Origin of the sequence: Pseudomonas chlororaphis (assembly GCF_001921865.1) — a bacterium.
Classification (GTDB): domain Bacteria; phylum Pseudomonadota; class Gammaproteobacteria; order Pseudomonadales; family Pseudomonadaceae; genus Aquipseudomonas; species Aquipseudomonas chlororaphis_D.
In genome coordinates this window covers 1-54,658 of sequence record NZ_MSCT01000021.1, presented here as the reverse complement: position 1 = coordinate 54,658, position 54,658 = coordinate 1, and the positions used below count along the sequence as shown (strand labels likewise).

61 protein-coding genes, 6 tRNA genes and 3 rRNA genes (1 of these 70 cut by a window edge) are annotated in these 54,658 nt (G+C 55.6%); 60 read left to right on the top strand and 10 right to left on the bottom strand.

Translation table 11 applies throughout. From position 1 onward, the window contains the following. Window positions 1-59, top strand: partial view of a biotin/lipoate A/B protein ligase family protein gene (locus BTN82_RS26875; protein WP_075122057.1) — the 3' portion only. Its footprint begins 643 nt before the window's first position; the window shows 59 of its 702 coding nt (coding positions 644-702); the start codon falls outside the window, past its left edge; it ends in the stop codon at window positions 57-59. Here BTN82_RS26875 and crp read toward each other — a convergent pair. Continuing rightward, a complete protein-coding gene (gene crp, locus BTN82_RS26870) occupies window positions 56-700 on the bottom strand; it encodes a cAMP-activated global transcriptional regulator CRP (protein ID WP_075122056.1) in 645 nt (214 codons plus the stop codon). The two genes, BTN82_RS26875 and crp, sit on opposite strands and share 4 nt — an antisense overlap. Before the next feature lie 231 nt (window positions 701-931). Here crp and BTN82_RS26865 point away from each other — a divergent pair, with 231 nt between their 5' ends. Then, window positions 932-1,354 carry an OsmC family protein gene (locus BTN82_RS26865; protein ID WP_009045862.1) on the top strand — a complete coding sequence of 141 codons (423 nt, stop codon included), beginning with the start codon at window positions 932-934 and terminating at the stop codon, window positions 1,352-1,354. A gap of 81 nt (window positions 1,355-1,435) precedes the next feature. Here the strand turns inward: BTN82_RS26865 and coq7 are convergent, their stop codons facing one another. The 6 genes from coq7 to hemJ form a co-directional block, all read right to left on the bottom strand. Beyond that, on the bottom strand, window positions 1,436-2,083 hold the full coding sequence (coq7, locus tag BTN82_RS26860; protein WP_075122055.1) for a 2-polyprenyl-3-methyl-6-methoxy-1,4-benzoquinone monooxygenase: 648 nt from the start codon (window positions 2,081-2,083) through the stop codon (window positions 1,436-1,438). A gap of 124 nt (window positions 2,084-2,207) precedes the next feature. Next, window positions 2,208-2,546 (bottom strand): histidine triad nucleotide-binding protein, encoded by a 339-nt coding sequence (locus tag BTN82_RS26855; RefSeq protein WP_075122054.1) that lies wholly within the window; start codon window positions 2,544-2,546, stop codon window positions 2,208-2,210. Between the two features lie 79 nt (window positions 2,547-2,625). Then, window positions 2,626-3,414: an SDR family NAD(P)-dependent oxidoreductase gene (locus BTN82_RS26850; RefSeq protein ID WP_075122053.1), complete on the bottom strand. Its 789-nt coding sequence runs from the start codon at window positions 3,412-3,414 to the stop codon at window positions 2,626-2,628. A 128-nt stretch (window positions 3,415-3,542) separates the two neighbouring features. After that, a complete protein-coding gene (locus tag BTN82_RS26845; RefSeq protein WP_075122052.1) occupies window positions 3,543-4,394 on the bottom strand; it encodes a DUF805 domain-containing protein in 852 nt (283 codons plus the stop codon). Window positions 4,395-4,491: 97 nt separating this feature from the next. Next, window positions 4,492-5,460: an NAD(P)H-dependent flavin oxidoreductase gene (locus BTN82_RS26840; protein WP_075122051.1), complete on the bottom strand. Its 969-nt coding sequence runs from the start codon at window positions 5,458-5,460 to the stop codon at window positions 4,492-4,494. Between the two features lie 35 nt (window positions 5,461-5,495). Further along, on the bottom strand, window positions 5,496-5,927 hold the full coding sequence (gene hemJ / locus BTN82_RS26835; protein ID WP_075122050.1) for a protoporphyrinogen oxidase HemJ: 432 nt from the start codon (window positions 5,925-5,927) through the stop codon (window positions 5,496-5,498). Window positions 5,928-6,060: 133 nt separating this feature from the next. On the opposite strand from hemJ, the gene argC reads away from it, so the two are divergent. Together argC and erpA are read left to right on the top strand one after the other, a co-directional pair. After that, window positions 6,061-7,095, top strand: coding sequence for an N-acetyl-gamma-glutamyl-phosphate reductase (gene argC / locus BTN82_RS26830; protein WP_075122049.1), 1,035 nt, complete (start codon window positions 6,061-6,063; stop codon window positions 7,093-7,095). A 165-nt stretch (window positions 7,096-7,260) separates the two neighbouring features. Continuing rightward, complete coding sequence (erpA, locus tag BTN82_RS26825) at window positions 7,261-7,611, top strand: iron-sulfur cluster insertion protein ErpA (RefSeq protein WP_007906865.1); 351 nt, start codon at window positions 7,261-7,263, stop codon at window positions 7,609-7,611. A 66-nt stretch (window positions 7,612-7,677) separates the two neighbouring features. Here the strand turns inward: erpA and BTN82_RS26820 are convergent, their stop codons facing one another. Together BTN82_RS26820 and BTN82_RS26815 are read right to left on the bottom strand one after the other, a co-directional pair. Beyond that, window positions 7,678-8,769 carry an anhydro-N-acetylmuramic acid kinase gene (locus tag BTN82_RS26820; protein WP_075122048.1) on the bottom strand — a complete coding sequence of 364 codons (1,092 nt, stop codon included), beginning with the start codon at window positions 8,767-8,769 and terminating at the stop codon, window positions 7,678-7,680. Between the two features lie 2 nt (window positions 8,770-8,771). Beyond that, window positions 8,772-10,202 (bottom strand): peptidoglycan DD-metalloendopeptidase family protein, encoded by a 1,431-nt coding sequence (locus BTN82_RS26815; RefSeq protein WP_075122047.1) that lies wholly within the window; start codon window positions 10,200-10,202, stop codon window positions 8,772-8,774. Window positions 10,203-10,412: 210 nt separating this feature from the next. Here BTN82_RS26815 and tyrS point away from each other — a divergent pair, with 210 nt between their 5' ends. From tyrS to bfr, 56 genes are all read left to right on the top strand, one after another. Further along, window positions 10,413-11,612 (top strand): tyrosine--tRNA ligase, encoded by a 1,200-nt coding sequence (gene tyrS, locus BTN82_RS26810; protein ID WP_075122046.1) that lies wholly within the window; start codon window positions 10,413-10,415, stop codon window positions 11,610-11,612. Window positions 11,613-12,164: 552 nt separating this feature from the next. Continuing rightward, window positions 12,165-13,701: ribosomal RNA gene (locus BTN82_RS26800) — 16S ribosomal RNA — on the top strand. 123 nt (window positions 13,702-13,824) lie between these two features. Beyond that, a tRNA-Ile gene (locus BTN82_RS26795) sits at window positions 13,825-13,901 on the top strand. 10 nt (window positions 13,902-13,911) lie between these two features. Then, a tRNA-Ala gene (locus BTN82_RS26790) sits at window positions 13,912-13,987 on the top strand. Window positions 13,988-14,220: 233 nt separating this feature from the next. Next, window positions 14,221-17,112 (top strand): 23S ribosomal RNA (locus BTN82_RS26785). A gap of 149 nt (window positions 17,113-17,261) precedes the next feature. Continuing rightward, a 5S ribosomal RNA gene (gene rrf / locus BTN82_RS26780) occupies window positions 17,262-17,377 on the top strand. The 16S, 23S and 5S rRNA genes sit together here with 2 tRNA genes alongside, the layout of an rRNA operon. Before the next feature lie 155 nt (window positions 17,378-17,532). After that, window positions 17,533-18,492: a bifunctional biotin--[acetyl-CoA-carboxylase] ligase/biotin operon repressor BirA gene (birA, locus tag BTN82_RS26775; RefSeq protein ID WP_075122045.1), complete on the top strand. Its 960-nt coding sequence runs from the start codon at window positions 17,533-17,535 to the stop codon at window positions 18,490-18,492. Then, entirely contained in the window at window positions 18,482-19,231 is a 750-nt protein-coding gene (locus BTN82_RS26770) for a pantothenate kinase (RefSeq protein ID WP_075122044.1), read from the top strand. The genes birA and BTN82_RS26770 overlap by 11 nt, the downstream gene beginning before the upstream one ends. 7 nt (window positions 19,232-19,238) lie before the next feature. After that, window positions 19,239-19,679, top strand: a complete 441-nt coding sequence (locus tag BTN82_RS26765; protein ID WP_075122043.1) for a hypothetical protein — start codon at window positions 19,239-19,241, stop codon at window positions 19,677-19,679. Between the two features lie 143 nt (window positions 19,680-19,822). Further along, window positions 19,823-19,907 (top strand) — tRNA-Tyr (locus tag BTN82_RS26760). Between the two features lie 25 nt (window positions 19,908-19,932). Continuing rightward, window positions 19,933-20,006, top strand: a tRNA-Gly gene (locus BTN82_RS26755). Window positions 20,007-20,032: 26 nt separating this feature from the next. Beyond that, window positions 20,033-20,108, top strand: a tRNA-Thr gene (locus BTN82_RS26750). An 84-nt stretch (window positions 20,109-20,192) separates the two neighbouring features. Next, window positions 20,193-21,386 carry an elongation factor Tu gene (tuf, locus tag BTN82_RS26745; RefSeq protein ID WP_075122036.1) on the top strand — a complete coding sequence of 398 codons (1,194 nt, stop codon included), beginning with the start codon at window positions 20,193-20,195 and terminating at the stop codon, window positions 21,384-21,386. 54 nt (window positions 21,387-21,440) lie between these two features. Next, window positions 21,441-21,516, top strand: a tRNA-Trp gene (locus tag BTN82_RS26740). A gap of 45 nt (window positions 21,517-21,561) precedes the next feature. Further along, on the top strand, window positions 21,562-21,930 hold the full coding sequence (gene secE, locus BTN82_RS26735) for a preprotein translocase subunit SecE (protein ID WP_075122042.1): 369 nt from the start codon (window positions 21,562-21,564) through the stop codon (window positions 21,928-21,930). A gap of 9 nt (window positions 21,931-21,939) precedes the next feature. Next, window positions 21,940-22,473, top strand: coding sequence for a transcription termination/antitermination protein NusG (gene nusG / locus BTN82_RS26730; protein WP_002555501.1), 534 nt, complete (start codon window positions 21,940-21,942; stop codon window positions 22,471-22,473). Window positions 22,474-22,591: 118 nt separating this feature from the next. Then, window positions 22,592-23,023 (top strand): 50S ribosomal protein L11, encoded by a 432-nt coding sequence (gene rplK, locus BTN82_RS26725; protein WP_003176435.1) that lies wholly within the window; start codon window positions 22,592-22,594, stop codon window positions 23,021-23,023. Beyond that, window positions 23,023-23,718, top strand: coding sequence for a 50S ribosomal protein L1 (gene rplA / locus BTN82_RS26720; RefSeq protein ID WP_075122041.1), 696 nt, complete (start codon window positions 23,023-23,025; stop codon window positions 23,716-23,718). Before rplK ends, rplA begins: the two co-directional genes overlap by 1 nt. A 198-nt stretch (window positions 23,719-23,916) precedes the next feature. Then, window positions 23,917-24,417, top strand: coding sequence for a 50S ribosomal protein L10 (rplJ, locus tag BTN82_RS26715; protein ID WP_075122040.1), 501 nt, complete (start codon window positions 23,917-23,919; stop codon window positions 24,415-24,417). 80 nt (window positions 24,418-24,497) lie between these two features. Further along, complete coding sequence (gene rplL, locus BTN82_RS26710; protein WP_007925956.1) at window positions 24,498-24,863, top strand: 50S ribosomal protein L7/L12; 366 nt, start codon at window positions 24,498-24,500, stop codon at window positions 24,861-24,863. 221 nt (window positions 24,864-25,084) lie between these two features. Continuing rightward, window positions 25,085-29,158, top strand: a complete 4,074-nt coding sequence (gene rpoB / locus BTN82_RS26705; RefSeq protein ID WP_075122039.1) for a DNA-directed RNA polymerase subunit beta — start codon at window positions 25,085-25,087, stop codon at window positions 29,156-29,158. Between the two features lie 64 nt (window positions 29,159-29,222). Further along, complete coding sequence (gene rpoC / locus BTN82_RS26700; protein ID WP_075122038.1) at window positions 29,223-33,422, top strand: DNA-directed RNA polymerase subunit beta'; 4,200 nt, start codon at window positions 29,223-29,225, stop codon at window positions 33,420-33,422. 200 nt (window positions 33,423-33,622) lie between these two features. After that, complete coding sequence (rpsL, locus tag BTN82_RS26695) at window positions 33,623-33,994, top strand: 30S ribosomal protein S12 (protein ID WP_003186084.1); 372 nt, start codon at window positions 33,623-33,625, stop codon at window positions 33,992-33,994. Window positions 33,995-34,103: 109 nt separating this feature from the next. Continuing rightward, entirely contained in the window at window positions 34,104-34,574 is a 471-nt protein-coding gene (gene rpsG / locus BTN82_RS26690) for a 30S ribosomal protein S7 (protein ID WP_003186074.1), read from the top strand. A gap of 30 nt (window positions 34,575-34,604) precedes the next feature. Then, entirely contained in the window at window positions 34,605-36,752 is a 2,148-nt protein-coding gene (gene fusA / locus BTN82_RS26685) for an elongation factor G (protein WP_075122037.1), read from the top strand. Window positions 36,753-36,786: 34 nt separating this feature from the next. After that, the gene (gene tuf / locus BTN82_RS26680; protein WP_075122036.1) at window positions 36,787-37,980 is read left to right on the top strand and encodes an elongation factor Tu; all 1,194 of its coding nucleotides are present in this window, start codon (window positions 36,787-36,789) and stop codon (window positions 37,978-37,980) included. A gap of 141 nt (window positions 37,981-38,121) precedes the next feature. After that, the gene (gene rpsJ, locus BTN82_RS26675) at window positions 38,122-38,433 is read left to right on the top strand and encodes a 30S ribosomal protein S10 (RefSeq protein ID WP_003186070.1); all 312 of its coding nucleotides are present in this window, start codon (window positions 38,122-38,124) and stop codon (window positions 38,431-38,433) included. An 80-nt stretch (window positions 38,434-38,513) separates the two neighbouring features. After that, window positions 38,514-39,149 carry a 50S ribosomal protein L3 gene (gene rplC / locus BTN82_RS26670; protein ID WP_075122035.1) on the top strand — a complete coding sequence of 212 codons (636 nt, stop codon included), beginning with the start codon at window positions 38,514-38,516 and terminating at the stop codon, window positions 39,147-39,149. A gap of 12 nt (window positions 39,150-39,161) precedes the next feature. Next, the gene (gene rplD, locus BTN82_RS26665; RefSeq protein ID WP_075122034.1) at window positions 39,162-39,764 is read left to right on the top strand and encodes a 50S ribosomal protein L4; all 603 of its coding nucleotides are present in this window, start codon (window positions 39,162-39,164) and stop codon (window positions 39,762-39,764) included. Next, window positions 39,761-40,060, top strand: coding sequence for a 50S ribosomal protein L23 (gene rplW / locus BTN82_RS26660; protein ID WP_002555488.1), 300 nt, complete (start codon window positions 39,761-39,763; stop codon window positions 40,058-40,060). Before rplD ends, rplW begins: the two co-directional genes overlap by 4 nt. Before the next feature lie 14 nt (window positions 40,061-40,074). After that, the gene (gene rplB, locus BTN82_RS26655) at window positions 40,075-40,899 is read left to right on the top strand and encodes a 50S ribosomal protein L2 (protein WP_075122033.1); all 825 of its coding nucleotides are present in this window, start codon (window positions 40,075-40,077) and stop codon (window positions 40,897-40,899) included. A gap of 16 nt (window positions 40,900-40,915) precedes the next feature. Continuing rightward, entirely contained in the window at window positions 40,916-41,191 is a 276-nt protein-coding gene (rpsS, locus tag BTN82_RS26650; RefSeq protein ID WP_002555486.1) for a 30S ribosomal protein S19, read from the top strand. Between the two features lie 13 nt (window positions 41,192-41,204). Continuing rightward, window positions 41,205-41,537, top strand: coding sequence for a 50S ribosomal protein L22 (rplV, locus tag BTN82_RS26645; RefSeq protein ID WP_003103908.1), 333 nt, complete (start codon window positions 41,205-41,207; stop codon window positions 41,535-41,537). Between the two features lie 13 nt (window positions 41,538-41,550). Then, window positions 41,551-42,237, top strand: a complete 687-nt coding sequence (gene rpsC, locus BTN82_RS26640) for a 30S ribosomal protein S3 (RefSeq protein ID WP_007924192.1) — start codon at window positions 41,551-41,553, stop codon at window positions 42,235-42,237. A 12-nt stretch (window positions 42,238-42,249) separates the two neighbouring features. Then, window positions 42,250-42,663, top strand: coding sequence for a 50S ribosomal protein L16 (gene rplP, locus BTN82_RS26635; protein WP_003228729.1), 414 nt, complete (start codon window positions 42,250-42,252; stop codon window positions 42,661-42,663). Then, window positions 42,663-42,854, top strand: a complete 192-nt coding sequence (gene rpmC / locus BTN82_RS26630) for a 50S ribosomal protein L29 (RefSeq protein WP_002555481.1) — start codon at window positions 42,663-42,665, stop codon at window positions 42,852-42,854. Before rplP ends, rpmC begins: the two co-directional genes overlap by 1 nt. A 2-nt stretch (window positions 42,855-42,856) precedes the next feature. After that, window positions 42,857-43,123 carry a 30S ribosomal protein S17 gene (rpsQ, locus tag BTN82_RS26625; protein ID WP_003194644.1) on the top strand — a complete coding sequence of 89 codons (267 nt, stop codon included), beginning with the start codon at window positions 42,857-42,859 and terminating at the stop codon, window positions 43,121-43,123. Window positions 43,124-43,146: 23 nt separating this feature from the next. Then, window positions 43,147-43,515 carry a 50S ribosomal protein L14 gene (gene rplN / locus BTN82_RS26620; protein WP_002555479.1) on the top strand — a complete coding sequence of 123 codons (369 nt, stop codon included), beginning with the start codon at window positions 43,147-43,149 and terminating at the stop codon, window positions 43,513-43,515. Between the two features lie 11 nt (window positions 43,516-43,526). Beyond that, on the top strand, window positions 43,527-43,841 hold the full coding sequence (gene rplX / locus BTN82_RS26615) for a 50S ribosomal protein L24 (RefSeq protein WP_003186046.1): 315 nt from the start codon (window positions 43,527-43,529) through the stop codon (window positions 43,839-43,841). Window positions 43,842-43,861: 20 nt separating this feature from the next. Next, a complete protein-coding gene (gene rplE, locus BTN82_RS26610; protein WP_007924186.1) occupies window positions 43,862-44,401 on the top strand; it encodes a 50S ribosomal protein L5 in 540 nt (179 codons plus the stop codon). Window positions 44,402-44,414: 13 nt separating this feature from the next. After that, window positions 44,415-44,720, top strand: a complete 306-nt coding sequence (gene rpsN, locus BTN82_RS26605; RefSeq protein WP_003228726.1) for a 30S ribosomal protein S14 — start codon at window positions 44,415-44,417, stop codon at window positions 44,718-44,720. A 208-nt stretch (window positions 44,721-44,928) separates the two neighbouring features. Then, entirely contained in the window at window positions 44,929-45,321 is a 393-nt protein-coding gene (rpsH, locus tag BTN82_RS26600; protein WP_003228724.1) for a 30S ribosomal protein S8, read from the top strand. A gap of 12 nt (window positions 45,322-45,333) precedes the next feature. Then, a complete protein-coding gene (rplF, locus tag BTN82_RS26595; protein ID WP_007924185.1) occupies window positions 45,334-45,867 on the top strand; it encodes a 50S ribosomal protein L6 in 534 nt (177 codons plus the stop codon). Window positions 45,868-45,877: 10 nt separating this feature from the next. Further along, window positions 45,878-46,228 carry a 50S ribosomal protein L18 gene (gene rplR, locus BTN82_RS26590; protein ID WP_003186037.1) on the top strand — a complete coding sequence of 117 codons (351 nt, stop codon included), beginning with the start codon at window positions 45,878-45,880 and terminating at the stop codon, window positions 46,226-46,228. Between the two features lie 3 nt (window positions 46,229-46,231). Further along, a complete protein-coding gene (gene rpsE, locus BTN82_RS26585) occupies window positions 46,232-46,732 on the top strand; it encodes a 30S ribosomal protein S5 (RefSeq protein ID WP_007924184.1) in 501 nt (166 codons plus the stop codon). Window positions 46,733-46,734: 2 nt separating this feature from the next. Next, window positions 46,735-46,911 (top strand): 50S ribosomal protein L30, encoded by a 177-nt coding sequence (gene rpmD, locus BTN82_RS26580; protein ID WP_003176408.1) that lies wholly within the window; start codon window positions 46,735-46,737, stop codon window positions 46,909-46,911. A gap of 3 nt (window positions 46,912-46,914) precedes the next feature. Then, a complete protein-coding gene (gene rplO, locus BTN82_RS26575) occupies window positions 46,915-47,349 on the top strand; it encodes a 50S ribosomal protein L15 (RefSeq protein ID WP_007924183.1) in 435 nt (144 codons plus the stop codon). Continuing rightward, window positions 47,350-48,678 carry a preprotein translocase subunit SecY gene (gene secY, locus BTN82_RS26570; RefSeq protein WP_007924182.1) on the top strand — a complete coding sequence of 443 codons (1,329 nt, stop codon included), beginning with the start codon at window positions 47,350-47,352 and terminating at the stop codon, window positions 48,676-48,678. Window positions 48,679-48,702: 24 nt separating this feature from the next. After that, window positions 48,703-48,819 carry a 50S ribosomal protein L36 gene (gene rpmJ, locus BTN82_RS31245; RefSeq protein WP_002555468.1) on the top strand — a complete coding sequence of 39 codons (117 nt, stop codon included), beginning with the start codon at window positions 48,703-48,705 and terminating at the stop codon, window positions 48,817-48,819. A 130-nt stretch (window positions 48,820-48,949) separates the two neighbouring features. Next, a complete protein-coding gene (gene rpsM, locus BTN82_RS26565) occupies window positions 48,950-49,306 on the top strand; it encodes a 30S ribosomal protein S13 (RefSeq protein ID WP_009045849.1) in 357 nt (118 codons plus the stop codon). Window positions 49,307-49,336: 30 nt separating this feature from the next. Then, a complete protein-coding gene (gene rpsK / locus BTN82_RS26560) occupies window positions 49,337-49,726 on the top strand; it encodes a 30S ribosomal protein S11 (RefSeq protein WP_007924177.1) in 390 nt (129 codons plus the stop codon). 18 nt (window positions 49,727-49,744) lie between these two features. Then, window positions 49,745-50,365, top strand: a complete 621-nt coding sequence (gene rpsD, locus BTN82_RS26555; RefSeq protein WP_003176404.1) for a 30S ribosomal protein S4 — start codon at window positions 49,745-49,747, stop codon at window positions 50,363-50,365. A gap of 22 nt (window positions 50,366-50,387) precedes the next feature. Next, window positions 50,388-51,389, top strand: a complete 1,002-nt coding sequence (locus tag BTN82_RS26550; RefSeq protein WP_007924176.1) for a DNA-directed RNA polymerase subunit alpha — start codon at window positions 50,388-50,390, stop codon at window positions 51,387-51,389. A 42-nt stretch (window positions 51,390-51,431) separates the two neighbouring features. After that, window positions 51,432-51,818, top strand: a complete 387-nt coding sequence (gene rplQ / locus BTN82_RS26545) for a 50S ribosomal protein L17 (protein ID WP_007924175.1) — start codon at window positions 51,432-51,434, stop codon at window positions 51,816-51,818. A 171-nt stretch (window positions 51,819-51,989) separates the two neighbouring features. After that, window positions 51,990-53,438, top strand: coding sequence for a catalase (locus BTN82_RS26540; RefSeq protein ID WP_075122032.1), 1,449 nt, complete (start codon window positions 51,990-51,992; stop codon window positions 53,436-53,438). Between the two features lie 155 nt (window positions 53,439-53,593). Then, window positions 53,594-54,058: a bacterioferritin gene (bfr, locus tag BTN82_RS26535; RefSeq protein ID WP_075122031.1), complete on the top strand. Its 465-nt coding sequence runs from the start codon at window positions 53,594-53,596 to the stop codon at window positions 54,056-54,058. A 116-nt stretch (window positions 54,059-54,174) separates the two neighbouring features. On the opposite strand, the gene BTN82_RS26530 is transcribed toward bfr, so the two are convergent. Continuing rightward, window positions 54,175-54,658: ATP-binding cassette domain-containing protein (locus tag BTN82_RS26530; protein ID WP_148169619.1), on the bottom strand; the 484-nt coding region annotated here is incomplete at its 5' end.

Here is a 54,658-nt window from a genome sequence, read left to right as displayed (position 1 = left end):
CCATTCCGCGCCTGGATGCCTTGTACCGGCAGATGCTGGCGCAGGTCCTGGCGCCTTAGCGAGTGCCGAACACCACCATGGTCTTGCCTTTGACATGCACCAGGTTGCGCTCCTCGAGGTCCTTGAGCACCCGGCCGACCATCTCTCGCGAGCAGCCGACGATCCGCCCGATTTCCTGACGCGTCACCTTGATCTGCATGCCGTCCGGGTGGGTCATGGCGTCCGGCTGCTTACACAGCTCGAGCAGGCAACGGGCTACTCGCCCAGTGACGTCGAAGAACGCCAGGTCGCCGACCTTGCGGGTGGTGTTGCGCAGGCGCTGGGCGATCTGGCCGCTGAGCACATAGAGAATGTCCGGGTCCTGCTGGGACAGCTCGCGGAATTTCGCATAGCTGATCTCCGCGACTTCGCATTCGACCTTGGCCCGTACCCAGGCGCTGCGTTGCTGCTCGTGCCCGGCTTGTTCGAACAGGCCCAGCTCGCCGAAAAAATCCCCGGCATTGAGGTAAGCAATGATCATTTCCCGACCGTCGTCGTCTTCGATCAGGATGGTGACCGAACCTCTGATGATGAAGAACAGCGTGTCCGACTGGTCGCCGGCGCAAATGATGTTGCTCTTGGCCTGGTAGCGGCGGCGCTGGCAGTGCATCAACAGCTTGTCGAGGTTCTTGATCTTGGGTGTAGGGGCAATAGCAACCATGGTTGTATCCCGAAAAGACAGCACGGTGTGATTTGGTTTTTTTATGGGGCGTTCAAGCAAGATTGCCAACAGCTGGCAATGCGCCAGTGATTTGGCGTCAGCTTAACAGACACATCCTTCAGTTAATTAAGAATTTTCCTATTATCAGGCGCTGCCGAAACAGCCAAAGCGCTGCCATCTAGGGCCCCTGTGCTAAGCTGGCGACCTTTTTTCAGCAGTGGAGTCTTGGCGATGAAGGCACGCATCCAATGGGCTGGCGAAGCCATGTTCCTCGGGGAATCGGGCAGCGGTCACGTGGTGGTAATGGATGGTCCGCCGGAAGCCGGTGGGCGTAACCTGGGCGTGCGTCCAATGGAAATGCTCCTGCTCGGTGTGGGCGGTTGCAGCAACTTCGACGTGGTCAGCATCCTGAAGAAGTCCCGCCAGGCCGTTGAAAGCTGCGAAGCCTTCCTCGACGCCGAGCGCGCCACCGAAGATCCCAAGGTTTTCACCAAGATCCACATGCACTTTGTGGTCAAGGGGCGCGGTTTGAAAGAGGCGCAGGTCAAGCGCGCGATCGAGTTGTCGGCGGAAAAGTACTGCTCGGCGTCGATCATGCTCGGCGCGGCCGGTGTCGCGATCACTCACGATTACGAAATCGTCGAACTCGGTTGAGTCGCCATTCTGTCCTGCGGGATTCGCGATACAAAAAAAGGCGCTGAAAAGCGCCCTTTTTTTGCCTGCGATGTGTCTCGCTCAGATACGGTAGGTGCTTTTGGTCATGACCTTGGCCAGCAGGCTCATGCCGAATTTCACCGGAGCCGGGAAGCGGAAACCGCCAGCATCCAGGGCGCTTTCGGCATGTTGCGCTTCGTCGATACGCATCTGTTCGAGAATCGCCCGGGACTTTTCGTCTTCGGCCGGCAATTGCTCGAGGTGTTCGTTGAGGTGTTTGCACACCTGATCTTCAGTGGCGGCTACAAAACCCAGGCTGACCTTGTCGCTGATCAGCCCGGCGACTGCACCGATGCCGAACGACATGCCGTAAAACAACGGGTTGAGTACGCTGGGGTGGCTGCCCAGCTGGCGAATGCGTTGTTCGCACCAGGCCAAGTGATCGATTTCTTCTTCCGCGGCGTGCTCCATGGCGGCGCGAACCTGCGGCAGCTTGGCGGTCAGCGCCTGCCCTTGATACAGCGCCTGGGCACAGACTTCACCGGTATGGTTGATACGCATCAGACCGGCGACATGCTTGGTGTCCTCTTCGCTCATCTGTACATCCGGCTGCACGATGGCAGGGGAAGGGCGATAAGGCTGGCCGCTGAAGGGCAGCAAGGTGCGCATTGCCGTGTCTGCCTGCAGCAGTAGACGGTCAATCGGCGAGTAGTGACGTTGGGTAGTCATGCTTACCTCCGGGAAGAATCACGGCGGCCAGTTTACCCCAATCGATGGGGAGAGGCCTGCGCTGGATCAGCACACTCCCGGCAACGCTGGCGAGGAGTGTGCTGTCGCGCTCATTGCTGGGAGGTCAGCCCGGAGGCCAGTGCATCTGACGCTGCCCCAGGACGTGCATATGAATGTGATACACGGTCTGGCCGCCGAGTTCATTGCAGTTCATGACCACGCGAAAGCCGTCCTCGCAACCCAGTTCCTTGGCCAGGCGCTGGGCGGTGAACAGGATATGCCCGGCCAGCAGCTTGTCGTCTTCGGTCAGGTCGTTGAGGGTGCGTACCGGTTTTTTCGGGATCACCAGAAAATGCACGGGCGCTTGTGGGGCGATATCGTGGAAGGCCAGAACCTGGTCGTCCTCGTAGATTATCTTCGCGGGTATTTCCCGGTTGATGATCTTAGTGAACAGAGTATCCACAGCTGTTTCTCCGTTGTGTTGGTCCGGGCTGAGTGTACTCAGGCTTGCTGAGTGCGCCCAGTCTTGGGTAGTTGCCAGGTCAGCGCGGGCAATAGGCCTTGTTGAGGGCGCCGGAAATCTTTCGGGTCAGCCAGCGCGAGCCCAGGCGCGGGCTGAACGCCTGCCAGCGGTTGCGGCGGCCGGGAATGATGATGGCGCGGTTCTTTTCCAGGGCGCGCACGGTGTACAGCGCGACCTCCTCCGGGCTCATCAGCCGTTTGCTGTCGTTCAGTTTCTCGCTGTTCAGTTGCGCAGTGTCGAAGAACCCGGTGCGGGTCGGACCCGGGCAGAGCACGGAAACCTTCACCGCATTCTTTTTCAGTTCCTCGCGCAGGCCTTCGGAGAAGTGCAATACATAAGCCTTGCTGGCGTAGTAAGTGCTCATCCAGGGGCCGGGGTAGAAACCGGCGATCGAGGCCACATTGAGGATCTGTCCGCCACCGTGCAACGCCATGCTGTTGCCCAGGGCATGGCACAGCCGGGTGAGGGCGAGAATGTTCACTTCGATCAGGTCCTGTTCGGTCATCCAGTCCTGGGCGAGGAACGGACCACAGGTGCCGATGCCAGCACAGTTCACCAGCAGGTCGATCTGCCGGTCGCCTTCCTCCAGCTCCAGCAGGAACCCCGAAAGCCGCAAGGGTTCGCCCAGGTCGCAGGCACGAAACAGCACCTCTACGCCAAAACGCTGGGTCAACTCGATGGCAATGCTCTCCAGCTGATCACGCTGGCGGGCCACCAGAATCAGGCTGCGGCCGCGCCGGGCCAGTGCTTCGGCCAGGGCCAGGCCTATGCCGCTGGAAGCGCCGGTGATCAGAGCGTAACGGGTCATGCGGTTCTCCATTGCAACGGCCGGTAGCCCCTGGGTAATGCCCGGGGCAGCGGCGCGTTAATTCAATCCGATAGTCTACAGGTGGCCAAGGTCGGCTTGCTGCCTCGTTGCGTTCGCCTGTGAGTGTCCTAGACCGAGCTGAGCCCGCCAATGAAGGACAGCAGCAGGACGATGATCCACAGCGTCGCAAGCACCTTGACTCCGCCACTGTTCGGCGGTGCCGGCGGACCGTACCGATTGGCGCCGGTGTTTCCCGGCAAGGCCGCGAGCAGTAACGGAAACACCGCGTAGACAAAAGGCAGCAGGTTCAACAGCCAGAGCCAGCCCGACCAACCGAGGTCGTGCAGGCGCTGAACGGAGATAGTGATGTTCAGGTAGGCGAAGACCAGCGCCACGCCGCCCAGGAAGATCATGCCCGTGATCTGCAGGCCGTTACCGATGAGCGACGCGGCGAGGAAACCGCCGACCAGAGTGGTCACCAGTACCAGGGCCAGGGTCCAGGCAAGATAGCGCAGGCGTCCGATGCGTCCCTCGACGGTGTAGAACTTCAGCTCGCCAAATTCGGGCAGCGGCTCGCCCACTGTGGCTTGGGGCGGGGTATAGGGCGAGGTTTCCGCCTTGGCCGTGGGCTCTGGCTCCGGGGTTGGGCGTTGCCATTCGCTTGTCGTTGCGGAGGATGCCTGGGGCGAAGGCTGCGCTGGAGCTATGGGGGCAGGTGCAGGTATCGGTTGGCGGGTGCCTGGGGCAAGTTCCGCCTCGACGCGCGCGTCGATCCCGGCCTGGTTCAGCGCTGCGAGGTAAATATTCGCATCCTGCTGGGAAAGGTCGCGTTTGAGGGTGATGTTTTGTCCCTTGAACAGAGGCTCGATTGCCGTGATATCGCTTTTGAACAGCTTGGCGATTTTCTGCTTGGCATGCTCGATATCGACTCCCGGAAGCAAAGTCCCGTCAAATACGATCTTGAAACGGTCTTCGCTCATGCAGGGCTTCCTTGTCGGCTTTACAAATAGAGAGGGTCTTCAAAGGGCAATAGTTTAAGGCCAGCAATCCATTGCTGGCCAAAAAACATCTGCTGTCTCAGCGCGGCCAACGGTTTGGCAGCCGGGCAGCTGTTTCCAGCGCTGCTCGGTATTCTGCATCCAGGCGGGCGACCAGTTGGTCGACACTCGGCAAGTCATCGATTTCGCCAACGCCTTGCCCGGCCGACCAGACGGTTTTCCAGGCTTTGGCTTCGTCGCTGACTGGTTTGAGTTTCGAGCCGAAGTCGACATCGCCTTTGCCTTGCAGGGCCGCGAGATCGAAACCGGCGTTTTCCAGGCTTTGGCGCATGAAACTCGCCGGAACCCCGGAAACTGCCGCGGTGTGCACGATGTCGGCAGCCTTGGCGCTCAGTAGCATCTCCTTATAAGCCTCTGGAGCATGGCTTTCCGTGGTGCCGATAAAGCGTGTGCCGAAGTAGGCAAGGTCGGCGCCGAGCAATTGTGCAGCAAGGATCTCGTGGCCATGGTTCAGGCAACCGGCCAGCAGTAGTGTCTTGTCGAAGAACTGGCGGATTTCGGCGATCAGCGAGAACGGACTCCAGGTCCCGGCATGGCCACCGGCGCCGGCGGCTACGGCGATCAGGCCATCGACTCCGGCTTCGGCGGCTTTTTCCGCATGGCGCCGGGTGGTGACGTCATGGAAAACCAGGCCCCCATAACCATGCACCGCATCGACCAACTCTTTCACCGCGCCCAGGCTGGTGATGACGATAGGCACCTTGTGTTCGACGCAGATGGCCAGGTCAGCTTCCAGGCGGGGATTGCTGTTATGCACGATCAGGTTGACGGCGTAGGGCGCGGGATTCTCCAGTGTCGCGAGGCCCGCTTCGATTTCCTCCAGCCAGGCTTTGAAGCCACTGCTTTCGCGTTGGTTAAGAGCCGGAAAACTACCGACCACGCCATTGCGGCAGCAAGCCAGAACCAGTTGCGGATTGGAAATCAGGAACATCGGCGCAGCCACGACGGGCAAACGCAAGCGTTGTTCGAGCAGAGCGGGCAGCGACATTGGAGGTACCCCGAATAGTAACGGCTGGTTAAGAGTTAAAACGGCCGGACGACGACCAGAATTACAATAGCCATCAATAGCAGAACCGGGACTTCATTGAACCAGCGGTAAAAGACATGGCTGCGGGTGTTTTCGCCACGGGCAAAACGTTTTACCTGGGCGCCGCACATATGGTGGTAGCCGATCAGGATCACCACCAGCGTCAGCTTGGCATGCATCCAGCCACCCTGGCCGAAGTAGGCGCTGGGGTTCAGGCTCAGCAGCCAGATGCCGAAGACCAGCGTAGCGATCATTGCCGGGCCCATGATCCCGCGGTACAGCTTGCGCTCCATGATGCTGAAGCGTTCCTTGCTGATCGTGTCTTCGCTCTGGGCGTGATAGACGAACAGGCGTGGCAGGTAGAACAGGCCGGCAAACCAGCAGACCAGACTGACGATATGAAAGGCTTTGAGCCATAGATAGAGCATTTTGGTTATTCCCAGGTTCACGGTGGCGAAGATAGTAGAGGTGGAGCATCCACACGTCACCTTGATGGTTGTCGCAGGGTCTTTCGGCCCCTATTATCGACGGCTTTCCAGTGGGTTCGTTGAGGGCAGGTTTATGGTCAAGGTCGGTATCGTCGGCGGCACGGGTTACACCGGTGTCGAACTGCTGCGTCTGTTGGCGCAGCATCCGCAAGCTGAAGTGGTGGTGATCACTTCCCGATCCGAGGCTGGCCTTGCTGTCGCTGATATGTACCCGAACCTGCGCGGCCACTACGACGGCCTGGCATTCAGCGTTCCGGACATCAAGACCCTGGGGGCCTGCGATGTAGTGTTCTTCGCAACCCCCCACGGTGTCGCTCATGCCCTGGCAGGCGAGTTGCTGGCCGCGGGTACCAAGGTCATCGACCTGTCGGCAGATTTCCGTCTGCAGGACGCCGATGAATGGGCCAAATGGTACGGCCAGCCCCATGGCGCCCCCGAGTTGCTGGACGAAGCCGTTTACGGCCTGCCGGAAGTCAATCGCGAGCAGATCAAGAAGGCGCGCCTGATTGCTGTTCCGGGCTGCTACCCGACCGCTACCCAGCTCGGCTTCCTGCCGTTATTGGAGGCGGGGTTGGCAGATACTTCGCGTTTGATCGCCGACTGTAAGTCGGGTGTCAGCGGTGCTGGCCGGGGTGCCAGTGTCGGTTCGCTGTACTCCGAGACGTCGGAAAGCATGAAGGCCTATGCGGTCAAGGGGCATCGTCACTTGCCGGAGATCCGCCAGGGCCTGCGACGGGCAGCGGGCAAGGACGTGGGGCTGACGTTCGTGCCACACCTGACGCCGATGATCCGTGGTATTCACTCGACGCTGTACTCGACTGTCGTGGACAAGTCGGTGGACCTGCAGACGCTGTTCGAGAAGCGTTATGCCAACGAGCCGTTCGTGGATGTCATGCCAGCAGGCAGTCATCCTGAAACCCGCAGCGTGCGCGGCGCCAACGTATGCCGGATTGCCGTGCATCGCCCACAAGATGGCGATCTGGTGGTGGTGTTGTCGGTGATCGATAACCTGGTCAAGGGCGCCTCGGGCCAGGCGGTGCAGAACCTGAACATCCTGTTCGGGCTGGACGAGCGCCTCGGCCTGTCCCATGCCGGCATGCTGCCGTAAGGTGCTTGTCAGCTTCAGCAAAAGGCCCTTCAAGGGTCTTTTTGCATTCTGTGTCGGGCTTGGGCTTATTGATATACCGTAACAATAGTTGACCGCTTTTCTGGGAGAAGCGGATAATGCGCGTCATCACGCATTATGGCGGCGTAACGCCGGGAGATAGTCAGCATGAGCGTCGAATCCTTCACCCCCACGGCTTTGCAATTCACTCACGGTGCCGCGCACAAGGTGAAGAGCCTGGTCGATGAAGAGGGTAATGATCGCTTGAAGCTGCGCGTATTCGTTACGGGCGGCGGTTGTTCAGGGTTTCAGTACGGCTTCACTTTCGATGAGGAAGTCGCGGATGACGACACCATCGTCGAGCGCGAAGGTGTCAGCCTGGTGGTCGATCCGATGAGCTTCCAGTACCTGGCAGGTGCCGAGGTGGATTATCAGGAAGGCCTGGAAGGCTCGCGTTTCGTGATCAAGAATCCGAATGCCACCACTACTTGTGGTTGCGGTTCTTCGTTCTCGATCTGATCGCCAGTCAAGGTTTACCAGGCGCCGCAGAACTTTTGGGTTCTGCGGCGTTTTGCTGTCTGGCGTTCAGGCAGGGTAGATCGCGCCGAGCACGCGCAGGCCGCGGGCTCCGGTAACGCTGGGGCGGTTGGCGGCTATCCCTTCCAGGCAGCAATGGGCCAGCCAGGCGAATGCCATGGCCTCGACCCAGTCCGGGTCGACACCGTGGCTGGCAGTGCTGCTGACCTTGGTATTGGGCAGCAGGTTGGACAGGCGCTTCATCAGGGCGGAGTTATGAGCACCGCCGCCGCAGACCAGCAGTTCCTGAGTGTCGTTCTGCGCCGCTTGCAGCGACTCGACGATGCTCAGTGCCGTCAGCTCCAGCAGCGTTGCCTGTACATTTTCAGCGGCAAAGGCCGGCAGGCGGGCCAGATGCCCTTGCAGCCACCCCAGGTTGAACACCTCGCGGCCGGTGCTCTTTGGGCCTTGGGTGGCAAAGAATGGGTCGCTGAGCAGGGTGTGCAATAGCGTCGGTTCAACCTGGCCGCTGGCGGCCCATTGGCCGCCGCGATCGAAGTTCTCGCCTCGCCGGGCACTGATCCAGGCGTCCAGCAGGACGTTGCCAGGGCCACAATCGAAACCGGCAACCGGCTTGTCGCTTTCGATCAGGCTCAGGTTGCTGAAGCCGCCGATATTCAGGACCGCGTGTTTGCCGACGCTACGCTCAAAGAGCGCTTCATGAAAGGCGGGTACCAGTGGCGCACCTTGGCCGCCAGCCGCGACATCGCGGCTGCGGAAGTCGCTGACCACCGTAATCTCGGTCAGTTCTGTCAGCAGTGCCGGGTTACCGATCTGGACCGTAAAGCCACGGGCTGGCTCATGGCGGATGGTCTGGCCATGGCTGCCAATGGCGCGAATGTCCGCAGGCTTCAGTTGCTGTTGAGCGAGGAGGCTATGAATGCCCTGTGCGGCCAGTTTCACCCAGTTTTGCTGGGCGAGGGCGGAGCGGGCGATTTCATCGGGGCCGCTGGCGCACAAGCCAAGCAGCTCGGCACGCAGGGATTCGGGCATGGGAATGTAGTGCGTGGCGATCAGTCTGATCGCCGAGGTCTGCTCGATGAGTGCGATGTCCAGGCCATCAAGGCTGGTCCCGGACATCACACCGATATAGAGCGCCATGCTTAACGCTTGTTTGAGGCAAGCATGGTGGCTTTTTCCTGATCCATCCGGGCCATCAGCGGTTGGCTTTGCTGCAGGAAGCGTGCACGTTCTGCCTTGGCGATCGGATCGGCCATTGGTAGCTTCTGGCCCAGAGGGTCGACGTGGACACCATTGACCTGGAACTCGTAATGCAAATGCGGGCCAGTGGAAAGCCCGGTGGTGCCAATGTAGCCAATCACCTGGCCCTGCTTGACATTCCCGCCGGTTTTGACGCCTTTGGCGAAGCCTTGCATGTGACCATATAGCGTGCGGTAGGTATTGCCGTGCTGGATGATCACGGTATTGCCATATCCGCCACGACGGCCAGCCAGCAGTACCTTGCCATCACCGGCGGCCTTGATTGGTGTGCCGCGAGGGGCGGCGTAGTCGACGCCTTTGTGAGCGCGGATCTTGTTCAGGATCGGATGCTTGCGCCCCATGGAGAAGCGCGAGCTGATGCGTGCGAAATCCACCGGCGTGCGGATGAAGGCCTTGCGCATGCTATTGCCGTCAGCCGTGTAGTAGCTGCTCGAGCCTTGCTTGTTGGTGTAGCGCACAGCGGTATAGGTCTTGCCGCGATTGGTGAAGCGGGCAGAGAGGATATTACGGCTGCCGACGGCTTTGCCATTGGCAACGGTCTGCTCATAGATCACGTCGAACTCGTCGCCTGGGCGAATATCCTGAGCGAAATCGATGTCGTAACCAAAGATACTGGCCATGTCCATCGTCATGCTGTGGGACAGGCCTGCGCGCGCGGCGGATTGCGAGAGCGAGCTGTTGATCACGCCGTGCACATAGGCTGTACGTACCATCGGCTTGGCGGTGATTCGACTGAAGGCAAAGCCTTTTGGCCCTTTGGTCAGGGTGATGCTTTCCAGGTCGCTGACTTTGCTGTGCAGGTTGTTCAGCTGGCCATCTGGAGTCAGTTCAAACTCTAGCTTCTGACCACGTTTCAGCTGGCTGAACTGTTTGGCTTGCTTATCGCTGGCCAGCACTTCATGAACCAGGGTGGCGGGCAGGCCGACTTTCTCGAACAGTGTGGAAAGGGTGTCGCCCTTGGCTACTATCACTTCCCGATGATTTGGGGCTTTCTTTTCCTCTGCCACCGCCGGGGCGGGCTGCTCCTCAGTGGCTTTCGCAGTATTGGCGGTGTCTTCAGGGCTGTTTGCGATTTGCGCGAACGGGGATGCCGCGGCTTCATTTGTGGCTTGTACTGCGTCGGCGTCGTCTTGATCTTGTGTCAGTTGCTCGACCGGGCTTTCCAGATCAAGGCTCAGAGTTGTTCTTTTGGCTTCTACGTCGCTGGAAGGAAATACCAGGAGCGCCAGGCTGAGGAGGGCTGCGATACCACTTGCGGCGAGCAGGTGGGTCTTCGGATAAAGCGGCGGGGCTTTAGGCGGTTCTGAGGTCATAAGTAATTTGACTTTGAAAAAGATGAATTGGAAAAGATGAATGACATGATGAAGATGAAATAACTGTATAAAATATAACCAAATCATCTCTTAAGCAAGCCTGCGGACGTCCTGTTCGTGGAAAGCCGTCCGTACGCCGGGCAAAACTTGTAATTAGGCTCTGATCTTGTATCGTTAGTTCCCTTTGAATCTGAGCCTTGCGGGTCTGTTATGAAGTCGGTTGAAGAGCAGCTAGCGCTGATCAAACGTGGTGCTGAAGAGTTGTTGGTCGAGTCCGAGCTGATCGAAAAGCTCAAGCGCGGTCAGCCGCTGCGTATTAAGGCTGGCTTCGACCCGACGGCGCCGGATCTGCACCTGGGTCATACCGTGCTTATTAATAAGCTGCGCCAATTCCAGGAGCTGGGTCATCACGTGATCTTCCTGATTGGCGACTTCACCGGGATGATCGGAGATCCGAGTGGCAAGAGTGCAACCCGTCCGCCGCTGACTCGCGAGCAAGTGCTCGACAATGCCGAGACTTACAAAAGCCAGGTATTCAAGATTCTTGATCCGGCGAAAACCGAGGTCGCCTTCAACTCCACTTGGATGGACAAGATGGGGCCTGCGGATTTCATTCGCCTGACGTCCCAATACACTGTCGCTCGTATGCTTGAGCGTGATGACTTCGATAAGCGCTACTCCACCAATCAGCCGATCGCCATTCACGAGTTTCTCTACCCACTGGTGCAAGGCTATGACTCGGTGGCGCTGCGTGCCGACGTGGAGCTAGGTGGTACCGATCAGAAGTTCAATCTGTTGATGGGGCGTGAATTGCAGCGCGGTTATGGGCAGGAGGCTCAATGCATTCTGACCATGCCGCTGCTCGAGGGCTTGGATGGTGTTAAGAAGATGTCCAAGTCGCTGGGTAACTATGTTGGCATCCAGGAAGCTCCGGGCGTCATGTATGGCAAGCTAGTATCCATTCCCGATGCCTTGATGTGGCGCTACTTTGAGCTGCTGAGCTTTCGTTCGATGGATGAGATCCTTTCCTTCAAGTCTGATGTCGAGGCGGGCGCCAATCCGCGCGATATCAAGATCAAGCTGGCGGAAGAGATTGTTGCGCGTTTCCATGGTGAGGAGGCAGCGGCGAATGCTCATCGTGCGGCGGGTAATCGCATGAAGGATGGTGAGCTTCCAGATGATTTGCCTGAGATCGAGCTGTCTGCGGCTGAAGATATGCCAATCGCGGCTGTCCTTAATAAGGCTGGTCTGGTGAAGAACTCGGCGGTGGCGCGTGATCTGCTTGGTTCTGGCGGTGTGCGTATTGATGGTGAGGTGGTTGAGCGTTCCTTTATATGGGCGCTTGGTTCGACTCATGTTTGCCAGGCCGGTAAGAAGGCTTTTGCGCGTATCACGCTCAAATCCGAATAAAATTGAAAATAGGTGTTGACGGCGAATTTTATCTCTCTATAATTCGCCCCACTTCCGGCGCAGTCGAAACGGAAAACTCCTTGAGATTCAAAGAGTTACGCGGTTTTCGACAGCGGTTGCGCTTCAGTTCATCGAAGCCTGAAGGAGTTGATAAGGCAGTCAGTTTTCGCCTTGTTAACGATTCGATCGTCTCGGTCGAAAGCGGAGAAAAAGAGGTGTTGACAACAGTGTGTAACGCTGTAGAATTCGCCTCCCGCTGACGAGAGATCGGAAGCGCAAGTGGTTGAAGTTGTTGAGGAAATCTTCAAAAACTTCTGAAAATAATCACTTGACAGCAAATGAGGCTGCTGTAGAATGCGCGCCTCGGTTGAGACGAAAGACTTAACCAACCGCTCTTTAACAACTGAATCAAGCAATTCGTGTGGGTGCTTGTGGAGTCAGACTGATAGTCAGAAAGATTATCAGCATCACAAGTTACTCCGCGAGAAATCAAAGATGTAACCAACGATTGCTGAGCCAAGTTTAGGGTTTTCTCAAAACCCAAAGATGTTTGAACTGAAGAGTTTGATCATGGCTCAGATTGAACGCTGGCGGCAGGCCTAACACATGCAAGTCGAGCGGTAGAGAGAAGCTTGCTTCTCTTGAGAGCGGCGGACGGGTGAGTAATGCCTAGGAATCTGCCTGGTAGTGGGGGATAACGTTCGGAAACGGACGCTAATACCGCATACGTCCTACGGGAGAAAGCAGGGGACCTTCGGGCCTTGCGCTATCAGATGAGCCTAGGTCGGATTAGCTAGTTGGTGAGGTAATGGCTCACCAAGGCGACGATCCGTAACTGGTCTGAGAGGATGATCAGTCACACTGGAACTGAGACACGGTCCAGACTCCTACGGGAGGCAGCAGTGGGGAATATTGGACAATGGGCGAAAGCCTGATCCAGCCATGCCGCGTGTGTGAAGAAGGTCTTCGGATTGTAAAGCACTTTAAGTTGGGAGGAAGGGTACTTACCTAATACGTGAGTATTTTGACGTTACCGACAGAATAAGCACCGGCTAACTCTGTGCCAGCAGCCGCGGTAATACAGAGGGTGCAAGCGTTAATCGGAATTACTGGGCGTAAAGCGCGCGTAGGTGGTTCGTTAAGTTGGATGTGAAATCCCCGGGCTCAACCTGGGAACTGCATCCAAAACTGGCGAGCTAGAGTATGGTAGAGGGTGGTGGAATTTCCTGTGTAGCGGTGAAATGCGTAGATATAGGAAGGAACACCAGTGGCGAAGGCGACCACCTGGACTGATACTGACACTGAGGTGCGAAAGCGTGGGGAGCAAACAGGATTAGATACCCTGGTAGTCCACGCCGTAAACGATGTCAACTAGCCGTTGGGAGCCTTGAGCTCTTAGTGGCGCAGCTAACGCATTAAGTTGACCGCCTGGGGAGTACGGCCGCAAGGTTAAAACTCAAATGAATTGACGGGGGCCCGCACAAGCGGTGGAGCATGTGGTTTAATTCGAAGCAACGCGAAGAACCTTACCAGGCCTTGACATCCAATGAACTTTCTAGAGATAGATTGGTGCCTTCGGGAACATTGAGACAGGTGCTGCATGGCTGTCGTCAGCTCGTGTCGTGAGATGTTGGGTTAAGTCCCGTAACGAGCGCAACCCTTGTCCTTAGTTACCAGCACGTAATGGTGGGCACTCTAAGGAGACTGCCGGTGACAAACCGGAGGAAGGTGGGGATGACGTCAAGTCATCATGGCCCTTACGGCCTGGGCTACACACGTGCTACAATGGTCGGTACAAAGGGTTGCCAAGCCGCGAGGTGGAGCTAATCCCATAAAACCGATCGTAGTCCGGATCGCAGTCTGCAACTCGACTGCGTGAAGTCGGAATCGCTAGTAATCGCGAATCAGAATGTCGCGGTGAATACGTTCCCGGGCCTTGTACACACCGCCCGTCACACCATGGGAGTGGGTTGCACCAGAAGTAGCTAGTCTAACCTTCGGGAGGACGGTTACCACGGTGTGATTCATGACTGGGGTGAAGTCGTAACAAGGTAGCCGTAGGGGAACCTGCGGCTGGATCACCTCCTTAATCGACGACATCAGCTGCTTCATAAGCTCCCACACGAATTGCTTGATTCATTGAAGAAGACGATAGAAGCAGCTTTAAGCTCCAAGCTGATAGCTCCAAGCTAACAGTTACAAGCTCGAAATTGGGTCTGTAGCTCAGTTGGTTAGAGCGCACCCCTGATAAGGGTGAGGTCGGCAGTTCGAATCTGCCCAGACCCACCAATTTTGTTATGGGGCCATAGCTCAGCTGGGAGAGCGCCTGCCTTGCACGCAGGAGGTCAGCGGTTCGATCCCGCTTGGCTCCACCATAAACTGCTTCGGAAAGCTTAGAAATGAGCATTCAAATTGAATGTTGATTTCTAGTCTTTTGATTAGATCGTTCTTTAAAAATTTGGGTATGTGATAGAAAGATAGACTGAACGTTACTTTCACTGGTAACGGATCAGGCTAAGGTAAAATTTGTGAGTTCTCTTTTAATTAAGAATGCAAATTTTCGGCGAATGTCGTCTTCATAGTATAACCAGATTGCTTGGGGTTATATGGTCAAGTGAAGAAGCGCATACGGTGGATGCCTTGGCAGTCAGAGGCGATGAAAGACGTGGTAGCCTGCGATAAGCTTCGGGGAGTCGGCAAACAGACTTTGATCCGGAGATCTCTGAATGGGGGAACCCAGCCATCATAAGATGGTTATCTTGTACTGAATACATAGGTGCAAGAGGCGAACCAGGGGAACTGAAACATCTAAGTACCCTGAGGAAAAGAAATCAACCGAGATTCCCTTAGTAGTGGCGAGCGAACGGGGACTAGCCCTTAAGTGGCTTTGAGATTAGCGGAACGCTCTGGAAAGTGCGGCCATAGTGGGTGATAGCCCTGTACGCGAAAGTCTCTTAGTCATGAAATCGAGTAGGACGGAGCACGAGAAACTTTGTCTGAATATGGGGGGACCATCCTCCAAGGCTAAATACTACTGACTGACCGATAGTGAACTAGTACCGTGAGGGAAAGGCGAAAAGAACCCCGGAGAGGGGAGTGAAATAGATCCTGAAACCGTATGCGTACAAGCAGTGGGAGCAGACTTTGTTCTGTGACTGCGTACCTTTTGTATAATGGGTCAGCGACTTATATTCAGTGGCGAGCTTAACCGAATAGGGGAGGCGTAGCGAAAGCGAGTGTTAATAGCGCGTTTAGTCGCTGGGTATAGACCCGAAACCGGGCGATCTATCCATGGGCAGGTTGAAGGTTGGGTAACACTAACTGGAGGACCGAACCGACTACCGTTGAAAAGTTAGCGGATGACCTGTGGATCGGAGTGAAAGGCTAATCAAGCTCGGAGATAGCTGGTTCTCCTCGAAAGCTATTTAGGTAGCGCCTCATGTATCACTGTAGGGGGTAGAGCACTGTTTCGGCTAGGGGGTCATCCCGACTTACCAAACCGATGCAAACTCCGAATACCTACAAGTGCCGAGCATGGGAGACACACGGCGGGTGCTAACGTCCGTCGTGAAAAGGGAAACAACCCAGACCGTCAGCTAAGGTCCCAAAGTTATGGTTAAGTGGGAAACGATGTGGGAAGGCTTAGACAGCTAGGAGGTTGGCTTAGAAGCAGCCACCCTTTAAAGAAAGCGTAATAGCTCACTAGTCGAGTCGGCCTGCGCGGAAGATGTAACGGGGCTCAAACCATACACCGAAGCTACGGGTATCACGTAAGTGATGCGGTAGAGGAGCGTTCTGTAAGCCTGTGAAGGTGAGTTGAGAAGCTTGCTGGAGGTATCAGAAGTGCGAATGCTGACATGAGTAACGACAATGGGTGTGAAAAACACCCACGCCGAAAGACCAAGGTTTCCTGCGCAACGTTAATCGACGCAGGGTTAGTCGGTCCCTAAGGCGAGGCTGAAAAGCGTAGTCGATGGAAAACAGGTTAATATTCCTGTACTTCTAGTTATTGCGATGGAGGGACGGAGAAGGCTAGGCCAGCTTGGCGTTGGTTGTCCAAGTTTAAGGTGGTAGGCTGGAATCTTAGGTAAATCCGGGGTTCTAAGGCCGAGAGCTGATGACGAGTTACCTTTTAGGTGACGAAGTGGTTGATGCCATGCTTCCAAGAAAAGCTTCTAAGCTTCAGATAACTAGGAACCGTACCCCAAACCGACACAGGTGGTTGGGTAGAGAATACCAAGGCGCTTGAGAGAACTCGGGTGAAGGAACTAGGCAAAATGGCACCGTAACTTCGGGAGAAGGTGCGCCGGTGAGGGTGAAGGACTTGCTCCGTAAGCCCATGCCGGTCGAAGATACCAGGCCGCTGCGACTGTTTATTAAAAACACAGCACTCTGCAAACACGAAAGTGGACGTATAGGGTGTGACGCCTGCCCGGTGCCGGAAGGTTAATTGATGGGGTTAGCTAACGCGAAGCTCTTGATCGAAGCCCCGGTAAACGGCGGCCGTAACTATAACGGTCCTAAGGTAGCGAAATTCCTTGTCGGGTAAGTTCCGACCTGCACGAATGGCGTAACGATGGCGGCGCTGTCTCCACCCGAGACTCAGTGAAATTGAAATCGCTGTGAAGATGCAGTGTATCCGCGGCTAGACGGAAAGACCCCGTGAACCTTTACTATAGCTTTGCACTGGACTTTGAATTTGCTTGTGTAGGATAGGTGGGAGGCTTTGAAGCGTGGACGCCAGTCTGCGTGGAGCCATCCTTGAAATACCACCCTGGCAACTTTGAGGTTCTAACTCAGGTCCGTTATCCGGATCGAGGACAGTGTATGGTGGGTAGTTTGACTGGGGCGGTCTCCTCCTAAAGAGTAACGGAGGAGTACGAAGGTGCGCTCAGACCGGTCGGAAATCGGTCGTAGAGTATAAAGGCAAAAGCGCGCTTGACTGCGAGACAGACACGTCGAGCAGGTACGAAAGTAGGTCTTAGTGATCCGGTGGTTCTGTATGGAAGGGCCATCGCTCAACGGATAAAAGGTACTCCGGGGATAACAGGCTGATACCGCCCAAGAGTTCATATCGACGGCGGTGTTTGGCACCTCGATGTCGGCTCATCACATCCTGGGGCTGAAGCCGGTCCCAAGGGTATGGCTGTTCGCCATTTAAAGTGGTACGCGAGCTGGGTTTAGAACGTCGTGAGACAGTTCGGTCCCTATCTGCCGTGGACGTTTGAGATTTGAGAGGGGCTGCTCCTAGTACGAGAGGACCGGAGTGGACGAACCTCTGGTGTTCCGGTTGTCACGCCAGTGGCATTGCCGGGTAGCTATGTTCGGAAAAGATAACCGCTGAAAGCATCTAAGCGGGAAACTTGCCTCAAGATGAGATCTCACTGGAACCTTGAGTTCCCTGAAGGGCCGTCGAAGACTACGACGTTGATAGGTTGGGTGTGTAAGCGCTGTGAGGCGTTGAGCTAACCAATACTAATTGCCCGTGAGGCTTGACCATATAACACCCAAGCAATTTGCGAACTCGAAAGAGGCCAGATTGCGGTGTGTGAAGACGATACAAACCGAAAGTTTGCACAACACACAAAGCTATTACATGCCCAATTTGCTGAAGCGAGGCCATCCGGTCACGAGTCAGTACCCGAATTTCTTGACGACCATAGAGCATTGGAACCACCTGATCCCATCCCGAACTCAGAAGTGAAACGATGCATCGCCGATGGTAGTGTGGGGTTTCCCCATGTGAGAGTAGGTCATCGTCAAGATTAAATTCCGAAACCCCAACTGCGAAAGCGGTTGGGGTTTTGTTTTTGGGGCTCGAAAATATAGTGCCCTCTGCACGATCGGGCATCCTCATGCTTTCTATGCAACGGCCTTGGCCATGGCTATCATGCCTGCCTCATTGTGAGGCGAGATTTACATGCTGACGTTGCTGGAGCTTCTTAAGGATGGGCGGTTTCATTCGGGCCAGGCCCTTGGTGGCGCCCTGGGTGTTAGTCGCAGTGCTGTGTGGAAGCAGTTGCAGCAATTGGAGTCTGATCTGGGGCTCTCTATCCATAAAGTTCGTGGTCGGGGTTATCAATTGGCGGTCCCTTTAATGCTCTTGAATTCGGTCGATATTCGCGAGCAGTCGAAAGATTGCCCTTGGACTGTCCTGGTTTTTGATTCGATCGACTCCACAAATGCCGAAGCTCTCCGGTCTATTGAGCTTGGTGCGCAGGCGCCGTTTCTGGTTCTTGCTGAGCGTCAGATGGCGGGGCGTGGTCGGCGGGGGCGCAAGTGGGTCAGTCCTTTTGCTGAGAACCTTTATTACAGTCTCGTCCTTCGTGTCGATGGTGGGATGCGCCAGCTTGAGGGGCTTAGTCTGGTGGTTGGGTTGGCGGTCATGCAAACCTTGCGTCAGTTTGGGATTGTTGGTGTTGGTTTGAAATGGCCAAACGATGTTTTGGTCGGTCCCAAAAAAATTGCTGGAATCTTGTTGGAGTTGGTTGGGGATCCTGCTGACGTTTGTCATATCGTCTTGGGCGTGGGTATCAACGTCAATATGCAGAAGACTGACGAAGTTGATCAGCAGTGGACTTCTATGCGGCTTGAGTCTGGCCTGCAGGTTGATCGTAATCAGTTGGTTGCCCGTTTGAACATGATGTTGAAGGCTTACCTGGCGCGTCACCAGCTCCAGGGTTTTGCTTCAATCCAGGAGGAGTGGGAGCAGAATCATTTGTGGCAAGGCCGGGCTGTGTCCCTGGTTGCTGGGGTTAATAAAATAGACGGTATTGTCATGGGCATTGACCAGCAGGGCGCGTTGCGTTTGAAGGTTGATGGAATTGAGAGTGTTTATAGCGGCGGTGAGCTCAGCTTGAGGTTGCGCGATGATTCTTGAGCTTGACTGCGGGAATAGCTTCATTAAGTGGCGCGTGCTGAATAATGCGATGCCCAGGGTTTTTGCTGAGGGTGTGGTTGATTCGGATGATGCCCTGGTTGAGGTTTTGCGCAATCTGGAAGGCTTGGCCTTGAGTCATTGTCGTTTAGTGAGCGTGCGTACAGCTGAGGAAACGAACAAGCTTGTTTCGATGCTTGTAGGGGCTTTTGGGGTGTTAGTGGCTTGTGCTGCGCCAGCGAAAGAAATGGCCGGTGTGCGAAATGGTTACGAAGAGTTTGAGCGGCTTGGTCTGGATCGTTGGCTCGCTATGCTGGGTGGATATCGACTCGCGGCAGGCGCATGCCTGGTGCTCGATTTTGGAACGGCGGTTACTGCTGATTTCATTGCGGCTAATGGTGAGCATCTAGGGGGCTTTATCTGTCCTGGGATGCCGCTGATGCGTAATCAGTTGAGAACTCATACTCGTCGAATCCGTTATGACGACTTATCTGCTGAGCGCGCGCTAGTCAATCTTTTGCCGGGTCGCACGACAGTCGAGGCGGTAGAGCGAGGCTGTTCGCTGATGTTGAGGGGGTTTGTGTTGACCCAGCTCGAGTTGGCGCGAAGCTATTGGGGGGAGGGCTTCATGGTATTCCTTACTGGTGGTGATGCTGATTTGGTTTCAGAGATCGTGCCGCAAGGGCGATTGGTTCCGGATCTGGTTTTTGTTGGATTGGCCATGGCGTGTCCACTGTCCTGAGGTTTTTATGCGCTGGCTATTCCTGCTGTTCCTGGTTCTCAATGTGTTCTATTACGTTTGGCATCAGCAGGAAGCGCCTTTGCGTGCCAAGGAAGTGATGCCTCTGTCGCTTTATAAAGGGACTCGGCAAGATATTCGGTTGCTGAGTGAGTCTGTTGATGCAGTTGCAAGGCGGGGCAAGCGTGCTGAGGCTCAGGGTGATTGCCTCTATATGGGTGGTTTTTCTCGTCGGGATCTAGCCCAGATGCTTGAGCAGCGTTTGTCAGGCCTGGGTGTGGAGTCCAGGTTGGAGTCCTTGGGTCTGCCTGATGCATCGGGTTACTGGTTGCGTGTATCTCCTGAAAGCCAGCATTTGCTGGATGAATCGCAGCTTCAGAATCTTGCTAAAGAATTCAATGAGTTAAAACATAAAATAATGTCATGTGAAGGCATTGCAACTGCCGAATAGTTTGCATAGAATGGCGCCCGCTCCGCAGTGAAGACCTCTTGAAGGGGTGGCACGGTGAAGCAGTGTCACGCAGCTAAGCTCAGGTTTTTAATGAGAAAATGCTTGACAGAAGGGTGGCATGATGTAGAATGCTGCCTCGCTTAGGAGGGGTTCCCGAGCGGCCAAAGGGATCAGACTGTAAATCTGACGTCTACGACTTCGAAGGTTCGAATCCTTCCCCCTCCACCAGATTTTAGCGTGAGCTGCAGGCTCCGCGGGTATAGTTTAGTGGTAGAACCTCAGCCTTCCAAGCTGATGATGCGGGTTCGATTCCCGCTACCCGCTCCAAGTTTGCAGGTTGTGCGAAGTGTTTCGCTCTTGTAGCTCAGTTGGTAGAGCACACCCTTGGTAAGGGTGAGGTCAGCGGTTCAAATCCGCTCAAGAGCTCCATATAACAAGGCAGATATGAAAATATCTGCCTTTGTTTTAATGGCTTGTGTGACTTGCTTAATTCTTCTCCTAGGGGTGATTTCGATGGCTAAGGAAAAGTTCGAACGTAATAAGCCGCACGTCAACGTTGGTACCATTGGTCACGTTGACCACGGTAAAACCACTCTGACCGCTGCTCTGACCCGCGTCTGCTCCGAAGTTTTCGGTTCGGCCAAGGTTGACTTCGACAAGATCGATAGCGCCCCGGAAGAAAAAGCTCGCGGTATCACCATCAACACCGCTCACGTTGAATACGATTCGTCCGTGCGTCACTACGCACACGTTGACTGCCCGGGTCACGCCGACTACGTAAAAAACATGATCACCGGTGCTGCCCAGATGGATGGCGCGATCCTGGTTTGCTCGGCCGCTGATGGTCCGATGCCGCAAACTCGTGAGCACATCCTGCTGTCCCGTCAGGTTGGCGTTCCGTACATCGTTGTCTTCCTGAACAAGGCTGACATGGTTGACGACGCTGAGCTGCTGGAACTGGTTGAGATGGAAGTGCGCGATCTGCTGAGCACTTACGACTTCCCAGGTGATGACACTCCAATCATCATCGGTTCGGCTCTGATGGCTCTGAACGGCCAAGACGACAACGAAATGGGTACCACCGCTGTTAAGCGTCTGGTAGAAACTCTGGATACCTACATCCCAGAGCCTGAGCGTGCCATCGACAAGCCGTTCCTGATGCCAATCGAAGACGTATTCTCGATCTCGGGTCGCGGTACTGTTGTGACTGGTCGTGTTGAGCGTGGCATCGTCCGTATCCAGGAAGAAGTTGAGATCGTTGGTCTGCGCGATACTCAGAAAACTACCTGCACAGGCGTTGAAATGTTCCGCAAGCTGCTCGACGAAGGTCGTGCTGGTGAGAACTGCGGCGTTCTGCTGCGTGGCACCAAGCGTGACGACGTGGAGCGTGGTCAGGTTCTGGTTAAGCCAGGTACCGTTAAGCCGCACACCAAGTTCACCGCAGAAGTTTACGTTCTGAGCAAGGAAGAAGGCGGTCGCCATACTCCGTTCTTCAAAGGCTACCGTCCACAGTTCTACTTCCGTACTACTGACGTGACCGGTAACTGCGAGCTGCCAGAAGGCGTTGAAATGGTAATGCCAGGCGACAACATCCAAATGGTTGTCACCCTGATCAAAACCATCGCGATGGAAGATGGTCTGCGTTTCGCTATCCGTGAAGGCGGTCGTACCGTCGGCGCTGGCGTCGTGGCCAAAGTCATCGAGTAAGTTCTTGAAATATCTCCATCGGGCCGGCATAATGGTCGGCCTGATTTTGTTTTTAGGTCAGTAGCTCAATTGGCAGAGCGACGGTCTCCAAAACCGTAGGTTGGGGGTTCGATTCCCTCCTGACCTGCCAGATTCACTCGGTGTGTCTGGCTTTCTTTTCACAGGATCTTCATAGATGACTCCTAAGGCTGAAGCTCAAGACTCTCGCTTCGATTTGCTCAAGTGGCTTGTAGTGGTCGCTTTGGTGGTCGTTGGTGTTGTCGGTAATCAGTACTATTCTGCTTCGCCGATCCTGTACCGCGTGCTTGCTTTGCTTGCCATTGCTGCTGTTGCTGCCTTTGTGGGGCTGCAGACTGCGAAGGGTAAGTCTTTCTTTGCGCTGGTTAAGGAAGCTCGCACTGAGATCCGTAAAGTCGTATGGCCGACTCGCCAAGAAACCACGCAGACCACGTTGATCGTGGTGGCTGTTGTTCTGGTTATGGCGTTGCTGTTGTGGGGTCTCGACTCCCTGCTCGGCTGGCTCGTTTCCTTGATTGTTGGCTAAGGGTGTCCCGTGGCTAAGCGTTGGTACGTTGTGCATGCTTACTCGGGTTACGAGAAGCATGTTATGCGCTCGTTGATCGAGCGCGTAAAGCTGGCTGGCATGGAAGATGGTTTTGGCGAAATTCTGGTTCCCACTGAAGAAGTGGTTGAGATGCGTAATGGCCAGAAGCGCAAAAGCGAGCGTAAGTTCTTCCCTGGTTATGTGCTGGTTCAGATGGATATGAATGAGGGGACTTGGCACTTGGTCAAGGACACTCCTCGGGTGATGGGCTTTATCGGTGGTACAGCCGATAAGCCTGCGCCGATCACGGACAAAGAGGCAGAAGCAATTTTGCGTCGTGTTGCTGATGGTAGCGACAAGCCGAAGCCTAAGACTCTGTTTGAGCCGGGTGAGGTCGTTCGTGTTACTGATGGTCCGTTTGCTGATTTTAACGGCACCGTTGAAGAAGTTAACTACGAAAAGAGCCGGATCCAAGTGGCCGTGCTTATTTTCGGACGCTCTACTCCGGTAGAGCTAGAGTTCAGTCAGGTCGAAAAGGCATAGCTGGACGAGAATCCCATACCCCGCAGCCCAAGGCTGTGGGGTTTTGTCGTCACTGGGATAAACGCGCAAGTAACCGGGGAGCCTTTCTAGGCGTTTGAACCCGTAATTGGAGTGCCTCATGGCTAAGAAGATTACTGCTTACATCAAGCTGCAAGTGAAGGCCGCACAGGCCAACCCAAGTCCACCCGTCGGCCCAGCTCTGGGTCAGCACGGCGTGAACATCATGGAATTCTGCAAGGCTTTCAACGCCCGTACTCAGGGTCTCGAGCCAGGCCTGCCGACTCCAGTGATCATCACTGTTTACAGTGACCGCAGCTTCACTTTCGAAACTAAGAGCACCCCCGCTTCGGTTCTGCTGAAGAAAGCTGCTGGTCTGACCAGCGGTTCTGCTCGTCCGAACACCGTTAAGGTTGGCACCGTTACCCGTGCTCAGCTGGAAGAAATCGCGAAAACCAAAAACGCGGATCTGACTGCAGCTGATATGGATGCAGCCGTGCGTACTATCGCCGGTTCTGCTCGTAGCATGGGCCTTAACGTGGAGGGTGTGTAATGGCTAAGCTGACCAAGCGCCAAAAGGCTATCGCCGGCAAGATTGAAGCGGGTAAGGCCTACAGCTTCGTAGACGCAGCTGCTCTCCTGACCGAGCTGTCGACCGTCAAGTTCAGCGAGTCTGTTGACGTCGCTGTAAACCTGGGTGTTGACCCACGTAAATCCGACCAGGTTGTTCGCAGCGCGACTGTGCTGCCGCATGGCACTGGCAAGACTGTACGTGTAGCTGTGTTCACCCAAGGTCCAGCTGCTGAAGCTGCCCTGGCTGCCGGCGCTGATCGCGTAGGTATGGACGACCTGGCTGCCGAAATGAAAGGCGGCGACCTGAACTATGACGTAGTTATTGCTTCCCCGGATGCAATGCGCGTTGTAGGTCAGCTGGGTCAGGTTCTCGGTCCGCGCGGCCTGATGCCTAACCCTAAGGTTGGTACCGTAACTCCAGACGTAGCTGGCGCTGTTAAGAACGCCAAGGCCGGTCAGGTTCGTTATCGCACCGACAAAAACGGCATTATCCATACCTCCGTTGGCAAGGTCGGTTTCGACGCGGTCAAGCTGAAGGAAAACGTTGAAGCCCTGATCGCTGATCTTAAGCGTATCAAGCCAGCTTCCTCGAAAGGTATCTACGTCAAGCGCGTTACCCTGAGCACCACCATGGGCCCAGGCCTGGTCATCGACCAAAGCTCGCTGGACGTATAAGACACAAGCTGGCGCAAGCGATTGCGCCAGTTGAAAGATTGGGGTCCCTGCCTGGCGGGGGCTATCCAAGACCGTAGGCGACGAAAGTCTTAAACCACAAGCCTACGCAGATGGTGCTCCCGGTTCCTTACCGAATCAGACACCAAAACGACATCCAGCCCAGGTTGGATGAAACGGTAACAAGCAGGAGTTAAACCCGTGGCAATTAAACTCGAAGACAAGAAGGCCATCGTCGCTGAAGTCAACGAGGCTGCCAAAGGTGCCCTGTCCGCTGTTGTGGCTGACGCCCGTGGTGTGACAGTAGGCGCTATGACCGGACTCCGTAAAGAGGCCCGCGAAGCTGGCGTGTATGTACGTGTCGTACGTAACACCCTGCTCAAGCGCGCTGTTGAAGGCACTCAATATGACGTGCTCAACGACGCGTTCGTCGGCCCTACCCTGATTGCATTCTCCAAGGAACATCCGGGCGCTGCTGCCCGTATTTTCAAAGAGTTCGCAAAGGGTCAGGACAAGTTCGAGATCAAGGCAGCTGCGTTCGAGGGCAAGTACCTCGCAGCAAACGAGATCGACGTGTTGGCTTCGCTGCCAACTCGCGACGAAGCTATTGCGAAGCTGATGAGCGTGATCCAAGGCGCTACCAGCAAGCTGGCTCGTACTCTGGCGGCCATTCGCGACCAGAAAGAAGCTGCTGCTGCCTAAGGCACTGCAAGCCCTTTCAAAATCATATGTTTAATTTGATGGCTGCGTAGGCTGTCACCCCAATACAGGAATTTATAGTCATGTCTCTGACTAACGAGCAAATCATCGAAGCAATCGGCCAGAAAACCGTTCTGGAAGTTGTTGAGCTGATCAAAGCAATGGAAGAAACCTTCGGCGTTACCGCTGCTGTTGCCGCTGCTGGCCCAGCTGCTGCTGCCGCTGTTGTTGAAGAGCAAACTGAATTCAACGTCATGCTGACCGAAGCTGGCGAGAAGAAAGTTAACGTGATCAAGGCTGTACGTGAGCTGACCGGTCTGGGCCTGAAAGAAGCCAAGGCTGTAGTTGACGGCGCTCCTGCAATGGTTCTGGAAGGCGTTGCTAAAGAAGCCGCTGACAAAGCCAAAGCAGCTCTGGAAGAAGCAGGCGCTAAAGTCGAGCTGAAGTAAGCATCGACTTTGTGTCTCCAGCCCAAGCGTTAAGCGGAAGGCTGATGGCTGGTGGCTTTTGCCACCGGCCTTTTTCCGTTATTGGCAACCGACTGGGTCGGTGTCTCTAACGTGCTGTACTCCACCCTGTGCGGTGGCGCAAACCATAGGGTTTGCACGATTTTCTGGCTGCTCCCGTCGGGAGAAGCCGAATAAGCAGGTGACCAAGCTGGGGAACGCTGATGGCTTACTCATACACTGAGAAAAAACGTATCCGCAAGGACTTTAGCAAGTTGCCGGACGTCATGGATGTGCCGTACCTCCTGGCCATCCAGCTGGATTCGTATCGTGAATTCTTGCAAGCGGGAGCGACTAAAGATCAGTTCCGCGACGTGGGCCTGCATGCGGCCTTCAAATCCGTTTTCCCGATCATCAGCTACTCCGGCAATGCTGCGTTGGAGTATGTCGGTTATCGCCTGGGCGAACCGGCATTTGATGTCAAAGAATGCGTGCTGCGCGGTGTAACTTACGCCGTACCTTTGCGGGTAAAAGTTCGTCTGATCATTTTCGACAAAGAGTCGTCGAACAAAGCGATCAAGGACATCAAGGAACAAGAAGTCTACATGGGTGAAATCCCCCTGATGACTGAAAACGGTACCTTCGTAATCAATGGTACCGAGCGTGTAATCGTTTCCCAGCTGCACCGTTCGCCTGGCGTATTCTTCGACCACGACCGTGGTAAGACGCACAGCTCCGGTAAGCTGTTGTACTCCGCACGTATCATCCCTTACCGCGGCTCCTGGTTGGACTTCGAGTTCGATCCGAAGGACTGCGTATTCGTGCGTATCGACCGTCGCCGCAAGCTGCCTGCGTCGGTACTGCTGCGTGCGCTGGGCTACACCACTGAAGAAGTGCTGGATGCTTTCTACACCACCAACGTATTCCACGTGCGTGGCGAAAGCCTGAGCCTGGAGCTGGTGCCTCAGCGCCTGCGTGGTGAAATTGCCGTCCTCGATATTCAGGATGACAAGGGCAAGGTTATTGTCGAGCAGGGCCGTCGTATTACCGCTCGCCACATCAACCAGCTGGAAAAAGCCGGGATCAAAGAGCTGGATGTGCCTCTGGATTATGTCCTGGGTCGCACTACCGCCAAGGTCATCGTGCATCCGGCCACCGGCGAAATCCTGGCAGAGTGCAACACCGAGCTGAACACCGAGATCCTGGCGAAAATCGCCAAGGCCCAGGTTGTGCGCATCGAAACTCTGTACACCAACGATATCGATTGCGGTCCGTTCGTTTCCGACACTCTGAAGATCGATTCCACCACCAATCAGCTGGAAGCGTTGGTCGAGATCTATCGCATGATGCGTCCTGGCGAGCCTCCAACCAAGGATGCGGCCGAGACCCTGTTCAACAACCTGTTCTTCAGTCCTGAGCGTTATGACCTGTCTGCGGTCGGCCGGATGAAGTTCAACCGTCGTATCGGTCGTACCGAGATCGAAGGTTCGGGCGTGCTGTGCAAGGAAGACATCGTCGCGGTCCTGAAGACTCTGGTCGACATCCGTAACGGCAAAGGCATCGTCGATGACATCGACCACTTGGGTAACCGTCGCGTTCGCTGCGTAGGCGAGATGGCCGAGAACCAGTTCCGCGTTGGCCTGGTGCGTGTAGAGCGCGCGGTTAAAGAGCGTCTGTCGATGGCTGAGAGCGAAGGCCTGATGCCGCAAGACCTGATCAACGCCAAGCCAGTGGCTGCGGCGGTGAAAGAGTTCTTCGGTTCCAGCCAGCTGTCCCAGTTCATGGACCAGAACAACCCGCTGTCTGAGATTACCCACAAGCGTCGTGTCTCTGCACTCGGCCCAGGCGGTCTGACCCGTGAGCGTGCCGGCTTTGAAGTTCGTGACGTACACCCGACTCACTACGGTCGTGTGTGCCCGATTGAAACGCCGGAAGGTCCGAACATCGGTCTGATCAACTCCTTGGCGGCCTACGCGCGCACCAACCAGTACGGTTTCCTCGAGAGCCCGTACCGCGTGGTGAAAGATGCGCTGGTAACTGACGAGATTGTGTTCCTGTCCGCTATCGAAGAGGCCGATCACGTGATCGCCCAGGCTTCGGCGACCATGAACGACAAGGGTCACCTGATCGATGAGCTGGTAGCTGTTCGTCACCTGAACGAATTCACCGTCAAGGCGCCGGAAGACGTCACCCTGATGGACGTTTCGCCGAAGCAGGTAGTTTCGGTTGCTGCGTCGCTGATTCCGTTCCTCGAGCACGACGACGCCAACCGGGCGTTGATGGGTTCGAACATGCAGCGTCAGGCTGTACCAACCCTGCGTGCCGACAAGCCGCTGGTAGGTACCGGCATGGAGCGTAACGTTGCTCGTGACTCCGGCGTTTGCGTCGTGGCTCGTCGTGGCGGCGTGATCGATTCGGTTGATGCCAGCCGTATCGTGGTGCGTGTTGCTGATGACGAAGTTGAACCGGGCGAAGCCGGTGTCGACATCTACAACCTGACCAAATACACCCGCTCCAACCAGAACACTTGCATCAACCAGCGTCCGCTGGTCAGCAAGGGTGATCGGGTTCAGCGCAGTGACATCATGGCTGACGGCCCGTCCACCGACATGGGTGAGCTGGCTCTGGGTCAGAACATGCGTATCGCATTCATGGCGTGGAACGGCTTCAACTTCGAAGACTCCATCTGCCTGTCCGAGCGTGTGGTTCAGGAAGATCGCTTCACCACGATTCACATCCAGGAACTGACCTGTGTGGCTCGTGACACCAAGCTTGGCCCAGAGGAAATCACTGCGGACATCCCGAACGTGGGTGAGGCTGCGCTGAACAAGCTGGACGAAGCCGGTATCGTTTATGTTGGTGCTGAAGTTGGCGCTGGCGACATCCTGGTCGGTAAGGTCACTCCAAAGGGCGAGACCCAACTGACTCCGGAAGAGAAGCTGTTGCGTGCGATCTTCGGTGAGAAAGCCAGTGACGTTAAAGACACTTCCCTGCGTGTGCCTACCGGCACCAAGGGTACTGTTATTGACGTGCAAGTCTTTACTCGCGACGGCGTGGAGCGCGATGCTCGTGCCCTGTCGATCGAGAAGAGCCAGCTCGACGAGATCCGCAAGGATCTGAACGAAGAGTTCCGTATCGTTGAAGGCGCGACTTTCGAACGTCTGCGTTCCGCTCTGGTCGGCCACAAAGCCGAAGGCGGCGCTGGCCTGAAGAAAGGTCAGGAAATCACTGACGAAGTGCTCGATGGTCTTGAGCATGGTCAGTGGTTCAAGCTGCGCATGGCTGAAGACGCGCTGAACGAGCAACTCGAGAAGGCCCAGGCCTACATCGTTGATCGCCGCCGTCTGCTGGACGACAAGTTCGAAGACAAGAAGCGCAAGCTGCAGCAGGGCGATGACCTGGCTCCAGGCGTGCTGAAGATCGTCAAGGTCTACCTGGCTATCCGTCGTCGCATCCAGCCGGGCGACAAGATGGCCGGTCGTCACGGTAACAAGGGTGTGGTCTCCGTGATCATGCCGGTCGAAGACATGCCGCACGATGCCAATGGCACCCCGGTCGACGTTGTCCTCAACCCATTGGGCGTACCTTCGCGTATGAACGTTGGTCAGATTCTCGAAACCCACTTGGGCCTCGCAGCCAAAGGTCTGGGCGAGAAGATCAACCGTATGGTTGAAGAGCAGCGCAAGGTCGCGGAACTGCGTAAGTTCCTGGACGAGATCTACAACCAGATCGGTGGCCGTAACGAAGATCTGGATAGCTTCTCCGATCAGGAAATCCTGGATCTGGCGAAGAACTTGCGCGGCGGCGTGCCGATGGCCACTCCGGTGTTCGACGGTGCCAAGGAAAGCGAAATCAAGGCCATGCTGAAACTGGCAGACCTGCCAGAGAGCGGCCAGATGCAGTTGACCGACGGCCGTACCGGCAACAAGTTCGAGCGCCCGGTTACTGTTGGCTACATGTACATGCTGAAGCTGAACCACTTGGTAGACGACAAGATGCACGCTCGTTCTACCGGTTCGTACAGCCTGGTTACCCAGCAGCCGCTGGGTGGTAAGGCGCAGTTCGGTGGTCAGCGTTTCGGGGAGATGGAGGTCTGGGCACTGGAAGCATACGGTGCTGCATACACTCTGCAAGAAATGCTCACAGTGAAGTCGGACGATGTGAACGGTCGGACCAAGATGTACAAAAACATCGTGGACGGCGATCACCGTATGGAGCCGGGCATGCCCGAGTCCTTCAACGTGTTGATCAAGGAAATTCGTTCCCTCGGCATCGATATCGATCTGGAAACCGAATAACACGTGACGCGAATCGAGAGCGGGGCAGGACTGCCCGCTCTCTGCTCCGCCAGGAGGAAAGGCCTTGAAAGACCTACTGAATTTGCTGAAAAACCAGGGTCAAGTCGAAGAGTTCGACGCCATCCGTATCGGATTGGCCTCGCCTGAGATGATCCGTTCGTGGTCGTTCGGTGAAGTTAAAAAGCCGGAAACCATCAACTACCGTACGTTCAAGCCTGAGCGTGACGGCCTGTTCTGCGCCAAGATCTTTGGCCCGGTAAAGGATTACGAGTGCCTGTGCGGTAAGTACAAGCGCTTGAAGCATCGCGGTGTGATCTGCGAGAAGTGCGGCGTTGAAGTCGCGCTGGCCAAAGTTCGTCGTGAGCGCATGGCGCACATCGAGCTGGCTTCGCCGGTTGCCCACATCTGGTTCCTGAAATCGCTGCCGTCCCGTATCGGCCTGCTGATGGACATGACCCTGCGTGATATCGAGCGTGTTCTCTACTTCGAGAGCTATGTCGTTATCGATCCTGGCATGACCACCCTTGAGAAAGGTCAGCTGCTGAACGATGAGCAGTACTTCGAAGCGCTGGAAGAGTTCGGTGATGACTTCGATGCCCGCATGGGTGCCGAGGCTGTCCGCGAACTGTTGCACGCTATCGACCTGGAGCACGAGATTGGCCGTCTGCGTGAAGAAATTCCGCAAACCAACTCGGAAACCAAGATCAAGAAGCTGTCCAAGCGTCTGAAGCTGATGGAAGCCTTCCAGGGTTCCGGCAACCTGCCAGAGTGGATGGTGCTGACCGTTCTGCCGGTTCTGCCGCCAGACCTGCGTCCACTGGTTCCGCTGGATGGCGGTCGCTTCGCGACTTCCGACCTCAACGATCTGTATCGTCGAGTGATCAACCGTAACAATCGTTTGAAGCGCCTGCTCGATCTGTCCGCTCCGGACATCATCGTGCGCAACGAAAAACGTATGTTGCAGGAAGCTGTCGACGCACTGCTCGACAACGGTCGTCGTGGTCGCGCTATCACCGGTTCGAACAAGCGTCCTCTGAAATCCCTGGCCGACATGATCAAGGGTAAGCAGGGTCGTTTCCGTCAGAACTTGCTCGGTAAGCGTGTTGACTACTCCGGTCGTTCGGTAATTACCGTAGGTCCGACCCTGCGTCTGCACCAGTGCGGTCTGCCGAAGAAAATGGCTCTCGAGCTGTTCAAGCCGTTCATCTTTGGCAAGTTGGAAATGCGTGGCCTGGCCACCACCATCAAAGCCGCCAAGAAGATGGTCGAGCGCGAGCTGCCAGAGGTTTGGGACGTTCTCGCTGAAGTGATTCGCGAACACCCAGTGCTTCTCAACCGTGCACCGACCCTTCACCGTCTGGGTATCCAGGCGTTTGAACCGGTACTGATCGAAGGCAAGGCTATCCAGCTTCACCCTCTGGTCTGTGCCGCGTACAACGCCGACTTCGACGGCGACCAAATGGCCGTGCACGTACCGCTGACGCTGGAAGCCCAGCTGGAAGCGCGTGCGTTGATGATGTCGACCAACAACATCCTGTCGCCAGCCAACGGCGAGCCAATCATCGTTCCGTCGCAGGACGTTGTATTGGGTCTGTACTACATGACTCGTGAAGCGATCAACGCCAAGGGCGAAGGTCGTGTATTTGCGGATCTGCAGGAAGTCGACCGTGTATTCCGCGCCGGGGAAGCCGCGCTGCATGCCAAGATCAAGGTTCGTATCAACGAAACCGTCAACGATCGCGACGGCGGCAGCGTAAGCACCACTCGTATTGTCGACACTACTGTCGGTCGTGCGCTGTTGTTCCAGGTCGTGCCAAAAGGTCTGTCCTTCGACGTCGTCAACCTGCCGATGAAGAAGAAGGCGATCTCCAAGCTGATCAACCAGTGCTATCGCGTGGTAGGTCTGAAAGAGACCGTGATCTTCGCTGACCAGTTGATGTACACCGGTTTTGCCTACTCGACCATTTCCGGCGTTTCCATCGGCGTTAACGACTTCGTTATCCCGGATGAAAAGGCTCGCATCATCGGTGCTGCTACCGACGAAGTGAAAGAGATCGAAAGCCAGTACGCCTCCGGCCTGGTAACCCAGGGCGAGAAGTACAACAAAGTGATCGACCTCTGGTCGAAGGCGAACGACGAAGTTTCCAAGGCGATGATGGCTAACCTTTCGAAAGAAAAGGTTATCGACCGTCACGGTGACGAAGTCGAGCAAGAATCGTTCAACTCGATGTACATGATGGCCGACTCGGGTGCGCGGGGTTCTGCTGCGCAGATCCGTCAGCTGGCCGGCATGCGTGGCCTGATGGCCAAGCCGGACGGTTCCATCATTGAAACGCCGATTACTGCAAACTTCCGTGAAGGTCTGAGCGTACTCCAGTACTTCATCTCGACTCACGGTGCTCGTAAAGGTCTGGCGGATACCGCGTTGAAAACTGCGAACTCCGGTTACCTGACTCGTCGTCTGGTAGACGTGGCGCAGGATCTGGTTGTAACCGAGATCGATTGCGGCACCGAACACGGTCTTCTGATGACTCCGCACATTGAAGGCGGTGACGTTGTAGAGCCGTTGGGTGAACGCGTATTGGGTCGTGTTATCGCTCGTGACGTATTCAAGCCAGGCACCGAGGACGTTATCGTTCCTGCCGGCACCCTGGTAGACGAGAAGTGGGTTGAGTTCATCGAGCTGAACAGCATCGACGAAGTGATCGTGCGTTCGCCGATCAGCTGCGAAACCCGTTACGGCATCTGCGCTAAGTGCTATGGCCGTGACCTGGCTCGCGGGCATCAGGTGAATATCGGTGAGGCGGTTGGCGTTATTGCTGCCCAGTCCATCGGTGAGCCGGGCACCCAGCTGACTATGCGTACGTTCCACATCGGTGGTGCGGCAAGCCGGACCTCGGCAGCTGACAGCGTTCAGGTGAAAAATGGCGGTACCGTCCGTCTGCACAACCTGAAGCACGTTGAGCGAGTGGATGGTCATCTGGTTGCTGTGTCCCGTTCCGGCGAGCTGGCGATTGCTGACGACTTCGGTCGTGAGCGCGAACGCTACAAGCTGCCGTACGGTGCTGTGATTTCGGTTAAAGAGGGCGACAAGGTCGACGCTGGCTCTATCGTGGCCAAGTGGGATCCGCACACTCACCCGATCGTTACCGAAATGAAAGGTACCGTGACCTACGTAGGCATGGAAGAAGGCATCACGATCAAGCGTCAAACCGACGAATTGACCGGTATGACCAACATTGAAGTCCTTGACGTCAAAGACCGTCCGGCCGCTGGTAAGGACATCCGTCCAGCAGTGAAGATGGTAGGTGACGATGGCAAGGATCTGCTGTTGCCAGGTACTGACGTACCGGCTCAGTACTTCCTGCCAGCCAACGCCCTGGTCGGTGTTGCGGATGGTGCGCGGATCGCGATCGGTGACGTTATCGCTCGTATTCCGCAAGAAACTTCGAAGACTCGTGACATCACCGGTGGTCTGCCGCGTGTTGCCGACCTGTTCGAAGCTCGTCGTCCGAAGGAGGCCTCGATCCTGGCTGAAGTCAGCGGCACCATCGCGTTCGGTAAAGAGACCAAGGGCAAGCGCCGTCTGGTTATCACCCCGAACGACGGCAGCGATCCGTACGAAGAGCTGATTCCGAAGTGGCGCCACCTGAACGTCTTCGAGGGCGAACAGGTAAACCGCGGCGAAGTTATCTCCGACGGCCCAAGCGATCCGCATGACATCCTGCGTCTGCTGGGTGTGAGCGCGCTGGCCAAGTACATCGTCAACGAGATTCAGGACGTTTACCGTCTGCAGGGCGTGAAGATCAACGATAAGCACATTGAGACGATCCTGCGTCAGATGCTGCGTAAAGTTGAGATCGCCGAGTCCGGCGACTCCAGCTTCATCAAGGGCGACCAGATGGAACTGACTCACGTACTGGTAGAAAACGAGCGTCTGAGCACTGAAGACAAGTTCATCTCCAAGTTCACCCGCGTACTGCTGGGTATCACTAAGGCGTCCTTGTCCACTGAGTCGTTCATCTCGGCGGCCTCTTTCCAAGAGACCACTCGCGTACTGACCGAAGCAGCGGTAACCGGCAAGCGTGACTACCTGCGCGGCCTGAAAGAAAACGTGGTCGTGGGTCGTCTGATTCCGGCCGGTACCGGTCTGGCCTATCACAGCGAGCGCAAGCGTCGCCGTGATGCAGACAAGCCTCTGCGCGTAAGCGCAAGTGAAGTTGAAGCTGCACTGACCGAAGCGCTGAACTCCAGCGGTAACTGAGGTCTGCAGTAGATTGAGATAGGGCCCCGGCTTTTTCGCTCACGAATCAAGACGATTTTGTCGTGGTTCGTTGATCGGGGAGGCCGGGGCCTCGTCTTGACTGGGGGCAAGATCCTCTTTAGACTCTTGTACCCCTAAATTTGGTGGGGCTTGTGCCCTGCCATTTTGTTTATGTCGAAAGACAACAGTGGAGCTAGTAGATGGCAACTATCAACCAGCTGGTACGTCAGCCGCGTAAGCGTATCGTCGAGAAATCCGACGTGCCTGCGCTGCAGAACTGCCCGCAACGTCGTGGCGTGTGCACTCGCGTGTATACCACTACGCCGAAAAAACCTAACTCGGCACTGCGTAAAGTATGCCGCGTGCGTCTGACCAACGGTTTCGAGGTTTCCTCGTACATCGGTGGTGAAGGCCACAACCTGCAAGAGCACAGCGTGGTCCTGATCCGTGGCGGTCGTGTAAAAGACTTGCCAGGTGTTCGTTACCACACCGTTCGCGGCTCCCTGGATACTTCCGGCGTTAAAGGTCGTAACCAAGGTCGTTCGAAGTACGGTACCAAGCGTCCGAAGTAATCGGCCGTTTGCAGTTAATTATTTTATTGAGTCGATAAGAGTAAGGTCGGGCACGAGTCCTTTGGATCAACTGTCCCGAGCTAACCTGAAGACCGTTTGAGGGCTTATCATGCCAAGACGTCGCGTAGCAGCCAAACGTGAGATTCTGGACGATCCGAAATACGGAAGCCAGATCCTCGCCAAGTTCATGAACCACGTAATGGAAAGCGGCAAGAAAGCCGTTGCCGAACGTATCGTTTATGGTGCGCTGGACAAAGTTAAAGAACGCAAGAACAGCGATCCCCTGGAAATCTTCGAGAAAGCTCTCGACGCCATCGCTCCGCTGGTCGAAGTGAAGTCGCGCCGTGTAGGCGGTGCTACTTACCAGGTTCCGGTCGAAGTTCGTCCGTCCCGTCGTAACGCTCTGGCAATGCGCTGGTTGGTAGACTTCGCCCGTAAGCGCGGCGAGAAGTCTATGGCTCTGCGTTTGGCTGGCGAACTGCTGGACGCTGCCGAAGGCAAAGGTGCTGCAGTTAAGAAGCGTGAAGACGTACACCGTATGGCTGAAGCCAACAAGGCTTTCTCGCACTACCGCTTCTAATATCGGCATCATTCATTTTGCGAGGGCTTTATGGCTCGTACTACAGCAATCAACCGCTACCGTAACATTGGTATCTGTGCCCACGTTGACGCGGGCAAGACTACCACTACCGAGCGGATCCTGTTCTATACAGGTCTCAGCCACAAGATGGGTGAGGTGCATGACGGCGCTGCTACCACCGACTGGATGGTGCAGGAGCAGGAGCGGGGTATTACCATTACCTCCGCTGCTGTAACTACCTTCTGGAAAGGTTCGCGCGGCCAATTCGATAACTATCGTGTAAACGTTATCGATACCCCTGGTCACGTTGACTTCACCATTGAGGTAGAGCGCTCTCTGCGCGTACTCGACGGCGCGGTCGTTGTGTTCTGCGGTACTTCCGGCGTTGAGCCTCAGTCTGAAACCGTATGGCGTCAAGCCAACAAGTACGGCGTTCCGCGTGTTGTTTACGTGAACAAGATGGACCGTGCCGGTGCTAACTTCCTGCGCGTTGTCGGTCAGATCAAAAATCGCCTGGGTCACACTCCGGTTCCGGTTCAGCTGGCTATCGGCGCTGAAGATAACTTCGAAGGTCAGGTCGATCTGATCAAGATGAAGGCTATCTACTGGAACGACGACGACAAGGGTACTACCTATCGTGAGGAAGAAATTCCTGCCGATATGCTGGACCTGGCCAACGAGTGGCGCTCCAACATGGTTGAGGCTGCTGCCGAAGCCAACGAAGAGCTGATGAACAAGTACCTTGAAGAAGGTGACCTGACTCCCGAAGAGATCAAGGCCGGCCTGCGTGCGCGCACCTTGGCTAGCGAGATCGTTCCGGCTGTCTGTGGTTCTTCGTTCAAGAACAAGGGCGTTCCCCTGGTTCTCGACGCCGTTATCGACTTCCTGCCTGCTCCTACCGAGATCCCTGCGATCAAGGGCATCCATCCGGATCTCATCGAGAAGCCGAAGGATGAGCTGGTAGAGGCAGATTACGACGAGCGTCATGCAGACGACGCGGAGCCGTTCTCGGCTCTGGCATTCAAGATTGCGACTGACCCATTCGTTGGTACTCTGACTTTCGTGCGCGTTTACTCGGGCTTCCTGAGCTCGGGCGACTCCGTGATCAACTCGGTCAAGGGCAAGAAAGAGCGCGTTGGTCGTATGGTGCAGATGCACGCCAACCAGCGTGAAGAGATCAAGGAAGTACGTGCAGGCGACATCGCTGCCCTGATCGGCATGAAGGATGTCACCACTGGTGACACTCTGTGCGATCTCGACAAGCAGATCATTCTTGAGCGTATGGACTTCCCTGAGCCTGTGATTTCGGTGGCGGTAGAGCCGAAAACCAAGCAGGACCAGGAGAAGATGGGTATTGCGCTGGGCAAACTGGCTCAGGAAGACCCGTCGTTCCGCGTCAAGACCGACGAAGAGACTGGTCAGACCATCATCTCTGGTATGGGCGAGCTGCACCTGGACATCCTCGTTGACCGCATGAAGCGCGAGTTCAACGTCGAGGCCAACATCGGCAAGCCGCAGGTTTCGTACCGCGAGAAGATCAGCAAGAGCAACGTTGAGATTGAGGGCAAGTTCGTCCGTCAATCCGGTGGTCGTGGTCAGTTCGGTCACTGCTGGATCCGTTTCTCGGAGCCGGATGTCGATGCGAGCGGCAACATCACTGAAGGTCTGGTCTTCACCAACGAAGTTGTTGGTGGTGTGGTTCCTAAGGAATACATCCCGGCGATCCAGAAGGGTATCGAAGAGCAGATGAAGAACGGCGTCGTTGCCGGTTATCCGCTTATCGGCCTGAAGGCTACCGTGTTTGATGGTTCCTACCACGACGTCGACTCCAACGAGATGGCGTTCAAGGTGGCGGCCTCCATGGCGACCAAGCAGCTGGCCCAGAAGGGCGGCGGCGTTGTGCTCGAGCCGATCATGAAGGTTGAAGTAGTAACCCCAGAGGACTACATGGGTGACGTGATGGGTGACCTGAACCGTCGTCGTGGTCTGATTCAGGGTATGGATGACTCGGTGTCCGGCAAGGTTATCCGTGCTGAAGTGCCGCTGGGTGAAATGTTCGGTTATGCGACCGACGTTCGTTCCATGTCTCAGGGTCGCGCGAGCTACTCCATGGAATTCTCCAAATACGCCGAAGCTCCGTCGAACATCGTCGAAGCTCTCGTTAAAAAACAAGGCTGATTCAGTCTCCCCTTTAGGCTAGGAGTTAATTGTCGTGGCTAAAGAAAAATTTGAACGTAACAAACCGCACGTCAACGTTGGCACTATCGGTCACGTTGACCACGGTAAAACCACTCTGACCGCTGCTCTGACCCGCGTCTGCTCCGAAGTTTTCGGTTCGGCCAAGGTTGACTTCGACAAGATCGATAGCGCCCCGGAAGAAAAAGCTCGCGGTATCACCATCAACACCGCTCACGTTGAATACGATTCGTCCGTGCGTCACTACGCACACGTTGACTGCCCAGGTCACGCCGACTACGTAAAAAACATGATCACCGGTGCTGCCCAGATGGATGGCGCGATCCTGGTTTGCTCGGCCGCTGATGGTCCGATGCCGCAAACTCGTGAGCACATCCTGCTGTCCCGTCAGGTTGGCGTTCCGTACATCGTTGTCTTCCTGAACAAGGCTGACATGGTTGACGACGCTGAGCTGCTGGAACTGGTTGAGATGGAAGTGCGCGATCTGCTGAGCACTTACGACTTCCCAGGTGATGACACTCCAATCATCATCGGTTCGGCTCTGATGGCTCTGAACGGCCAAGACGACAACGAAATGGGTACCACCGCTGTTAAGCGTCTGGTAGAAACTCTGGATACCTACATCCCAGAGCCTGAGCGTGCCATCGACAAGCCGTTCCTGATGCCAATCGAAGACGTATTCTCGATCTCGGGTCGCGGTACTGTTGTGACTGGTCGTGTTGAGCGTGGCATCGTCCGTATTCAGGAAGAAGTTGAGATCGTTGGTCTGCGCGATACTCAGAAAACTACCTGCACCGGCGTTGAAATGTTCCGCAAGCTGCTCGACGAAGGTCGTGCTGGCGAGAACTGCGGCGTTCTGCTGCGTGGCACCAAGCGTGACGACGTGGAGCGTGGTCAGGTTCTGGTTAAGCCAGGTACCGTTAAGCCGCACACCAAGTTCACCGCAGAAGTTTACGTTCTGAGCAAGGAAGAAGGCGGTCGTCATACTCCGTTCTTCAAAGGCTACCGTCCACAGTTCTACTTCCGTACTACTGACGTGACCGGTAACTGCGAGCTGCCAGAAGGCGTTGAAATGGTAATGCCAGGCGACAACATCCAAATGGTTGTCACCCTGATCAAAACCATCGCGATGGAAGATGGTCTGCGTTTCGCTATCCGTGAAGGCGGTCGTACCGTCGGCGCTGGCGTCGTAGCCAAAGTCATCGAGTAATAGTCGATGATGTGAAAAAGCCCCCGCTTTGCGGGGGCTTTTTTATTGGGTTGACACCTATGGGGGCCGTCTATAGAATTGCGCCTCCTTTTAACGGGCGCATTGCGCCCGGTGGGAATAGCAGCCGGAGTCTGAAATCCAATGCAAAATCAGCAAATCCGTATCAGGTTGAAGGCTTTCGACCATCGCCTGATCGACCAATCCACCCAGGAAATCGTGGAAACCGCGAAACGTACTGGTGCTCAAGTGCGTGGTCCTATTCCACTGCCTACCCGTAAAGAGCGGTTCACCGTTCTGGTCTCTCCGCACGTCAACAAAGACGCGCGTGACCAGTACGAGATCCGTACTCATAAGCGTGTACTGGACATCGTCCAGCCAACGGATAAAACCGTTGATGCGCTGATGAAGCTTGATCTTGCGGCAGGTGTGGAAGTGCAGATCAGCCTCGGCTAAGACTTCGGTCTGGTCGTGTAACGCTCTGAAATGGGCGGCCATAGCGGGTGAAAGCCCCGTACACTCATGAGGTTTACAACATGACTATTGGTGTAGTCGGTCGTAAGTGCGGTATGACCCGCATTTTCACCGAAGAAGGTGTCTCCATTCCGGTCACGGTCATCGAGATCGAGCCGAATCGTGTCACCCAGTTCAAAACTGAAGAAACCGATGGCTATCGTGCAGTGCAAGTCACTGTCGGTGAGCGTCGTGCTTCGCGCGTGACTGCTGCTCAAGCAGGTCACTTCGCCAAAGCAAACGTTGCCGCTGGTCGTGGCGTCTGGGAATTCCGTCTTGAAGACGGCGAGTTCCAGGCTGGCGACCTGATCAACGCTGAACTCTTCGCTGCGGGCCAACTGGTAGATGTTACCGGTCAGTCCAAGGGTAAAGGCTTTGCCGGTACCATCAAGCGCTGGAACTTCCGCGGTCAGGACAACACCCACGGTAACTCCGTTTCCCACCGCGTCCCGGGCTCTATCGGCCAGTGCCAGACTCCTGGTCGTGTATTCAAGGGCAAAAAAATGTCCGGTCATATGGGCGCCGAGCGCGTGACCGTTCAGTCCCTGGAAGTAGTGCGCGTCGACGCTGAACGCAATCTGTTGCTGGTCAAGGGTGCCGTTCCTGGCGCTACTGGCGGTGATGTGGTTGTGCGTCCGGCTGCCAAGGCTCGCGGTTAAGGGGAAGCTGACATGCAACTAAATGTAAATGACGCTCAAGCGATCGAAGTTTCCGAACTGACTTTCGGTGGCGAATTCAACGAGACGCTGGTTCACCAAGCAGTCGTGGCCTACATGGCCGGCGGCCGTCAGGGCACCAAGCAACAGAAAACCCGTTCCGACGTAGCTGGTGGCGGTAAGCGCCCATGGCGTCAGAAGGGTACTGGTCGCGCTCGTGCCGGTACTATCCGTAGCCCAATCTGGCGTGGCGGCGGTACCACTTTCGCAGCTCGTCCACAGGATCACTCCCAGAAGCTGAACAAGAAGATGTATCGCGCAGCAATGCGTTCCATCCTTGCTGAGCTGGTGCGTACTGATCGTCTGGTCGTGGTTCAGGATTTCGCTGTTGAAACTCCAAAAACCAAAGATCTGCTGGGCAAGCTGAACAACATGAGTCTGACCGACGTTCTGATCGTGTCTGACGCTGTTGATCAGAACCTGTACCTGGCTGCTCGTAACCTGCCACACGTTGATGTTCGTGATGTGCAAGGTTCCGATCCAGTTAGTCTGATCGCATACGACAAGGTGTTGATCACTGTGTCGGCCGTGAAGAAATTCGAGGAGCTGCTGGGATGAACCAGGAACGCGTATTTAAAGTTCTGCTTGGCCCGCACGTTTCCGAGAAGGCTACGGTTCTGGCAGACAAGAAAGGCCAGTTCGTTTTCAAGGTTGCTACCGATGCAACCAAGCTGGAAATCAAGAAGGCCGTCGAAAGCCTGTTCAGCGTGAAAGTGGAGCGCGTTACTACCCTGAATGTTCTGGGTAAGAGCAAGCGTACCGCTCGCGGTCTGGGCAAGCGTAATGACTGGAAGAAGGCAGTTATCTCCCTTCAGCCAGGCCAAGATCTCGATTTCAGCAGCAGTGCTGAGTAAGGAAGGGGTGCATCATGGCAATCGTTAAATGCAAACCGACTTCCCCTGGCCGCCGTTTTGTGGTCAAGGTGGTCAACCAGGAGCTGCATAAAGGCGCTCCTCACGCACCGCTGATCGAGAAAAAATCGAAGTCTGGTGGTCGTAACAACAATGGCCGCATCACTACTCGTCACGTAGGTGGTGGTCATAAGCAGCATTACCGTCTGGTCGACTTCCGTCGCAACGACAAGGACGGCATCGCCGCCACTGTCGAGCGTATCGAATACGACCCAAACCGTACTGCTCACATCGCCCTGCTGTGCTACGCAGACGGCGAGCGTCGCTACATCATCGCACCTAAGGGTGTGAGTGCTGGCGACCAGCTGATCGCGGGTGCTCTGGCTCCAATCAAGCCAGGCAACTCCCTGCAGCTGCGCAACATTCCAGTGGGTAGCACCGTTCACGGCATCGAACTGAAGCCGGGCAAGGGTGCGCAAATCGCTCGTTCCGCTGGTGCTTCGGCTCAGTTGATCGCTCGCGAAGGTGTCTATGTGACCCTGCGTCTGCGCTCTGGTGAAATGCGTAAAGTACTGGCCGAGTGCCGTGCGACCCTGGGCGAAGTCTCGAACTCCGAGCACAGCCTGCGTTCGCTGGGTAAAGCTGGTGCCAAACGCTGGCGTGGCGTTCGCCCAACCGTTCGTGGTGTTGCCATGAACCCGGTTGACCACCCACATGGTGGTGGTGAAGGTCGTACCTCTGGTGGTCGTCATCCGGTATCGCCATGGGGCTTCCCGACTAAGGGCGCGAAGACTCGTGGTAATAAGCGTACCGACAAAATGATCGTCCGTCGTCGCAAGTAAATAGAGGGATACGACAGTGCCACGTTCTCTGAAAAAAGGTCCTTTTATTGATCTTCACCTACTGAAGAAGATCGAAGTGGCGGCGGAAAAGAACGATCGCAAACCAGTTAAGACCTGGTCGCGCCGTTCCATGATCCTGCCACAAATGGTCGGTCTGACCATTGCTGTGCATAACGGTCGTCAACATGTTCCAGTTCTCGTGAACGAAGACATGGTCGGCCACAAACTGGGCGAGTTCGCCGGTACCCGTACATATCGCGGGCACGTGGCTGACAAGAAAGCCAAGCGTTAAGGGGTAAGGAACGATGGAAGTAGCCGCTAAGTTGTCGGGCGCTCGAATCTCCGCCCAGAAAGCCCGCTTGGTCGCCGACCAGATCCGCGGGAAGAAGGTGGGCGAAGCGCTCAACCTGTTGGCTTTCAGCAGTAAGAAAGCCGCCGAGATCATGAAGAAAGTGCTGGAGTCGGCCGTAGCCAACGCCGAGCATAACGAAGGCGCAGACGTTGATGACCTTAAGGTCTCCACCGTTTTCGTCAACGAAGGGCGTTCGCTGAAGCGCATCATGCCACGTGCCAAAGGCCGTGCTGATCGCATCGTCAAGCGGTCTTGCCATATCACTGTCAAGGTTGCTGACAAGTAACGGAGTCGAAGAGATGGGTCAGAAAGTACATCCCATTGGCATTCGCCTGGGAATCGTCAAGGAGCACACCTCCGTCTGGTACGCAGACGGTCGGACTTATGCGGACTATTTGCTCGCAGATCTGAATGTGCGTGAGTACCTCCAAGACAAACTAAAAAGCGCGTCCGTAAGCCGTATCGATATCCATCGTCCGGCTCAAACTGCACGCATCACCATCCACACCGCTCGTCCCGGCATCGTGATCGGCAAGAAAGGTGAAGATGTTGAAAAACTGCGTCAGGACCTGACCAAGCAAATGGGTGTGCCTGTGCACATCAATATCGAAGAGATCCGCAAGCCGGAGCTCGACGGTATGCTGGTTGCCCAGAGCGTAGCTCAGCAGCTGGAGCGTCGTGTAATGTTCCGCCGCGCTATGAAGCGCGCAGTACAGAACGCCATGCGCATTGGTGCCAAAGGCATCAAAATCCAAGTGAGCGGTCGTCTCGGCGGTGCTGAAATCGCACGTACTGAATGGTATCGCGAAGGTCGTGTGCCACTGCACACCCTGCGTGCCGATATCGACTATGCCACCTACGAAGCTCACACCACTTACGGTGTGATCGGTGTAAAGGTTTGGATCTTCAAAGGCGAAGTAATTGGTGGTCGCCAAGAAGAGCTGAAGCCGCAAGCACCTGCGCCTCGTAAAAAAGCTGCTAAGTAAGGGGTACGCCAAATGTTGCAACCAAAGCGTACGAAGTTCCGCAAGCAAATGACCGGCCACAACCGTGGTCTGGCATTGCGCGGTAGCAAAGTCAGCTTCGGCGAGTTCGCGTTGAAGTCTGTTGCTCGTGGTCGTCTCACCGCTCGTCAGATCGAGTCGGCACGTCGTGCTCTGACCCGTCACGTAAAACGTGGCGGCAAGATCTGGATCCGTGTATTCCCGGACAAGCCTATTTCCAAAAAACCACTCGAAGTTCGGATGGGTAAAGGTAAGGGTAACGTCGAATACTGGGTTGCCCAGATTCAGCCAGGCAAAGTCCTGTATGAAATCGAGGGTGTTTCTGAAGAGCTGGCGCGTGAGGCTTTCGCCCTGGCTGCTGCAAAGCTGCCGCTCGCCACCTCCTTTGTTAAACGGACGGTGATGTGATGAAAGCGAATGAACTTCGTGAAAAATCCGCACAGCAGCTGAACGAGCAACTGCTCGGCCTGCTGCGCGACCAGTTCAATCTGCGTATGCAGAAGGCAACTGGCCAGTTGGGGCAGTCTCATCTGCTCTCGCAAGTTAAGCGTGACATCGCTCGCGTGAAGACTGTGCTCAACCAGCAGGCAGGTAAGTAATCATGGCTGAAGCCGAAAAAACTGTCCGTACGCTGACTGGCCGTGTTGTCAGCGACAAGATGGACAAGACCATCACCGTTCTGATCGAGCGTCGCGTTAAGCACCCTATCTACGGTAAATACGTTAAGCGTTCGACTAAGCTGCACGCGCACGACGAAACCAATCAGTGCCACATCGGCGACAAAGTCACTATTCGTGAAACTCGTCCGATGGCCAAGACCAAGTCTTGGGCTCTGGTTGATGTTCTCGAACGCGCTGTGGAAGTCTAAGGGCTAAGGGTCGGAGAAATTATATGATTCAGACTCAATCCATGCTCGATGTGGCCGATAACAGCGGCGCTCGCCGCGTTATGTGCATCAAGGTGCTGGGTGGCTCCCATCGTCGTTACGCTGGTATCGGTGACATCATCAAAGTTACCGTCAAGGAAGCAATTCCTCGCGGTAAGGTGAAGAAAGGTCAAGTGATGACTGCTGTTGTAGTCCGCACTCGCCATGGTGTTCGTCGCGCTGACGGCTCCATTATCCGCTTTGATGGCAACGCTGCTGTTCTGCTGAACAACAAGCAAGAGCCGATCGGCACCCGTATCTTTGGGCCAGTGACCCGTGAACTTCGTACTGAGAAGTTCATGAAGATCGTCTCGCTCGCCCCAGAAGTGCTGTAAGGAGATCCGACATGCAAAAGATTCGTCGTGACGACGAGATCATCGTGATCGCCGGCAAAGACAAGGGTAAGCGCGGTAAGGTGCTTAAGGTTCTCGCTGACAACCGTCTGGTTGTTGGTGGTTTGAACCTGGTTAAGCGTCATACCAAGCCTAACCCGATGTCGGGCGTACAGGGCGGTATCGTCGAGAAAGAAGCGCCACTGCACGCTTCCAACGTCGCCATTTTCAACGGCGAAACCAACAAGGCTGACCGCGTTGGTTTCAAAGTAGAAGACGGCAAGAAAATTCGTGTCTTCAAGTCGACCCAAAAAGCGGTTGATGCTTGAACACTGCTAGGTAGAAGACCATGGCACGACTACAAGAGATTTACCGGAAGGAAATCGCTCCGAAACTTAAGGACGAACTTAAGCTTTCGAACGTGATGGAAGTTCCGCGCGTTACCAAAATCACCCTGAACATGGGTCTGGGCGAAGCGATCGGCGACAAAAAAGTCATCGAGCACGCTGTTGCTGACCTGGAAAAGATCACCGGCCAGAAAGTCGTTGTGACCTACGCTCGGAAATCCATCGCTGGCTTTAAAGTCCGTGAAGGTTGGCCGATCGGTGTCAAGGTGACCCTGCGCCGTGAGCGTATGTACGAATTCCTGGATCGTCTGCTGTCGATCTCCCTGCCTCGGGTTCGCGACTTCCGCGGCCTGAATGCCAAGTCCTTCGATGGTCGTGGTAACTACAGCATGGGCGTGAAAGAGCAGATCATCTTCCCGGAAATCGACTACGACAAGATCGATGCTCTCCGCGGTCTGGACATCACCCTGACCACCACTGCCAAGAACGATGATGAAGGCCGCGCTCTGCTGCGTGCTTTCAAATTCCCGTTCCGCAACTGATTGGAGTAGGAAAATGGCCAAGAAGAGCATGAAAAACCGTGAGCTGAAGCGTCAGCTCACTGTTGCCAAGTACGCCACCAAGCGTGCAGCGCTGAAAGCTATCATCGTCGATCTGAACGCAAGTCCAGAAGCGCGTTGGGAAGCTACCGTAGCTCTGCAGAAGCAGCCACGTGACGCAAGCGCTTCGCGCATGCGTAACCGCTGCCGCCTGACTGGTCGTCCGCATGGCGTTTACCGCAAGTTCGGCCTTGGCCGTAACAAGCTGCGTGAAGCTGCAATGCGTGGTGACGTACCAGGTCTGGTTAAAGCCAGCTGGTAATAGCTATCAAAGTCGCGGCGTTCAGGGTTGCAAGATCCTGACCGCCGGTGGCCTTGAACATGAATCAAGCCCCTTTTGGGGCTTGATTCATTTCTGGGGTGTGTCTAGAATGACCGGCTCGCCTGAGCCCGTGTTTTTTGCCCGGAATTTCTCAGCGACAAGCTGTAGCCGTAAGGCTTATTTTTTTTGTATCAGGAGCGTCTAGCCCATGAGTATGCAGGACCCGTTAGCGGACATGCTAACTCGAATCCGTAATGCCCAGATGGCTGAAAAGTCCGTCGTAAGCATGCCGTCTTCCACGCTGAAGGTGGCTGTAGCAAAAGTCCTGAAGGACGAAGGTTACATCGCGGGTTATCAGATCAGCAGCGAAACCAAACCACTGCTGTCCATCGAGCTGAAATACTTCGAAGGCCGTCCGGTCATCGAGGAAGTGAAGCGCGTTAGCCGTCCAGGCCTGCGTCAGTACAAGTCCGTTGAAGATCTGCCGAAAGTTCGTGGCGGTCTCGGCGTGTCTATCGTCTCCACCAACAAAGGTGTGATGACTGATCGTGCTGCGCGCGCTGCCGGTGTCGGCGGCGAAGTTCTTTGCACTGTGTTCTAAGGGGGGATAAGCATGTCTCGCGTCGCTAAGAACCCCGTTAAGCTGCCAGCTGGTGTCGAAGTTAAATTCGCCGGCCAACAGCTTTCGGTGAAGGGTGCCAAGGGCACTCTCGAACTGAACGTACACTCGTCCGTTGAAATTGTTCAGGAAGCTGGTGAGCTGCGTTTCGCTGCTCGCAACGGCGACCAACAAACTCGCGCAATGGCCGGTACCACTCGTGCGTTGGTAAACAACATGGTCCAGGGCGTAAGCCAAGGCTTCGAGCGCAAGCTCCAGCTGGTCGGTGTTGGTTACAAAGCGCAAGCAAAAGGCACAGTGCTGAACCTGGCCCTTGGCTTCTCGCACCCAGTGGACTACGAACTGCCGGAAGGCATCACCGCTGAGACTCCTAGCCAGACCGATATCCTGATCAAGGGCATCGACAAGCAGCTGGTAGGTCAAGTGGCCGCTGAGATCCGCGACTTCCGTCCACCAGAGCCTTACAAAGGTAAAGGTGTGCGCTACGCGGACGAAGTCGTCCGTCGTAAAGAAGCCAAGAAGAAGTAGGGCATAGCAAATGACCGACAAAAAAGTTACTCGACTGCGTCGCGCTCGCAAAGCACGCCTGAAAATGCACGAACTCGAAGTCGTGCGTCTCTGCGTGTTCCGCTCTTCGCAGCACATCTACGCCCAGGTCATTTCGGCCGACGGCAACAAAGTCCTGGCAAGTGCCTCGACTTTGGATAAAGAACTGCGTGATGGCGCCACTGGCAACATCGACGCGGCCACTAAGGTTGGCCAGCTGGTCGCTACGCGTGCAAAAGCCGCTGGCGTCTCGCAGGTGGCTTTCGACCGCTCTGGCTTCAAGTACCACGGTCGCGTCAAGGCGCTGGCTGATGCTGCTCGTGAAGCTGGGCTGGAGTTCTAAGTTATGTCAAATAACGACCAAAAGCGCGACGAAGGCTACATTGAGAAGCTGGTTCAAGTTAACCGTGTAGCCAAAACCGTAAAAGGCGGCCGTATCTTCACTTTCACCGCGTTGACCGTGGTTGGTGATGGTAAAGGTCGCGTTGGCTTCGGCCGTGGCAAGTCGCGTGAAGTGCCTGCTGCGATCCAGAAGGCAATGGAAGCTGCTCGCCGCAACATGATCCAGGTTGATCTGAACGGCACCACTCTGCAGTACGCAATGAAGTCCGCTCACGGCGCTTCCAAGGTGTACATGCAGCCTGCTTCTGAAGGTACCGGTATCATCGCTGGCGGCGCTATGCGCGCTGTTCTCGAAGTTGCTGGCGTTCAGAACGTTCTGGCCAAGTGCTACGGCTCGACTAACCCAGTAAACGTGGTTCACGCCACTTTCAAGGGTTTGAAAGCAATGCAGTCCCCTGAATCCATTGCCGCCAAGCGTGGCAAAAGTGTCCAGGAGATCATCTGATCATGGCTACCGTTAAAGTAACGCTGATCAAAAGCATGACCGGCCGCATCCCTAACCACAAACTGTGCGTTAAGGGTCTGGGTCTGCGTCGCATCGGTCACACTGTAGAAGTCCAAGATACTCCCGAGAACCGTGGGATGATCAACAAGGCTTACTACATGCTGCGTGTCGAGGGTTAATCGATGAAACTCAATGATCTGAGTCCAGCGCCGGGTTCCCGTCGCGAAAAGCATCGTCCGGGCCGTGGTATCGGTAGTGGTTTGGGTAAGACTGGTGGCCGTGGTCACAAAGGTCAGACCTCTCGCTCCGGTGGCACCATTGCTCCAGGCTTTGAAGGCGGTCAACAGCCGCTGCATCGTCGCCTGCCGAAGTTCGGTTTCGTATCCCTGAAGGCCATGGATCGCGCAGAAGTGCGTCTGTCCGAGCTGGCTAAAGTGGAAGGCGACATCGTTACCGTGCAGTCCCTGAAAGATGCCAACGTGATTAACCAGAACGTACAGCGTGTGAAAATCATGCTGTCCGGCGAAGTTACTCGCGCTGTGACCATCAAGGGTATCGCCGCCACCAAAGGTGCGCGTGCGGCTATCGAAGCAGCTGGCGGCAAGTTCGAGGAATAAATGGCTAAGCAAGGTGCTCTCTCTGCGCTCGGCAAAGGCGGTATGTCTGAACTCTGGGCTCGTCTGCGTTTTCTGTTCCTGGCGATTATCGTCTACCGAATAGGCGCACACATCCCGGTTCCAGGTATCAACCCTGACCGACTCGCAGACCTGTTTCGACAGAATGAGGGGACCATTCTTAGCTTGTTCAACATGTTTTCCGGCGGCGCGCTGGAGCGGATGAGCATCTTTGCGCTGGGGATCATGCCGTACATCTCGGCATCGATCATCATGCAGCTGATGACAGCCGTCAGCCCGCAGCTGGAACAGTTGAAGAAGGAAGGTGAAGCTGGCCGTCGCAAGATCAGCCAGTACACCCGCTACGGCACTGTCGTCCTAGCTCTTGTTCAGGCCATCGGCATGTCCGTCGGCCTGGCAGGGCAGGGCGTTGCGTTCACTGGTGACTTTGGCTTCCATTTCGTCGCGGTATCCACTTTTGTGGCTGGCGCGATGTTCATGATGTGGCTGGGTGAGCAGATTACTGAGCGTGGTGTTGGCAACGGTATCTCGATGTTGATTTTCGCAGGTATCGTCGCCGGTCTTCCGAGAGCAATCGGGCAGTCTTTCGAGTCTGCACGTCAGGGTGATATCAACATTTTCGCTCTGGTTGCCATCGGTTTGCTGGCAGTAGCGATTATCGGTTTTGTGGTGTTCATCGAGCGTGGTCAGCGTCGTATTGCTGTTCACTACGCCAAGCGTCAGCAGGGCCGTAAGGTGTTTGCTGCGCAGACTAGCCACTTGCCGCTGAAAGTGAATATGGCCGGTGTTATTCCTGCTATTTTCGCGAGCAGCATTTTGCTGTTTCCGGCTTCGTTGGGTGCCTGGTTCGGTCAGTCTGAAGGTATGGGCTGGTTGCAGGACATCTCGCAGTCGATCGCTCCTGGTCAGCCGTTGAATATTCTGCTGTTTAGTGCAGGGATTATTTTCTTCTGCTTCTTCTATACGGCGTTGATGTTCAATCCGAAAGACGTAGCGGAAAACCTGAAGAAGTCCGGTGCCTTTATTCCGGGCATCCGTCCAGGTGAGCAGTCTGCGCGCTACATTGATGGCGTTCTGACTCGCTTGACCATGTTCGGTGCTCTATATATGACGGCCGTCTGCCTGTTGCCACAGTTCCTGGTGGTTGCAGCAAACGTTCCGTTCTACCTTGGCGGGACCTCGTTGCTGATCGTGGTCGTGGTTGTTATGGACTTTATGTCGCAAGTACAATCGCACCTCGTTTCGCACCAGTACGAATCCCTGATGAAGAAAGCCAACCTGAAGGGTTACGGCAGCGGCATGCTGCGCTGACCCATAAGGTTCGAGGAGTTGGTGATGAAAGTTCGTGCATCGGTGAAAAAGCTGTGCCGTAACTGCAAGATTATTCGCCGCGAAGGTGTTGTTCGAGTAATTTGCAGCGCGGAACCGCGTCACAAACAGCGCCAAGGCTGAGTGTGATTGTGCTTCAAGCCCGGTAGCTAGTGCGCTGCCGGGTTGATTATTTGTTATTACAGCGATATTATCTCGCGCCCTATTTCTTGGCTTCCGGGGCGTAGGTAGCTGTCAATTGGAGTCCCACTGAATGGCCCGTATTGCAGGCGTTAACATTCCAGATAACAAGCATACTGTTATCTCGCTGACCTACATCTATGGTGTTGGTCGCACGACTGCGCAGAAAATCTGTGCAGAGACTGGGGTCAACCCAGCCGCAAAGATCAAAGATCTGAGCGACGAGCAAATTGAACAGCTGCGTGGCGAAGTGGCGAAGTTCACCACTGAAGGTGACCTGCGTCGCGAAATCAACATGAAAATCAAACGCTTGATGGATCTGGGCTGCTACCGCGGTCTGCGCCATCGTCGTGGTCTGCCAGTACGCGGTCAGCGTACCAAGACCAACGCGCGTACTCGCAAAGGTCCGCGTAAGCCGATCCGCAAGTAATCGCACCAGCGAATCGACAGGAATTTAGTCATGGCAAAACCTGCTGCTCGTCCTCGTAAAAAGATTAAAAAGACAGTGGTTGATGGCATCGCCCACATCCACGCGTCTTTCAACAACACCATCGTGACCATCACCGACCGTCAAGGTAACGCTCTTTCCTGGGCTACCTCCGGTGGTTCGGGTTTCCGCGGTTCCCGCAAGTCCACCCCGTTCGCTGCTCAAGTAGCTGCTGAACGTGCTGGTCAAGCTGCGCTGGAATATGGCCTGAAAAACCTTGACGTTAACGTCAAGGGCCCAGGTCCAGGTCGTGAATCCGCAGTCCGCGCTTTGAACGGCTGTGGCTACAAGATCGCCAGCATCACCGACGTGACGCCAATCCCGCACAACGGGTGCCGTCCGCCGAAGAAGCGCCGCGTGTAATCCAGGAGATTGTAAAGAATGGCTCGTTACATTGGTCCAAAATGCAAACTGGCTCGTCGCGAAGGCACCGATCTCTTCCTGAAGAGCGGCGTGCGCGCTATCGAATCCAAGTGCAACATCGAAGCAGCACCTGGTATCCACGGCCAGCGCCGCGGTCGCCAGTCCGACTACGGCACCCAACTGCGTGAAAAGCAGAAGGTCCGTCGTATCTACGGCGTTCTCGAGCGTCAATTCAGCGGCTACTACAAAGAAGCAGCTGGCAAGAAAGGCGCAACCGGTGAAAACCTGCTGCAACTGCTCGAATGCCGTCTGGACAACGTTGTATACCGTATGGGCTTCGGTTCGACTCGTGCCGAATCCCGTCAGCTGGTATCGCACAAGTCGATCAGCGTAAACGGTCAGACCGTTAACGTACCGTCCTACCAGGTTCGTGCTGGTGACGTGGTTGCTGTTCGCGAGAAAGCAAAAAACCAACTTCGCATTGTCCAAGCTCTCGATCTGTGTGCCCAACGTGGCCGCGTAGAATGGGTAGAAGTAGACACTGAGAAGAAGTCGGGCGTTTTCAAGAACGTTCCTGCTCGCAGTGATCTGTCCGCCGACATCAACGAAAGCCTGATTGTCGAGCTCTACTCCAAGTAAGGGCTAGAAAATAGGTGCATCCATGCAGATTTCGGTAAATGAGTTCCTGACACCCCGCCATATTGATGTGCAGGTTGTCAGTCCAACCCGCGCCAAGATCACCCTCGAGCCTCTCGAGCGTGGTTTTGGCCACACCCTGGGCAACGCGCTGCGCCGCATCCTGTTGTCCTCAATGCCCGGCTGTGCAGTAGTCGAGGCCGAGATTGACGGTGTGCTCCACGAGTACAGCGCCATCGAAGGTGTACAGGAAGACGTAATTGAAATCCTGTTGAACCTTAAAGGTCTGGCTATCAAGCTGCACGGCCGTGACGAAGTTACGCTGACCTTGTCGAAGAAGGGTTCGGGGGTGGTTACCGCTGCCGATATTCAGCTGGATCATGATGTCGAGATCGTTAACCCCGATCACGTAATCGCTAACCTGGCGTCTAACGGCGCCCTGAACATGAAGCTCGTTGTAGCTCGTGGTCGTGGTTATGAACCGGCAGACTCGCGTCAGAGCGATGAAGACGAAAGCCGCAGCATCGGTCGCTTGCAGCTCGACTCTTCGTTCAGCCCGGTTCGCCGTATCGCATACGTGGTGGAAAACGCCCGTGTCGAACAGCGTACCAACCTGGACAAGCTGGTTATTGATCTGGAAACCAACGGTACTCTGGATCCTGAAGAGGCTATCCGCCGCGCTGCAACCATCCTGCAACAGCAGTTGGCTGCGTTCGTCGACCTCAAGGGTGACAGTGAGCCAGTGGTAATCGAGCAGGAAGACGAGATCGATCCGATCCTGCTTCGCCCGGTTGACGATCTGGAACTGACTGTACGTTCGGCTAACTGCCTTAAGGCGGAAAACATTTACTACATCGGCGACCTGATTCAGCGTACCGAAGTAGAACTGTTGAAGACTCCGAACCTGGGCAAGAAATCCTTGACCGAAATCAAGGACGTTCTGGCCTCCCGCGGTCTGTCCCTCGGCATGCGCCTCGACAACTGGCCGCCTGCAAGTCTTAAGAAGGACGACAAGGCGACTGCCTGATCGTCGTAATCACCGAACGTTGTGTTTGGTAAGGAATGAACCATGCGTCATCGTAAAAGTGGTCGTCACCTGAGCCGCACCAGCTCGCACCGCAAGGCCATGTTCCAAAACATGGCGGTGTCGCTGTTCGAGCACGAGCTGATCAAAACTACACTGCCGAAAGCTAAAGAACTGCGCCGCGTTGCTGAGCCGCTGATCACTTTGGCCAAGACAGACAGCCTGGCTAACCGCCGTCTGGCTTTCGACCGTACTCGTTCGAAAGCTATCGTTGGTAAGCTCTTCAACGACCTGGGCAAGCGTTACGCTACCCGTGAGGGTGGCTACCTGCGTATCCTCAAGTGCGGTTTCCGCGCTGGCGACAACGCGCCTATGGCGTACGTCGAGTTGGTTGATCGTGCTGTCGGCGGTGAAGCTGTATCCGCTGAATAAGACGTCAAATACAAAGAACCGGGCCTAGTGCCCGGTTTTTTGTTTTTGGTTCATTAGAAGTTTTCTATCGATAGCAATCATTTAATGAATTTGATGGTGTCATGTTAATGGTCAATACTCCTCGTCAGCCGATTAGCCGGCAGTTCCAAGACTGACAGAGGAAGATTGAGCATGAGCCAGAACAAAACGCTTACCACCGCCAGTGGCGCTCCAGTCGCCGACAACCAGAATTCTCGTTCCGCCGGCCCTCGCGGCCCGCTGCTGCTCGACGATTTTCATCTGATCGAGATGCTCGCCCACTTCAACCGTGAAAACATTCCTGAGCGCCGTGTGCATGCCAAAGGCTCGGGAGCCTACGGCACTTTTACCGTTACCCGGGATATCACCCAGTATACCAGCGCCAAGCTTTTCGAGTCCGTGGGTAAGCAAACCCCGACCTTCCTGCGCTTCTCGACCGTGGGTGGCGAACGTGGCTCAGCCGATACCGAGCGCGATCCGCGGGGTTTTGCCCTGAAGTTCTATACCGAAGAAGGTAACTGGGACATCGTTGGCAACAACACGCCGATCTTCTTTATTCGCGACCCTCTGAAGTTTCCCGATTTTATCCACACCCAGAAACGCCTGCCGCAGAGCAACCTGAAGAGCGGGCAGGCGATGTGGGACTTCTGGTCGCACTCCCCTGAGGCGCTGCACCAGGTCACTATCCTGTTCTCGGATCGCGGGATCCCGGATGGCTATCGTCATATGCACGGCTTTGGCAGCCACACCTACAGTCTGATCAGCGCCAAGGGCGAGCGTCACTGGGTGAAATGGCACTACAAGACCAAGCAAGGCATCAAGAACCTGGCGCCGGCCGAGGCTGCACGCTTGGCCGGTACTGACCCGGACTATGCCCAGCGCGACCTTTTTAATGCGATCGAACGCGGCGACTTCCCGAAGTGGCGCGTGTGCATTCAGATCATGACTGAGGCTGAGGCGGCGGCGCACTACGAGAACCCGTTCGACGTGACCAAGACCTGGTCGCAGAAAGAGTTTCCGTTGATCGAGGTCGGTGAGCTGGAGTTGAACCGTAATCCGCTCAACTATTTCGCCGAAGTCGAGCAGGCGGCCTTTGGTCCGAGCAACATGGTTCCGGGCGTGGGCCTGTCACCGGACCGCATGCTGCAAGGTCGTGTATTCGCCTACGCTGATGCTCACCGCTACCGTGTGGGCACCAACCACCAGCAACTGCCGGTGAACGCCCCGCGTAGCCTGGTGAACAGCTACCAGCGCGACGGTGCCATGGCGTTTGGCAGCAACGGCGGTGCGGCGCCAAACTACGAGCCGAACAGCTACGCCGACGCGCCGAAGCAGGCTCCTCGCTATGCCGAGCCGGCCCTGGCGCTCAGCGGTGCGGCCGATCGTTACGATCACCGTGAAGACACCGACTACTACAGCCATGCAGGCGCCCTGTTCCGCCTGATGAACGATCAGCAGAAAGCGCTGTTGATCGACAACATTGCCGGTGCGATGGCGGGCGTCAGTGCGGATGTGGTTCAGCGTCAGTTGCAGCATTTCTTCAAGGCCGACCCGGCTTATGGAGAAGGAGTCGCAAAGGCGTTGGGCGTACAGCTTAACTAAGTCTAAACGAGAAGCAGAACCGCCCTCATTTGGGCGGTTTTTGCGTTTTTTCGGCTACTTTTCTCTGAAAATCTTCACTTTGTTAGCGTTTTTCAAGTGACCTGCAAGTCAGCATGGTTCAAAATACAGACTTTCAAGCAGGGAGATGTAGGGCGATGCAAGGTCACCCGGACGTAATCGATTACCTCAACACGTTGCTGACGGGCGAACTGGCGGCGCGTGACCAATATTTCATCCACTCGCGTATGTATGAGGACTGGGGCTTCAGCAAGCTCTACGAACGCATCAATCACGAGATGGAGGAAGAGGCGCAACACGCCGATGCATTGATGCGCCGCATCCTGATGCTCGAAGGAACGCCACGCATGCGCCCTGACGATCTGGATATCGGTACCACGGTGCCGGACATGTTCGCCGCCGACCTGCGCTTGGAGTACAAGGTTCGCGCTGCCCTGTGTAAGGGCATCGAGCTTTGCGAGAAGCACAAGGACTATGTCAGCCGCGACATGCTGCGGGTGCAGTTGGCCGATACCGAAGAAGATCACACCTACTGGCTGGAAAAACAGCTGGGTCTGATCAAGTCGATCGGTCTGGAAAACTACCTGCAATCGCAGTTCTGATAGGTTAAGCGCGTCTCGCTGGGTCGCCGCAGGAGCGAGCTTGCTCGCGATAGCGGTTCCAGGAGCGCAAAAAAAGCCCCCGCCATTGTGAAATGGCGGGGGCTTTTTCATAGGGCTCAGGCCCGGTCGCGGGTCAGCAGTGGCTTGAGGTAGTAGCCAGTGTGGGATTGCGGCATTTCCGCCAGTTGCTCCGGCGTACCCACGGCAATGATCTGCCCGCCCTTGGAGCCGCCTTCAGGGCCAAGGTCCACGAGCCAGTCGGCGGTCTTGATCACGTCCAGGTTGTGCTCGATCACCACCACGGTGTTGCCGTGGTCGCGCAGGCGATGCAAGACGTCCAGCAGTTGCTGGATGTCGGCGAAGTGCAGACCGGTGGTCGGTTCGTCGAGGATGTAGAGGGTCTTGCCGGTATCACGCTTGGACAGCTCGCGAGACAGTTTGACCCGCTGCGCCTCGCCGCCGGACAAGGTGGTCGCCGACTGTCCCAGCTTGATATAGGAAAGCCCTACGTCCATCAGCGTCTGCAGCTTGCGCGCCAGTGCCGGCACCGGGTCGAAGAACTCGCGCGCTTCCTCGATGGTCATTTCCAGGACTTCGTGG

What these genes read in the sequence shown, in the direction of transcription:
- rpsE (WP_007924184.1), top strand. Translation starts at nt 46,232, where the DNA reads ATGTCAAATAACGACCAAAAGCGCGACGAAGGCTACATTGAGAAGCTG.
- BTN82_RS26550 (WP_007924176.1), top strand. Translation starts at nt 50,388, where the DNA reads ATGCAGATTTCGGTAAATGAGTTCCTGACACCCCGCCATATTGATGTG.
- BTN82_RS26770 (WP_075122044.1), top strand. Translation starts at nt 18,482, where the DNA reads ATGATTCTTGAGCTTGACTGCGGGAATAGCTTCATTAAGTGGCGCGTG.
- rplF (WP_007924185.1), top strand. Translation starts at nt 45,334, where the DNA reads ATGTCTCGCGTCGCTAAGAACCCCGTTAAGCTGCCAGCTGGTGTCGAA.
- rplK (WP_003176435.1), top strand. Translation starts at nt 22,592, where the DNA reads ATGGCTAAGAAGATTACTGCTTACATCAAGCTGCAAGTGAAGGCCGCA.
- coq7 (WP_075122055.1), bottom strand. Translation starts at nt 2,083, where the DNA reads ATGACTACCCAACGTCACTACTCGCCGATTGACCGTCTACTGCTGCAG.
- rpsN (WP_003228726.1), top strand. Translation starts at nt 44,415, where the DNA reads ATGGCCAAGAAGAGCATGAAAAACCGTGAGCTGAAGCGTCAGCTCACT.
- BTN82_RS26850 (WP_075122053.1), bottom strand. Translation starts at nt 3,414, where the DNA reads ATGACCCGTTACGCTCTGATCACCGGCGCTTCCAGCGGCATAGGCCTG.
- rpmJ (WP_002555468.1), top strand. Translation starts at nt 48,703, where the DNA reads ATGAAAGTTCGTGCATCGGTGAAAAAGCTGTGCCGTAACTGCAAGATT.
- rplL (WP_007925956.1), top strand. Translation starts at nt 24,498, where the DNA reads ATGTCTCTGACTAACGAGCAAATCATCGAAGCAATCGGCCAGAAAACC.
- rplC (WP_075122035.1), top strand. Translation starts at nt 38,514, where the DNA reads ATGACTATTGGTGTAGTCGGTCGTAAGTGCGGTATGACCCGCATTTTC.
- rpmC (WP_002555481.1), top strand. Translation starts at nt 42,663, where the DNA reads ATGAAAGCGAATGAACTTCGTGAAAAATCCGCACAGCAGCTGAACGAG.
- rplB (WP_075122033.1), top strand. Translation starts at nt 40,075, where the DNA reads ATGGCAATCGTTAAATGCAAACCGACTTCCCCTGGCCGCCGTTTTGTG.
- rplE (WP_007924186.1), top strand. Translation starts at nt 43,862, where the DNA reads ATGGCACGACTACAAGAGATTTACCGGAAGGAAATCGCTCCGAAACTT.
- secY (WP_007924182.1), top strand. Translation starts at nt 47,350, where the DNA reads ATGGCTAAGCAAGGTGCTCTCTCTGCGCTCGGCAAAGGCGGTATGTCT.
- BTN82_RS26540 (WP_075122032.1), top strand. Translation starts at nt 51,990, where the DNA reads ATGAGCCAGAACAAAACGCTTACCACCGCCAGTGGCGCTCCAGTCGCC.
- rpsK (WP_007924177.1), top strand. Translation starts at nt 49,337, where the DNA reads ATGGCAAAACCTGCTGCTCGTCCTCGTAAAAAGATTAAAAAGACAGTG.
- rpsJ (WP_003186070.1), top strand. Translation starts at nt 38,122, where the DNA reads ATGCAAAATCAGCAAATCCGTATCAGGTTGAAGGCTTTCGACCATCGC.
- rpsL (WP_003186084.1), top strand. Translation starts at nt 33,623, where the DNA reads ATGGCAACTATCAACCAGCTGGTACGTCAGCCGCGTAAGCGTATCGTC.
- rplQ (WP_007924175.1), top strand. Translation starts at nt 51,432, where the DNA reads ATGCGTCATCGTAAAAGTGGTCGTCACCTGAGCCGCACCAGCTCGCAC.
- rpmD (WP_003176408.1), top strand. Translation starts at nt 46,735, where the DNA reads ATGGCTACCGTTAAAGTAACGCTGATCAAAAGCATGACCGGCCGCATC.
- BTN82_RS26815 (WP_075122047.1), bottom strand. Translation starts at nt 10,202, where the DNA reads ATGACCTCAGAACCGCCTAAAGCCCCGCCGCTTTATCCGAAGACCCAC.
- rplD (WP_075122034.1), top strand. Translation starts at nt 39,162, where the DNA reads ATGCAACTAAATGTAAATGACGCTCAAGCGATCGAAGTTTCCGAACTG.
- tuf (WP_075122036.1), top strand. Translation starts at nt 20,193, where the DNA reads ATGGCTAAGGAAAAGTTCGAACGTAATAAGCCGCACGTCAACGTTGGT.
- birA (WP_075122045.1), top strand. Translation starts at nt 17,533, where the DNA reads ATGCTGACGTTGCTGGAGCTTCTTAAGGATGGGCGGTTTCATTCGGGC.
- rpsD (WP_003176404.1), top strand. Translation starts at nt 49,745, where the DNA reads ATGGCTCGTTACATTGGTCCAAAATGCAAACTGGCTCGTCGCGAAGGC.
- tyrS (WP_075122046.1), top strand. Translation starts at nt 10,413, where the DNA reads ATGAAGTCGGTTGAAGAGCAGCTAGCGCTGATCAAACGTGGTGCTGAA.
- rpoB (WP_075122039.1), top strand. Translation starts at nt 25,085, where the DNA reads ATGGCTTACTCATACACTGAGAAAAAACGTATCCGCAAGGACTTTAGC.
- rplX (WP_003186046.1), top strand. Translation starts at nt 43,527, where the DNA reads ATGCAAAAGATTCGTCGTGACGACGAGATCATCGTGATCGCCGGCAAA.
- rpsQ (WP_003194644.1), top strand. Translation starts at nt 42,857, where the DNA reads ATGGCTGAAGCCGAAAAAACTGTCCGTACGCTGACTGGCCGTGTTGTC.
- secE (WP_075122042.1), top strand. Translation starts at nt 21,562, where the DNA reads ATGACTCCTAAGGCTGAAGCTCAAGACTCTCGCTTCGATTTGCTCAAG.
- rplV (WP_003103908.1), top strand. Translation starts at nt 41,205, where the DNA reads ATGGAAGTAGCCGCTAAGTTGTCGGGCGCTCGAATCTCCGCCCAGAAA.
- BTN82_RS26820 (WP_075122048.1), bottom strand. Translation starts at nt 8,769, where the DNA reads ATGGCGCTCTATATCGGTGTGATGTCCGGGACCAGCCTTGATGGCCTG.
- rpsG (WP_003186074.1), top strand. Translation starts at nt 34,104, where the DNA reads ATGCCAAGACGTCGCGTAGCAGCCAAACGTGAGATTCTGGACGATCCG.
- erpA (WP_007906865.1), top strand. Translation starts at nt 7,261, where the DNA reads ATGAGCGTCGAATCCTTCACCCCCACGGCTTTGCAATTCACTCACGGT.
- rpsM (WP_009045849.1), top strand. Translation starts at nt 48,950, where the DNA reads ATGGCCCGTATTGCAGGCGTTAACATTCCAGATAACAAGCATACTGTT.
- fusA (WP_075122037.1), top strand. Translation starts at nt 34,605, where the DNA reads ATGGCTCGTACTACAGCAATCAACCGCTACCGTAACATTGGTATCTGT.
- rplW (WP_002555488.1), top strand. Translation starts at nt 39,761, where the DNA reads ATGAACCAGGAACGCGTATTTAAAGTTCTGCTTGGCCCGCACGTTTCC.
- BTN82_RS26865 (WP_009045862.1), top strand. Translation starts at nt 932, where the DNA reads ATGAAGGCACGCATCCAATGGGCTGGCGAAGCCATGTTCCTCGGGGAA.
- rplA (WP_075122041.1), top strand. Translation starts at nt 23,023, where the DNA reads ATGGCTAAGCTGACCAAGCGCCAAAAGGCTATCGCCGGCAAGATTGAA.
- crp (WP_075122056.1), bottom strand. Translation starts at nt 700, where the DNA reads ATGGTTGCTATTGCCCCTACACCCAAGATCAAGAACCTCGACAAGCTG.
- rpsC (WP_007924192.1), top strand. Translation starts at nt 41,551, where the DNA reads ATGGGTCAGAAAGTACATCCCATTGGCATTCGCCTGGGAATCGTCAAG.
- argC (WP_075122049.1), top strand. Translation starts at nt 6,061, where the DNA reads ATGGTCAAGGTCGGTATCGTCGGCGGCACGGGTTACACCGGTGTCGAA.
- rpsH (WP_003228724.1), top strand. Translation starts at nt 44,929, where the DNA reads ATGAGTATGCAGGACCCGTTAGCGGACATGCTAACTCGAATCCGTAAT.
- BTN82_RS26840 (WP_075122051.1), bottom strand. Translation starts at nt 5,460, where the DNA reads ATGTCGCTGCCCGCTCTGCTCGAACAACGCTTGCGTTTGCCCGTCGTG.
- rplN (WP_002555479.1), top strand. Translation starts at nt 43,147, where the DNA reads ATGATTCAGACTCAATCCATGCTCGATGTGGCCGATAACAGCGGCGCT.
- rplR (WP_003186037.1), top strand. Translation starts at nt 45,878, where the DNA reads ATGACCGACAAAAAAGTTACTCGACTGCGTCGCGCTCGCAAAGCACGC.
- BTN82_RS26845 (WP_075122052.1), bottom strand. Translation starts at nt 4,394, where the DNA reads ATGAGCGAAGACCGTTTCAAGATCGTATTTGACGGGACTTTGCTTCCG.
- bfr (WP_075122031.1), top strand. Translation starts at nt 53,594, where the DNA reads ATGCAAGGTCACCCGGACGTAATCGATTACCTCAACACGTTGCTGACG.
- rplP (WP_003228729.1), top strand. Translation starts at nt 42,250, where the DNA reads ATGTTGCAACCAAAGCGTACGAAGTTCCGCAAGCAAATGACCGGCCAC.
- hemJ (WP_075122050.1), bottom strand. Translation starts at nt 5,927, where the DNA reads ATGCTCTATCTATGGCTCAAAGCCTTTCATATCGTCAGTCTGGTCTGC.
- BTN82_RS26765 (WP_075122043.1), top strand. Translation starts at nt 19,239, where the DNA reads ATGCGCTGGCTATTCCTGCTGTTCCTGGTTCTCAATGTGTTCTATTAC.
- rplO (WP_007924183.1), top strand. Translation starts at nt 46,915, where the DNA reads ATGAAACTCAATGATCTGAGTCCAGCGCCGGGTTCCCGTCGCGAAAAG.